The organism is Neisseria sp. HMSC073G10, assembly GCF_001812605.1.
GTDB lineage: Bacteria > Pseudomonadota > Gammaproteobacteria > Burkholderiales > Neisseriaceae > Neisseria > Neisseria subflava_A.
In genome coordinates, this window is the sequence record NZ_KV809536.1 from 322332 (window position 1) to 376144 (window position 53813).

At 48.1% G+C, this 53813-nt stretch carries 67 protein-coding genes (2 of these 67 cut by a window edge); 22 read left to right on the plus strand and 45 right to left on the minus strand.

All coding sequences use genetic code 11. From position 1 onward, the window contains the following. From HMPREF2865_RS09690 to HMPREF2865_RS09715, 6 genes are all read left to right on the plus strand, one after another. A protein-coding gene (locus HMPREF2865_RS09690) for an ATP-binding cassette domain-containing protein (protein ID WP_070646888.1) crosses the window boundary here: on the plus strand, positions 1-656 show its 3' portion. 1252 nt of this gene lie to the left of the window's left edge; the window shows 656 of its 1908 coding nt (coding positions 1253-1908); its start codon lies beyond the left edge, outside the window; its stop codon occupies positions 654-656. Between the two features lie 90 nt (positions 657-746). Beyond that, complete coding sequence (locus tag HMPREF2865_RS09695; RefSeq protein ID WP_003683270.1) at positions 747-1178, plus strand: type II toxin-antitoxin system RatA family toxin; 432 nt, start codon at positions 747-749, stop codon at positions 1176-1178. Next, the gene (locus HMPREF2865_RS09700; protein ID WP_070646889.1) at positions 1171-1443 is read left to right on the plus strand and encodes an RnfH family protein; all 273 of its coding nucleotides are present in this window, start codon (positions 1171-1173) and stop codon (positions 1441-1443) included. Before HMPREF2865_RS09695 ends, HMPREF2865_RS09700 begins: the two co-directional genes overlap by 8 nt. Before the next feature lie 54 nt (positions 1444-1497). Continuing rightward, entirely contained in the window at positions 1498-2076 is a 579-nt protein-coding gene (gene pth / locus HMPREF2865_RS09705) for an aminoacyl-tRNA hydrolase (RefSeq protein WP_063068141.1), read from the plus strand. A 92-nt stretch (positions 2077-2168) separates the two neighbouring features. Then, positions 2169-2378, plus strand: coding sequence for a hypothetical protein (locus HMPREF2865_RS09710; protein ID WP_049333715.1), 210 nt, complete (start codon positions 2169-2171; stop codon positions 2376-2378). Then, complete coding sequence (locus HMPREF2865_RS09715; protein WP_063068140.1) at positions 2375-2743, plus strand: VanZ family protein; 369 nt, start codon at positions 2375-2377, stop codon at positions 2741-2743. The genes HMPREF2865_RS09710 and HMPREF2865_RS09715 overlap by 4 nt, the downstream gene beginning before the upstream one ends. 113 nt (positions 2744-2856) lie before the next feature. On the opposite strand, the gene HMPREF2865_RS09720 is transcribed toward HMPREF2865_RS09715, so the two are convergent. From HMPREF2865_RS09720 to dapA, 8 genes are all read right to left on the minus strand, one after another. Beyond that, complete coding sequence (locus HMPREF2865_RS09720; protein WP_049344773.1) at positions 2857-3399, minus strand: opacity family porin; 543 nt, start codon at positions 3397-3399, stop codon at positions 2857-2859. A 135-nt stretch (positions 3400-3534) separates the two neighbouring features. Beyond that, the gene (gene hemW / locus HMPREF2865_RS09725; protein ID WP_070646890.1) at positions 3535-4710 is read right to left on the minus strand and encodes a radical SAM family heme chaperone HemW; all 1176 of its coding nucleotides are present in this window, start codon (positions 4708-4710) and stop codon (positions 3535-3537) included. A 96-nt stretch (positions 4711-4806) separates the two neighbouring features. Next, entirely contained in the window at positions 4807-5169 is a 363-nt protein-coding gene (locus HMPREF2865_RS09730) for a thioredoxin family protein (protein WP_070646891.1), read from the minus strand. A 58-nt stretch (positions 5170-5227) separates the two neighbouring features. Beyond that, the gene (locus HMPREF2865_RS09735; RefSeq protein WP_070646892.1) at positions 5228-5737 is read right to left on the minus strand and encodes a hypothetical protein; all 510 of its coding nucleotides are present in this window, start codon (positions 5735-5737) and stop codon (positions 5228-5230) included. 75 nt (positions 5738-5812) lie between these two features. Further along, the gene (gene rdgB / locus HMPREF2865_RS09740) at positions 5813-6406 is read right to left on the minus strand and encodes an RdgB/HAM1 family non-canonical purine NTP pyrophosphatase (RefSeq protein ID WP_070646893.1); all 594 of its coding nucleotides are present in this window, start codon (positions 6404-6406) and stop codon (positions 5813-5815) included. Between the two features lie 9 nt (positions 6407-6415). Beyond that, on the minus strand, positions 6416-6646 hold the full coding sequence (locus HMPREF2865_RS09745; protein WP_036490655.1) for an NGO_0222 family membrane protein: 231 nt from the start codon (positions 6644-6646) through the stop codon (positions 6416-6418). Positions 6647-6767: 121 nt separating this feature from the next. Then, positions 6768-7898, minus strand: a complete 1131-nt coding sequence (bamC, locus tag HMPREF2865_RS09750; protein ID WP_003683593.1) for an outer membrane protein assembly factor BamC — start codon at positions 7896-7898, stop codon at positions 6768-6770. 82 nt (positions 7899-7980) lie between these two features. Further along, positions 7981-8856: a 4-hydroxy-tetrahydrodipicolinate synthase gene (gene dapA / locus HMPREF2865_RS09755; protein WP_004519769.1), complete on the minus strand. Its 876-nt coding sequence runs from the start codon at positions 8854-8856 to the stop codon at positions 7981-7983. 336 nt (positions 8857-9192) lie between these two features. Here dapA and HMPREF2865_RS09760 point away from each other — a divergent pair, with 336 nt between their 5' ends. From HMPREF2865_RS09760 to nrdD, 4 genes are all read left to right on the plus strand, one after another. Beyond that, positions 9193-10584 carry a nucleobase:cation symporter-2 family protein gene (locus HMPREF2865_RS09760; RefSeq protein ID WP_004519768.1) on the plus strand — a complete coding sequence of 464 codons (1392 nt, stop codon included), beginning with the start codon at positions 9193-9195 and terminating at the stop codon, positions 10582-10584. Positions 10585-10700: 116 nt separating this feature from the next. Then, positions 10701-11843 (plus strand): THUMP domain-containing class I SAM-dependent RNA methyltransferase, encoded by a 1143-nt coding sequence (locus HMPREF2865_RS09765; protein ID WP_070646894.1) that lies wholly within the window; start codon positions 10701-10703, stop codon positions 11841-11843. A gap of 274 nt (positions 11844-12117) precedes the next feature. Then, complete coding sequence (gene nrdG, locus HMPREF2865_RS09770; RefSeq protein ID WP_070625375.1) at positions 12118-12627, plus strand: anaerobic ribonucleoside-triphosphate reductase activating protein; 510 nt, start codon at positions 12118-12120, stop codon at positions 12625-12627. A gap of 54 nt (positions 12628-12681) precedes the next feature. Further along, positions 12682-14526 (plus strand): anaerobic ribonucleoside-triphosphate reductase, encoded by a 1845-nt coding sequence (nrdD, locus tag HMPREF2865_RS09775; RefSeq protein WP_083309595.1) that lies wholly within the window; start codon positions 12682-12684, stop codon positions 14524-14526. A gap of 209 nt (positions 14527-14735) precedes the next feature. Here the strand turns inward: nrdD and HMPREF2865_RS09780 are convergent, their stop codons facing one another. From HMPREF2865_RS09780 to rfbD, 4 genes are all read right to left on the minus strand, one after another. Next, positions 14736-15182 (minus strand): REP-associated tyrosine transposase, encoded by a 447-nt coding sequence (locus tag HMPREF2865_RS09780; protein WP_283120657.1) that lies wholly within the window; start codon positions 15180-15182, stop codon positions 14736-14738. Positions 15183-15406: 224 nt separating this feature from the next. Next, complete coding sequence (locus HMPREF2865_RS09785) at positions 15407-17389, minus strand: ATP-dependent nuclease (RefSeq protein WP_070646896.1); 1983 nt, start codon at positions 17387-17389, stop codon at positions 15407-15409. 10 nt (positions 17390-17399) lie between these two features. Beyond that, the gene (gene uvrA, locus HMPREF2865_RS09790; RefSeq protein WP_070646897.1) at positions 17400-20252 is read right to left on the minus strand and encodes an excinuclease ABC subunit UvrA; all 2853 of its coding nucleotides are present in this window, start codon (positions 20250-20252) and stop codon (positions 17400-17402) included. Between the two features lie 151 nt (positions 20253-20403). Continuing rightward, positions 20404-21267: a dTDP-4-dehydrorhamnose reductase gene (gene rfbD / locus HMPREF2865_RS09795; RefSeq protein ID WP_070646898.1), complete on the minus strand. Its 864-nt coding sequence runs from the start codon at positions 21265-21267 to the stop codon at positions 20404-20406. Between the two features lie 445 nt (positions 21268-21712). Between rfbD and HMPREF2865_RS12400 the strand changes: the two genes are divergently transcribed. From HMPREF2865_RS12400 to dld, 4 genes are all read left to right on the plus strand, one after another. Continuing rightward, the gene (locus tag HMPREF2865_RS12400; RefSeq protein ID WP_283120658.1) at positions 21713-23146 is read left to right on the plus strand and encodes a calcium-binding protein; all 1434 of its coding nucleotides are present in this window, start codon (positions 21713-21715) and stop codon (positions 23144-23146) included. A gap of 163 nt (positions 23147-23309) precedes the next feature. Next, on the plus strand, positions 23310-24173 hold the full coding sequence (locus tag HMPREF2865_RS09805) for a phosphoribosylaminoimidazolesuccinocarboxamide synthase (RefSeq protein WP_070585448.1): 864 nt from the start codon (positions 23310-23312) through the stop codon (positions 24171-24173). 237 nt (positions 24174-24410) lie between these two features. Further along, positions 24411-26531, plus strand: a complete 2121-nt coding sequence (pnp, locus tag HMPREF2865_RS09810; protein ID WP_003683274.1) for a polyribonucleotide nucleotidyltransferase — start codon at positions 24411-24413, stop codon at positions 26529-26531. A 163-nt stretch (positions 26532-26694) separates the two neighbouring features. Then, on the plus strand, positions 26695-28386 hold the full coding sequence (dld, locus tag HMPREF2865_RS09815) for a D-lactate dehydrogenase (RefSeq protein WP_070460810.1): 1692 nt from the start codon (positions 26695-26697) through the stop codon (positions 28384-28386). A 60-nt stretch (positions 28387-28446) separates the two neighbouring features. Here the strand turns inward: dld and HMPREF2865_RS09820 are convergent, their stop codons facing one another. The 3 genes from HMPREF2865_RS09820 to HMPREF2865_RS09830 form a co-directional block, all read right to left on the minus strand. Then, positions 28447-29811 carry a sodium-dependent transporter gene (locus HMPREF2865_RS09820; protein ID WP_070460808.1) on the minus strand — a complete coding sequence of 455 codons (1365 nt, stop codon included), beginning with the start codon at positions 29809-29811 and terminating at the stop codon, positions 28447-28449. 781 nt (positions 29812-30592) lie between these two features. After that, positions 30593-31276 (minus strand): 16S rRNA pseudouridine(516) synthase, encoded by a 684-nt coding sequence (locus tag HMPREF2865_RS09825; protein ID WP_070608278.1) that lies wholly within the window; start codon positions 31274-31276, stop codon positions 30593-30595. Between the two features lie 143 nt (positions 31277-31419). Next, positions 31420-31896: an NGO0322 family iron-responsive protein gene (locus tag HMPREF2865_RS09830; protein WP_003683363.1), complete on the minus strand. Its 477-nt coding sequence runs from the start codon at positions 31894-31896 to the stop codon at positions 31420-31422. A 341-nt stretch (positions 31897-32237) separates the two neighbouring features. Here HMPREF2865_RS09830 and dnaQ point away from each other — a divergent pair, with 341 nt between their 5' ends. The 5 genes from dnaQ to HMPREF2865_RS09855 all read left to right on the plus strand — a co-directional run bounded on the left by dnaQ (position 32238) and on the right by HMPREF2865_RS09855 (position 35703). Then, a complete protein-coding gene (gene dnaQ, locus HMPREF2865_RS09835; protein ID WP_070608279.1) occupies positions 32238-32975 on the plus strand; it encodes a DNA polymerase III subunit epsilon in 738 nt (245 codons plus the stop codon). Further along, on the plus strand, positions 32972-33658 hold the full coding sequence (gene ispD / locus HMPREF2865_RS09840) for a 2-C-methyl-D-erythritol 4-phosphate cytidylyltransferase (RefSeq protein WP_070608280.1): 687 nt from the start codon (positions 32972-32974) through the stop codon (positions 33656-33658). The genes dnaQ and ispD overlap by 4 nt, the downstream gene beginning before the upstream one ends. A gap of 32 nt (positions 33659-33690) precedes the next feature. Next, complete coding sequence (ispF, locus tag HMPREF2865_RS09845; RefSeq protein ID WP_070646899.1) at positions 33691-34170, plus strand: 2-C-methyl-D-erythritol 2,4-cyclodiphosphate synthase; 480 nt, start codon at positions 33691-33693, stop codon at positions 34168-34170. Between the two features lie 43 nt (positions 34171-34213). Beyond that, positions 34214-34885, plus strand: coding sequence for a ribose-5-phosphate isomerase RpiA (gene rpiA, locus HMPREF2865_RS09850; protein WP_070646900.1), 672 nt, complete (start codon positions 34214-34216; stop codon positions 34883-34885). Positions 34886-34959: 74 nt separating this feature from the next. Further along, positions 34960-35703: a thermonuclease family protein gene (locus tag HMPREF2865_RS09855; RefSeq protein WP_070646901.1), complete on the plus strand. Its 744-nt coding sequence runs from the start codon at positions 34960-34962 to the stop codon at positions 35701-35703. Between the two features lie 574 nt (positions 35704-36277). Here the strand turns inward: HMPREF2865_RS09855 and HMPREF2865_RS09860 are convergent. From HMPREF2865_RS09860 to HMPREF2865_RS09920, 13 genes are all read right to left on the minus strand, one after another. Beyond that, positions 36278-36895 carry a phage virion morphogenesis family protein gene (locus HMPREF2865_RS09860; protein ID WP_070646902.1) on the minus strand — a complete coding sequence of 206 codons (618 nt, stop codon included), beginning with the start codon at positions 36893-36895 and terminating at the stop codon, positions 36278-36280. Between the two features lie 50 nt (positions 36896-36945). Beyond that, the gene (locus HMPREF2865_RS09865; RefSeq protein ID WP_070646903.1) at positions 36946-37359 is read right to left on the minus strand and encodes a phage tail protein; all 414 of its coding nucleotides are present in this window, start codon (positions 37357-37359) and stop codon (positions 36946-36948) included. A gap of 13 nt (positions 37360-37372) precedes the next feature. Next, positions 37373-37591, minus strand: a complete 219-nt coding sequence (locus HMPREF2865_RS09870) for a TraR/DksA C4-type zinc finger protein (RefSeq protein WP_070646904.1) — start codon at positions 37589-37591, stop codon at positions 37373-37375. Next, entirely contained in the window at positions 37588-37845 is a 258-nt protein-coding gene (lysC, locus tag HMPREF2865_RS09875) for an Rz1-like lysis system protein LysC (protein ID WP_070646905.1), read from the minus strand. The genes HMPREF2865_RS09870 and lysC overlap by 4 nt, the downstream gene beginning before the upstream one ends. A gap of 52 nt (positions 37846-37897) precedes the next feature. Next, on the minus strand, positions 37898-38212 hold the full coding sequence (locus tag HMPREF2865_RS09880; protein ID WP_070646906.1) for a hypothetical protein: 315 nt from the start codon (positions 38210-38212) through the stop codon (positions 37898-37900). A gap of 13 nt (positions 38213-38225) precedes the next feature. Further along, entirely contained in the window at positions 38226-38765 is a 540-nt protein-coding gene (locus HMPREF2865_RS09885) for a TIGR02594 family protein (protein WP_070646907.1), read from the minus strand. Positions 38766-38791: 26 nt separating this feature from the next. Further along, the gene (locus HMPREF2865_RS09890; RefSeq protein WP_141752541.1) at positions 38792-39130 is read right to left on the minus strand and encodes a phage holin family protein; all 339 of its coding nucleotides are present in this window, start codon (positions 39128-39130) and stop codon (positions 38792-38794) included. After that, positions 39127-39489 carry a putative holin gene (locus tag HMPREF2865_RS09895; RefSeq protein ID WP_063075543.1) on the minus strand — a complete coding sequence of 121 codons (363 nt, stop codon included), beginning with the start codon at positions 39487-39489 and terminating at the stop codon, positions 39127-39129. Before HMPREF2865_RS09895 ends, HMPREF2865_RS09890 begins: the two co-directional genes overlap by 4 nt. Before the next feature lie 7 nt (positions 39490-39496). After that, the gene (locus HMPREF2865_RS09900) at positions 39497-39712 is read right to left on the minus strand and encodes a tail protein X (RefSeq protein WP_063075544.1); all 216 of its coding nucleotides are present in this window, start codon (positions 39710-39712) and stop codon (positions 39497-39499) included. Beyond that, the gene (locus HMPREF2865_RS09905) at positions 39712-40197 is read right to left on the minus strand and encodes a head completion/stabilization protein (RefSeq protein ID WP_070646908.1); all 486 of its coding nucleotides are present in this window, start codon (positions 40195-40197) and stop codon (positions 39712-39714) included. The genes HMPREF2865_RS09900 and HMPREF2865_RS09905 overlap by 1 nt, the downstream gene beginning before the upstream one ends. 140 nt (positions 40198-40337) lie before the next feature. Further along, the gene (gpM, locus tag HMPREF2865_RS09910; RefSeq protein WP_070646909.1) at positions 40338-40997 is read right to left on the minus strand and encodes a phage terminase small subunit; all 660 of its coding nucleotides are present in this window, start codon (positions 40995-40997) and stop codon (positions 40338-40340) included. Between the two features lie 47 nt (positions 40998-41044). After that, positions 41045-42052, minus strand: coding sequence for a phage major capsid protein, P2 family (locus tag HMPREF2865_RS09915; RefSeq protein WP_070646910.1), 1008 nt, complete (start codon positions 42050-42052; stop codon positions 41045-41047). A 13-nt stretch (positions 42053-42065) separates the two neighbouring features. Further along, positions 42066-42863, minus strand: a complete 798-nt coding sequence (locus tag HMPREF2865_RS09920; protein WP_070646911.1) for a GPO family capsid scaffolding protein — start codon at positions 42861-42863, stop codon at positions 42066-42068. 73 nt (positions 42864-42936) lie between these two features. On the opposite strand from HMPREF2865_RS09920, the gene HMPREF2865_RS09925 reads away from it, so the two are divergent. Beyond that, the gene (locus HMPREF2865_RS09925; RefSeq protein WP_283120659.1) at positions 42937-44172 is read left to right on the plus strand and encodes a terminase large subunit domain-containing protein; all 1236 of its coding nucleotides are present in this window, start codon (positions 42937-42939) and stop codon (positions 44170-44172) included. A 120-nt stretch (positions 44173-44292) separates the two neighbouring features. Here HMPREF2865_RS09925 and HMPREF2865_RS09930 read toward each other — a convergent pair whose 3' ends face one another. From HMPREF2865_RS09930 to HMPREF2865_RS10000, 17 genes are all read right to left on the minus strand, one after another. Beyond that, entirely contained in the window at positions 44293-44733 is a 441-nt protein-coding gene (locus tag HMPREF2865_RS09930; RefSeq protein WP_049322359.1) for a phage virion morphogenesis protein, read from the minus strand. 2 nt (positions 44734-44735) lie between these two features. Beyond that, complete coding sequence (locus HMPREF2865_RS09935) at positions 44736-45641, minus strand: phage head morphogenesis protein (RefSeq protein ID WP_070646912.1); 906 nt, start codon at positions 45639-45641, stop codon at positions 44736-44738. Further along, positions 45641-47113 (minus strand): DUF935 domain-containing protein, encoded by a 1473-nt coding sequence (locus tag HMPREF2865_RS09940; protein WP_070646913.1) that lies wholly within the window; start codon positions 47111-47113, stop codon positions 45641-45643. Before HMPREF2865_RS09940 ends, HMPREF2865_RS09935 begins: the two co-directional genes overlap by 1 nt. Before the next feature lie 21 nt (positions 47114-47134). Then, positions 47135-48649, minus strand: coding sequence for a terminase large subunit domain-containing protein (locus tag HMPREF2865_RS09945; protein WP_070646914.1), 1515 nt, complete (start codon positions 48647-48649; stop codon positions 47135-47137). Continuing rightward, on the minus strand, positions 48646-49191 hold the full coding sequence (locus HMPREF2865_RS09950; RefSeq protein WP_049322363.1) for a DUF3486 family protein: 546 nt from the start codon (positions 49189-49191) through the stop codon (positions 48646-48648). Before HMPREF2865_RS09950 ends, HMPREF2865_RS09945 begins: the two co-directional genes overlap by 4 nt. Positions 49192-49193: 2 nt before the next feature. After that, on the minus strand, positions 49194-49511 hold the full coding sequence (locus HMPREF2865_RS09955; RefSeq protein WP_049322364.1) for a hypothetical protein: 318 nt from the start codon (positions 49509-49511) through the stop codon (positions 49194-49196). Then, on the minus strand, positions 49508-49828 hold the full coding sequence (locus HMPREF2865_RS09960) for a hypothetical protein (RefSeq protein WP_013448349.1): 321 nt from the start codon (positions 49826-49828) through the stop codon (positions 49508-49510). The genes HMPREF2865_RS09955 and HMPREF2865_RS09960 overlap by 4 nt, the downstream gene beginning before the upstream one ends. Before the next feature lie 2 nt (positions 49829-49830). Beyond that, positions 49831-50040: a TraR/DksA family transcriptional regulator gene (locus tag HMPREF2865_RS09965; protein ID WP_049332755.1), complete on the minus strand. Its 210-nt coding sequence runs from the start codon at positions 50038-50040 to the stop codon at positions 49831-49833. After that, on the minus strand, positions 50033-50251 hold the full coding sequence (locus HMPREF2865_RS09970) for a hypothetical protein (RefSeq protein ID WP_049322366.1): 219 nt from the start codon (positions 50249-50251) through the stop codon (positions 50033-50035). The genes HMPREF2865_RS09965 and HMPREF2865_RS09970 overlap by 8 nt, the downstream gene beginning before the upstream one ends. After that, the gene (locus tag HMPREF2865_RS09975) at positions 50232-50627 is read right to left on the minus strand and encodes a hypothetical protein (RefSeq protein ID WP_070646916.1); all 396 of its coding nucleotides are present in this window, start codon (positions 50625-50627) and stop codon (positions 50232-50234) included. The genes HMPREF2865_RS09970 and HMPREF2865_RS09975 overlap by 20 nt, the downstream gene beginning before the upstream one ends. Continuing rightward, complete coding sequence (locus HMPREF2865_RS12485; protein WP_070646918.1) at positions 50611-50940, minus strand: hypothetical protein; 330 nt, start codon at positions 50938-50940, stop codon at positions 50611-50613. Before HMPREF2865_RS12485 ends, HMPREF2865_RS09975 begins: the two co-directional genes overlap by 17 nt. Then, positions 50865-51038 carry a hypothetical protein gene (locus HMPREF2865_RS12195; RefSeq protein ID WP_168163637.1) on the minus strand — a complete coding sequence of 58 codons (174 nt, stop codon included), beginning with the start codon at positions 51036-51038 and terminating at the stop codon, positions 50865-50867. Before HMPREF2865_RS12195 ends, HMPREF2865_RS12485 begins: the two co-directional genes overlap by 76 nt. A 13-nt stretch (positions 51039-51051) precedes the next feature. After that, a complete protein-coding gene (locus HMPREF2865_RS09985) occupies positions 51052-51555 on the minus strand; it encodes a glycoside hydrolase family 108 protein (protein ID WP_049322369.1) in 504 nt (167 codons plus the stop codon). A 103-nt stretch (positions 51556-51658) separates the two neighbouring features. After that, on the minus strand, positions 51659-51814 hold the full coding sequence (locus HMPREF2865_RS12200) for a hypothetical protein (protein WP_168163638.1): 156 nt from the start codon (positions 51812-51814) through the stop codon (positions 51659-51661). A 56-nt stretch (positions 51815-51870) separates the two neighbouring features. Continuing rightward, on the minus strand, positions 51871-52431 hold the full coding sequence (locus tag HMPREF2865_RS09990; protein ID WP_070646920.1) for a hypothetical protein: 561 nt from the start codon (positions 52429-52431) through the stop codon (positions 51871-51873). 23 nt (positions 52432-52454) lie between these two features. Next, positions 52455-52685, minus strand: coding sequence for an excalibur calcium-binding domain-containing protein (locus HMPREF2865_RS09995; protein ID WP_079454253.1), 231 nt, complete (start codon positions 52683-52685; stop codon positions 52455-52457). Between the two features lie 16 nt (positions 52686-52701). Then, positions 52702-53349, minus strand: coding sequence for a LexA family transcriptional regulator (locus HMPREF2865_RS10000; protein ID WP_049322372.1), 648 nt, complete (start codon positions 53347-53349; stop codon positions 52702-52704). A gap of 142 nt (positions 53350-53491) precedes the next feature. Between HMPREF2865_RS10000 and HMPREF2865_RS10005 the strand changes: the two genes are divergently transcribed. Next, positions 53492-53692 carry a DNA-binding protein gene (locus HMPREF2865_RS10005; RefSeq protein WP_049322373.1) on the plus strand — a complete coding sequence of 67 codons (201 nt, stop codon included), beginning with the start codon at positions 53492-53494 and terminating at the stop codon, positions 53690-53692. Beyond that, on the plus strand, positions 53692-53813 hold the 5' portion of the coding sequence (locus HMPREF2865_RS10010) for a helix-turn-helix domain-containing protein (RefSeq protein WP_049322374.1). The gene runs 157 nt beyond the window's last position; only the first 122 of its 279 coding nucleotides appear in the window; the start codon lies at positions 53692-53694; its stop codon lies beyond the right edge, outside the window. Before HMPREF2865_RS10005 ends, HMPREF2865_RS10010 begins: the two co-directional genes overlap by 1 nt.

Below are 53813 nucleotides of genomic sequence, written 5' to 3' on the forward strand. Positions count from 1 at the left end.
AACACGTCATGAGCTATTTGGAAGATTTCCTGTTCCATCCAGCCCGCGCACAAAGCCCTGTTTCATCGCTCTCCGGCGGCGAACGCAACCGCCTTCTTCTGGCAAAACTCTTTACCCGTCCTGCTAATATTTTGGTCTTGGACGAACCGACCAACGACTTGGATATCGATACCCAAGAGCTGCTTGAAGACTTGCTGCGCGATTATCAAGGCACGGTATTCCTTGTCTCGCATGACCGTATGTTCTTGGATAATGTGATTACCCAAAGCATTGTTTTTGAAGGACAAGGCCGTCTGAAAGAATACATCGGCGGCTATCAGGACTATATCGACGCAAAATCGCGGGAAGATAAAATTCAGACGGCCTCTGCGCCTAAAGCAGTTGCTGAGCCTGAAAAAGTTAAACCCAAAGCCAACCGCACGGTCAAACTTTCCTATAAAGAACAGCGCGAACTCGACGCCCTACCCGACGAAATCGCCGCTTTGGAAACCGAACAGTCTGAAATCAATACCCAGCTTTCTGATCCTGAAATCTTCAAAGATTACGAAAAAGCAGGTGTGTTACAAAGCAGGGCTGAAGAAATCGAGATGTCGCTTTTGGAAAAGCTGGAACGCTGGGAATGGCTGGAAGCGAAACAAAATGGCGAAGCGGTTTAAATTGGGAATTTTGTCCCAAAGTAGGGCAGATACTTTTCTAAGTCATGCCGTCTGAACCCCGAATATTCAAAAACAAGATCTACAACCAACATGAAAAAAGTCGAGAAAAACGTATTGGTGCTGCATAGCGCTAAGGAAATGTTTGAGCTGGTGGACAAAGTTGAGGACTATCCAAAATTTTTGCCGTGGTACAGCAAGACCGAAGTCATCGAACGCAAAGGCAATGAGCTAAAAGCGCGCCTGTTTATGGACTATATGCGCGTCAAGCAGTCGTTTGCGACGCACAACCACAATATCCCGGGGCAGGAAATCCGCATGGATTTACTCGAAGGGCCGTTTAAAACCCTGCGCGGCACTTGGAAATTTATCGATTTGGGCGATGATATGTGCAAAGTCGAATTCAGATTAGAATACGATTTCTCCAATGCCGTACTCTCTGCCATGATTTCCCCGGTGTTCGGCCATCTTGCCGGCACGCTGGTGGATGCTTTTATTAAAGAGGCCGACCGCCGCTATGCTTGAGATTGAAATTGTTTACGGACTGGCCGATAGGCAAGTGTTGAAGGGCATGACCGTTGCCGAAGGTACAACCGTACGCGAAGCTGCCCTGCAAAGCGGTTTGGAGGTGGAGTTCCCAGAATTGGATTTACAGCAAGCGCCTTTGGGTATTTTCGGCAAGGCAGTGAAAGACGAGACGGTGTTGCGCGATAGCGATCGGATTGAGGTTTATCGTCCATTGTTGATTGATCCTAAAGAGGCGAGACGTAAACGCGCAGGGCAAGAATAAATCCAAGGCCGTCTGAAATTTTTTCAGACGGCCTGTCAAACTGAAAGAACAGTAATGAGCTTGAAAATTAAATTAATTGTCGGTTTGGGCAATCCAGGCCAAGAATACGAACAAACGCGCCACAATGTCGGCTTTTGGCTGTTGGACGAACTGGCGTGGAAATGGAAAGTCAATTTTAAAGACGAAAAGAAATTTTACGGCGAAGTAGCGCGTGCCACTACGCCTGATGGCGATGTTTGGCTGCTCAAACCCATGACCTTTATGAACCGTTCCGGTCAGGCCGTTGCCGCTTTGGCTCAGTTTTACAAAATCAAGCCGGAGGAAATCTTGGTGGTTCATGACGAGCTGGATATTCCATGCGGCCGTATCAAATTCAAACTCGGCGGCGGCAACGGCGGACACAACGGCCTCAAAGACATTCAGGCTCGTTTGGGTACGCCCAATTTCTACCGCCTGCGCTTAGGCATTGATCACCCTGGCGACCGTAATCTGGTTGTCGGTTATGTGTTGAATAAACCGTCAGCGGAACACAGACAGCAAATTGATGACTCCATCACCAAATCCCTACAAGGATTGCCGGCCGTGTTGAATGGCGAATGGGAAGAGGCAACACGGTTTTTACACAGTAAGTAAGCCGAATGGGCAGCCTTGCACATCATGTTCAGACGGCCTGAAAACAGGCAGCGCGTCTGACTAGTGATAAACGAATCAAAGAAACAGTAAATATGAACGAACTGACCAGCCTTATGCAGACCGAAGCCCCAGGCATTGTTGGCGAAACATTAGACTTCTGCCTTTACGAATGCAGTATTGAAGATGCCCCGGATGCAGAAGAAGTGGCACAATGGCGTGATATTTTGAAGGCGCGGGGTGGGAAATTTGTCCGCTTGGCAGATATCTGCCAAATATGGCTGGATGAAGAGGGCGACAAATGAAAGCCTTGCCGTTAAACAAATTTACTGTCGCTGCCTTGATTTGGTTTGCCGCCGCCATTTATGCCTTGCTTTTCAAAGAGGGCGGCAATAGCGCTCCACCATTTCCCCATTTTGATAAAGTTGGCCATTTCGGACTGTTTTTCGGTCAGGCATGGTTGTGTGCAAAAATGTTTATACAAGACAATAGGACTATTCCCTATAAAGGCATTCTGTTTGCCGCTTTATTGTTTGCAGTAGGAAGTGAGCTGGCCCAGGCATTTCTGACTACTACGCGCCAAGGTTCGATCGCTGACGGCATTGCCGATATGGCAGGTACAGCTGCGGCGCTGTGGTTTGCAGAAAAAGTAAAAGCAGCAAAAAGGTAGACATATTTAAAAAATTTAAAGAGGCCGTCTGAAATTCTGAGAAATAGGTTTCAGACGGCCTTTTGTTATTTGATGCATGAAGCAATCGTTACTTCATGCCAAGTATTTAAATATTAGAATTTTACGCGTACACCGGCAGATACTTCGTGGGAATGGAGCTTAACGTTATTGATCTTGCTCCAGTGGTTATAGCGATAGCCTGCATCCAGTGCTACATTTTGAGTTACATCGTAACTTACACCAGCCATTGCACCTACGCCAATTTTAGTATCCTTACGTTCAGCTGTTTGTTCGGCTGTTTGATATTTATGAGTAGAGTGGTTAAGACCCAGGCGAACACCTACATAAGGTTTTACAGGAGCTTGCAGGTCAAAATCATAAATAGCAGATACACCGGCACTGTGATATTTAGCCTCAGCATATACCGAAGGTACATTAATCTTTGCAGATTTATAATGCGTATAGTCGGCAGCAACACGGAAATCGCCGAAATCGTAGCCTGCAGAAATACGAGGGCTAAAGCCTTTAATTGATGCGCCACCCAGTTTTACAGTAGCATGACCAGCATCAGCCTGAACATAAAAACCTTTGGTTTCATCAGCCAATGCAAATGCAGGCAGGGAAAGAGCAATCAGTGTTACCAGAACTTTTTTCATTGTTTTGTCCTTAATGTAGGATTAGGAGTAGTGGATAATCGCCGGGATTGTTCATTCCCAACAATTATTCTGATTGTATTTTCTTGTGGAAAATTAAGCAAATCTAAAAATGTGTCAGCTGTTGTAAAATCGCACTTATAAAAAACACTGTAACAAGTCGTTTAAGAACAAACGGCCTTGCTCGGTCGGGCGGAACACGGTCGGGTCTGATTCAAGCAGGCCTTTTTGTCTGGCGGTTTCGATTTGAGCCATGATTTTTGCAGTGGGTACGCCGGTACGTTCTTGCAGCATTGAGGCAGGTACGCCGTCGGTTAGGCGCAGGGCGTTCATCATGAACTCGAATGGAAGGTCTTCGGTAGCAACGGTTTTACGTTCAACTGCTTCATGCGGATTGCTTTGCATGGCGGCAAGATAGTCGTTGGGATGACGACGGCGGACAGTTCGCTCGATACGGTCGGGATAGGAAATTTTGCCGTGTGCGCCTGCGCCTATCCCCAAGTAATCGCCGAACTGCCAGTAGTTCAAATTATGGCGGCATTGCATATTAGCTTTTGCAAAAGCCGATGTTTCATAGTGGATAAAGCCTGCGCTTTCCAATGCGCCATGTACGGCATCTTCAATATCCAACGCCGCTTCATCTTGCGGCAATCCTCTGGGCGGTGTATGACCGAAAGGCGTGTTCGGTTCCATTGTCAGATGATATGCGCTGATATGCGATACGCCTGTTGCGATAGCGGTTTGCACATCGTTTAAGGCCGTCTGAACGGTTTGGTTTGGCAGGGCATACATCAAATCGATATTGACTTTATCAAATAATTTCAATGCAGTATCAATGGCTGACAGGGCTTCTTTGCCATTGTGAACGCGTCCCAATCGAGCAAGCATATCGTCGTTAAAACTTTGTACGCCGATAGACAGACGCGTAATACCTGCATCTTTAAATCCTTGAAACTTCTCAATTTCAAATGTGCCGGGGTTCGCTTCTAAAGTAATTTCCGCTTCGGGTTGCAAGCGCAACAGCGAGCGCACGCCGCTTAACAAACGGTCAATTGATTCCGCTTGAAACAGACTGGGCGTACCGCCGCCGAAGAATATGGTTTCCACAGGTCTGCCCCAAATATTGGGTAATTCAAGCTGCAAGTCGGTTAATAGGGCATCGATATAGGCTTCTTCCGGCAGGCCGTTTTTGAGACTGTGGGAATTGAAGTCGCAATATGGGCATTTTTTGATGCACCACGGGATGTGGATATAGAGTGATAAAGGAGGCAGGGCGGTTAGCTGGCCAGGGCGTTGGAAAGTAATTTGGGTCATGGTATGTGTTGAGGCTCAAGGCCGTCTGAAATTTTTAGGCCGCTATTTTAACTGAAATGTCGGCGGGGAAAGTAATCAGTAGGAAATATGCGAAGTCTAAGCGCTCAAAAAAGCTTCAATTTCTTCTTCTGATAATTTGGAATTGCAGACGGATTTTATTTTGCCTTGTGAGATTTTGAGTAATGCGGGAACAGTTTTGATGCCGTATTGTTCACGAAAAGTTTTTAAAGCTATTTTGTTGCTGCTGTCTGTAAAGCGGATGGTAAGCTGCTTGTTTAAGGAAACGGTAGACAGTTTTGCAACAAAACGGCGACAGTATGAACAGCTTGGTTTGCCTAAAAAGACGATAGCAGTTTCTTGACTGTCAATGAGTTGCAGAAGTTCGTCAGGTATGGTTGGGATGAAGGCAGCGACGTGTTTTGCAAAGGCTGCCAATTCTTCAGGTGAGGGTTTGGGCATGGGAATGAATGTGAGGTAGGCCGTCTGAAGGTTTCAGACGGCCTGTTGTTTTTATGTATTAAAGTCTTTTGCGTATCCAAGATGAGAGTTTGGGTGCACCGAATAGCAGAAAAATGCCGATAAAAAGCTGCGCGATGTTAGCAAGTATACCAGCTTGGTTTTGTGCGCCGAGATTCGCCCAAACAGATGTGTGTGTGTCGATAGCGATAGACTGTACAAAAAGATAGAGAGAGAACTGGTAAATTAGGTCGGGGATGGCTTGGAAAACAGTATATATGCCTATTAATACAATACCGGTCGTCAGCCATGGTGCAGGGTGTTTTGGGGCTTCCTGTACGGTTTGCAGATGTTCGGGCAATAGGCGGTTGGCAATGGTGGCAGGGAAACACCATAGCAGCAGCCATGCAATTAAATACAAGCCGTAGAACATCAGTACGGGCGGAATTTGTTTGCTGTCATACATGCTTTCTGACTGTGCGAATATGGTAGCAATGCCGCCAAGTGTTTGTACGATGCCGATTAAAACGACCAAGCGGATGGCGACAATCAGGATTTGCTTAGGGGACATGGATTTCTTTCATTATTTGTTGGATTTAGAACATCTAAAAAAACGTTTCAGGTTTTCAGACGGCCTATTATTGATTTATAAGGATTCGATTTTTCTTAATAGTTCACGCAATGCTTGGGCGCGGTGGCTTTCGGCATTTTTGATTTCAGGATCAAGCTCGGCAGCGGTGCAACCGTGTTCGGCAAGATAGAAATGCGGGTCGTAGCCGAAGCCGTTTGTACCGGCTGCCTCGGTCTGCCATTGTCCGCGCCAGATGCCTTCTGCGATGATGGGTTGCGGGTCGTTTTCGTGGCGGACGAGGACAAGGACGCAGACGTAGTAGCAGCTTTTGTCGTCTTTATCGGCAAGATCGGCAGAGAGTTTGGCGTTATTTGCGGCATCGGATTTGGGGTTTTCGCCTGCATAACGTGCGGAGAAAATACCGGGTGCGCCGTTTAAGGCGTTGGTGCAGATGCCGGAGTCGTCGGCAAGTGCCGGTAAGCCGCTGTATTTGGCGGCATGGCGTGCTTTAGCCAGGGCATTTTCAACAAAGGTATGGTACGGCTCGGGGCATTCGGGCGTATTGAACTGCGATTGCGGCAGGACTTCGATGTTTAAGTCGGCAAAGAGGCGGGAAAATTCTTTGAGTTTGCCTGCATTGCCACTGGCAAGGACGATTTTTTCAAACATGGTTTTTCCTTAATGGGTTTCGGTTTGCTGCATACGAGCCATCTGTGCGCGTGCTTTGTGGCGGATGTAAAGGGCAAGGCTGCCGATTTGGGCAAAAACGGCGGCAAAGGCAAACAGAAAGGCGGCAACGGCAAATTGTTTGCTGTGAATGCTCAGAAGATAAGCGCCCAACAGAATCAGGACGATAAACATCAGGGTAAACAGGGCGGTCAGGAGCAGATAGGCTTTTTGTCGGGTCATGGCAGCTTGGGTAAGGGGAAAAATGTTCTGATTATAACGTCAGATTGGGAATTTGAAACCATGCCGTATTCGTTAAAAAGGCCGTCTGAATATTTCAGACGGCCTTAAGTCGAATAACGGATTAACGCAATTCTGTGTGCAGGCGGCTCAACAATGTGGAGGCATCGCTGCCTTTGTATGGGCTGCCGTCTTTGTTCAACAGATGGAGGCGTGCGCCATTGTTGATAGGCTCAACATACACGATGATTTCAGGATACGTTTTTGGCGCTTCTGCTTTGCCTTTGCCAAATACGCGTTTGAACAGGCCTGGTTTTTTATTGGCAACTGCTTCGCCTTCGGTTGGCGCTTGTTGAACCAAGAAGGCGCGGCGTTCGGCATTTTGACCGATAACAGTCAGGCCGATGCGGTCAAGCGCAAGGGCGGTACGGCGCCAGTTGCGGCCGTAATCGCCTGCCAGCAACAGAGTGCCGTTGTCCACACGGGCCAATTCAGAAGCATTGCTGCGGGCGGCAACGCTTTGGGTCAGAGCCTGTTCGGCTTGCTGACCGTCAACGCCTAAGTATTGCATAAAGCGGGCGAGGAATGCGGCTTCGAGGTTAGGGTCGTTTTCACCCGGCTGCCACATCGTAGTGTCTTTTTTACGGTCGGCATAAACTTCTTTCATGCCTTTGTGGGCAAAGAAGATGTCGGTCGAACCGTTTTTACCTTGTTCGATGCGGATGATGAACTTGTCGCGTTCGCTGGTAGAGTAGATGCCGCCCAAGCCGACTTTATCCAGCAGACGGCGCAGGCTGTCTTGAGGGATTTTGGCTCGGTTTTCAGCCCACTCGGTTTCCATTTGGCCGATGGCCGGTTCTTCAGATTTGATGTCGAAACCGTTTTCTTGCCAGAACACTTTCAGCAAAGGCCAAATTTCGCGAGGCGATTTGCCTTCGACAACCAACCAGCGTTGGTTGCCGTCACGCTCAAGGCGTACGCCTTTAACGGATTTCAAGACTTCTGCATTGGCAGGCTGCTGTACGGCTTGGGTGCGGCGTTTGTTGAAATCGCTGGCGCGGACGGCGCCGCTGCCTGCCGGTAATTGATAGAGGTTGCCTTGGTCTGGGTTGTTCAAATCAGGTGGTACTTCCAGTTTGACTAGGCGGTGAGATTGACTTTGATAGTCGAGTTTGGGTTGTTCTTTTTTGCTGCCGGAACAGGCAGTCATGCTAATCAGGGCGAGGGCTACTACGATGGGTTTAATATAGGTCATCTTGTTTTCCTGTGGATGGAGTTCTTAACAGGGAGGCCGTCTGAAAAAGGGTGTTTGGGATTCAGACGGCCTTATTTCCGGATCAGATTTGTCCTGATTTTTCCAGAGCGGCTCGGACTTTGGCTTGACCGGCTTCGGTCAGTGCTACCAAAGGCAGGCGAACATGGGGTTCGCATTTGCCCAATAAGCTCAGGCCCCATTTGGGCGCGGCCGGGCTGGGCTCGCAGAACATGGTGTTATAAATTGGGATAAGTTGCTCGTTTAGACGACGGGCGGTCGCAATATCGCCCTCAAGGGCGGCTCGGCACATATCGGCAAAGAGTTTCGGTGCAACGTTGGCTGCAACGGTTACCACGCCATGACCGCCACACAGCATGAAAGGCAGGCCGGTAGGGTCATCGCCGGAGAATACTGCAAAACCTTCAGGAACGCTGTTGATCAATTCGATGTTGTTACCGATATTGCCGCTGGCTTCTTTCACGCCGACGATATTCGGAATCTCGGCCAAACGCAAAATAGTGTCGTTGCTCATGCTGACGACGGTACGGCCGGGAACATTATAGATAACCATCGGAATCGAAGTGGCTTCGGCGATGGCTTTGAAATGTTGGTAAATGCCTTCTTGCGAAGGTTTGTTGTAGTAGGGAACAACAGATAAGGTGTAGTCCGCACCGGCTTGCTCGGCGGCTTTGGAAAGGGCGATGGCTTCGACAGTATTGTTGGCGCCTGTACCGGCGATAACGGGAACGCGCTTGTTGACGTGTTTGACAGTGGCTTCAATAACGGCCAAATGTTCTTCGACAGGCAGGGTGGCTGACTCGCCGGTGGTGCCGACTGCGACGATACCGTCGGTGCCGTTTTCAATGTGCCAGTCGATTAAGTCGTGAAGTTGTTCGTAGTTGATGCTGCCGTCTTGATTCATCGGAGTAATCAGGGCAACCAGACTGCCTTTTAACATACGGAAACCTTTAATTTTATGGTGTGGGTGAATTATGCAGTGGATTGTAGCTTACTTTGTTGTTTGTGTGAAACATATCCGCTATGAGGCTTTGCTGTTTAATGGTGACTTGTCATTATCTTAATGAATAATACATTTTTAAATCATTGGTTTGTTTGTTTTTAGGTAGAAAAATGATGTCAAGAATTAAAATGTGTTAAGGCGGTTTGAGGCCGTCTGAAAACGGCTGGGCGGAACTTTCAGACGGCCTGATGGTTTTGAATTTGCTGATACATTTCAAATTGGTTAAAATACGCATCTTAATATTTTTTAACGATTCTTGAGAGAAGGTTCAACATGGCCGGAATGACTGAAAAACAGGCGGAATCGCTTGATTTGGTTTATGGTTTGGAAGACAAGCCGCCGTTTGGGAATGCGTTGTTGAGTGCGGTTACGCACCTTCTGGCGATTTTTGTCCCGATGATTACTCCGGCATTGATTGTCGGCGGGGCGTTGGAGCTGCCGGTTGAAATGACGGCTTATTTGGTGTCGATGGCGATGGTGGCTTCAGGTGTCGGCACTTATTTGCAGGTTAACCGTTTCGGGCCGGTCGGTTCGGGTATGTTGTCGATTCAGTCGGTCAACTTCTCTTTTGTTACCGTGATGATTGCGCTCGGTACCGGTATGAAAGAGGGCGGCTTGACTAAAGATGTGATGATTTCAACGCTCTTGGGCGTGTCCTTTGTTGGCGCGTTTTTGGTGTGCTTCTCCGCTTGGCTTTTGCCTTATCTGAAAAAAGTGATTACGCCGACTGTAAGCGGCGTGGTCGTCATGTTGATCGGCTTGAGCTTGGTGCATGTCGGCATTACTGACTTTGGCGGCGGCTTCGGTGCGAAAGCAGACGGTACGTTCGGTTCGATGGAAAACTTAGGTCTGGCATCGCTGGTGTTGCTGATTGTATTGGTTTTCAACTGCTTGAAAAACCCATTGCTGCGTATGAGCGGCATCGCGGTGGGTTTGATTGTCGGTTATATTGTTGCGCTGTTTTTGGGCAAAGTAGATTTTTCCGCCCTGCAAAACCTGCCGCTGATTACCCTGCCTGTTCCGTTTAAATATGGTTTCGCATTTGATTGGCACGCGTTTATCGTTGCCGGTGCGATTTTCCTGTTGAGCGTATTTGAAGCAGTGGGCGATTTGACGGCGACTGCGATGGTCTCCGAGCAGCCGATTGAGGGTGAGGAATACACCAAACGTCTGCGCGGTGGCGTATTGGCAGATGGTTTGGTTTCTGTAATTGCGACTGCGTTGGGCTCTTTGCCTTTAACCACGTTTGCGCAAAATAACGGCGTGATTCAAATGACCGGCGTGGCTTCGCGTCATGTGGGCAAATATATTGCGGCGATTTTGGTATTGTTGGGTTTGTTCCCCGTCATCGGCCGCGCGTTTACTACGATTCCGAGTCCTGTTTTGGGTGGCGCGATGGTGTTGATGTTTGGCCTGATTGCGATTGCCGGCGTGCGGATTTTGGTCAGCCACGGTATTCGCCGTCGTGAAGCAGTTATCGCGGCGACTTCTGTCGGTTTGGGTTTGGGCGTGGCATTTGAGCCGGAAGTGTTCAAAAACCTGCCGGTATTGTTCCAAAACTCAATTTCCGCAGGCGGTATTATGGCAGTATTGTTGAACTTGGTTTTGCCGGAGGATAAAACCGATAAAGCGGTTAAGGTGGAAACCGATAGTTTGGAGCACTAAGCAAGCTTTATTCAAAGGCCGTCTGAAGTTTCAGACGGCCTTTTGGTTTTCGGCTATAATATTGTTTTTATTTGTTATCCGAGTGGTTCGGATAGCCCTACCCGGAAAGGTTTTATATGACGGTTTATTCACTTTTTATCACTTGTCCTCGCGGTTTGGAAGCGCCTTTGACGCAAGAACTCGAAAGCATGGCATGTCAGGATATACGTGCTGTTGACGGCGGTGTGGCATGTAAAGGCACGATGGAGCAGGTGTATTGCATCAACCTGCATTCGCGCGTTGCCAGCCGTGTTTTACTGCGTTTGACTAAAGGCGGTTATCGCAACGAACACGATATCTACAAACTCGCACGAAATCTGCATTGGACGGGTTGGTTTAAGCTGGAGCAGACCTTTAAAGTCAAAGTCGAAGGCAAGCGCGCCAATGTGAAAAGCTTGGATTTTGTCGGTTTGAAAATCAAAGATGCCGTCTGCGATGCATTCCGCGATATTTATGATGCGCGTCCGAGCGTGGGTAAAATCAACCCCGATATCCGCATTCATGCCTTTATCGATGAGCGCAACGTGGAAATCTTTATCGATACTTCCGGCGAAGCTCTCTTCAAACGCGGCTATCGTCAGGATACCGGCGAAGCGCCATTGAGAGAGAACTTGGCGGCAGGTTTGCTGCTTTTGGCAGGCTATGACGGTACGCAGCCTTTCCAAGACCCGTTTTGCGGCAGTGGCACGATTGCCATTGAGGCAGCATGGATTGCGACACACCGTGCACCGGGCTTGATGCGCCGTTTCGGTTTTGAAAAACTGCAAAACTTCGACAAAGAAAAATGGCAAGCTCTGCGCCGTGAGGCTGAAAAACAAATCAAACCAGCCGTCGCGCCAATTTCCGGCAGTGATAACGACCGTTATATGATCCGCGCCGCATTGGCCAATGCCCAAGCCGCCGAAGTGGATAATTTCATCCGCTTTGACGTGCAAGATGCGCAGACCGCTCGACCAAACGGCGAACACGGCATTATGATTTCCAATCCGCCTTATGGCGTGCGCCTTGCCGAAATTCAGGCTTTACAGGCGCTTTATCCGCAACTGGGGACATGGTTGAAACAGCATTACGCAGGCTGGCTGGTTGGGATGTTTACCGGCGATCGCGATATGCCGAAATTTATGCGCCTTTCTCCGAAGCGTAAAATTCCGCTGTTTAATGGCAACTTGGATTGCCGATTGTTTTTGATGGATATGGTTAAAGGCTCAAATCGGGGCTAAAACCTGAAATAGAGGCCGTCTGAAAGATGATTTCAGACGGCCTTTTTATAGACTTTACTATAACGGAGTTTGCTTTTCTTTTTTTAATTACAGGCCGTCTGAATCGTGTTCAGACGGCCTTTTTATTGGTTTAAAACTACTGCTTTATAGTAATTCGCAATTAGTTAAATAATAAAAATCTATTATATAAGTAAAATACATTGTTAAATAAAAATACCATATCTAGTAGTCTTGTGCTTTAATTCACACCATATCTTGTGTTTATGGTGTTGCAATGAGCGGTTTGAAATTTACAGTTGAGCAAATTGTCTGGCAGGAAGTGCCGGGCGAAGTGTCGCTGGCGTTTCTGTTTTCCGGTTGTCCGCTGCGTTGTAAAGGCTGTCATAGTGCCGATACATGGAAAGAGGGCATCGGCACGGAATTGACCGAGGATTATTTAAAAGGCCGTCTGAAACGCTATCGCGGGCTGATTAGCTGCGTCTTGTTTATGGGCGGGGAATGGCAGCCGGAAGCCTTGCAGAAAATGCTGGTTATTGTTGCTCAGGAAGGTTTGAAAGCCTGCTTGTACACCGGCTTGGAGCGTGAGGAGTTGGAGGTGGTTTCAGACGGCATCCTGCCTTATCTTACGTATCTGAAAACCGGCCGCTGGCAGATGGAGCTGGGCGGCTTAGACAGTCCGACCACCAATCAGAAGTTTATTGATTTGTGTACGGGCGAAGTATTGAACCGATTGTTTATCAAAGACAAACCTGCGCCTAAAGTTTTTCCAGTGGCTTCAATTTAGCTCAATGCTGTATTGTACTGATTTAAATTGAATTTATTGTATTCGCTGACAGCGATGTTTCAGACGGCCCAACCGTCATTGTTTAATAAATCATCCAAACCATACAGGAGAATTAACATGATTCGGCTGCATCCCGAACAGTTAAACGGAAAACTACAATTCATGCGCGACTACATCAGCGCGCAAAACGCGGCGGACGGCTCGAAAATGGACGCCAACGCCAACGTAACGCAAAAAAACATCGCCACGATGGAAGCGGAAATCATGAAAGACTTTTTCGTGCAGATTAACCGCACCCAAGTATCGCGCAAAATCGCCGAAATTTTCGACCAATCCGTTGCCGACGAATACATCCGCCAGATTGAGGCGCATGAGATTTATGTGCACGACGAAACCAGCCTCAAGCCTTATTGCGTGTCGGTTACGCTGTATCCCTTCCTGCTCGACGGCTTAAGCAAACTCGGCGGCGAATCTAAGGCGCCGCAACATCTGGCTTCGTTTTGCGGCTCGTTTATCAACCTCGTGTTTGCCATCAGCGCGCAATTTGCCGGCGCGGTGGCAACGGTGGAATTTCTGACTTATTTCGACTACTTCGCCCGCAAAGACTACGGCGACGATTATTTGGAAACCCACGGCAAAGAAATCGCCAACCACATGCAGCAGGTGGTGTACAGCATCAACCAGCCCGCTGCTGCGCGCGGCTATCAGAGCGTGTTTTGGAATATTTCCGTTTACGATCAATACTATTTCGACGCGATGTTCGGCGATTTCATCTTTCCCGATTTCAGCAAACCGGTGTGGGCGAGCGTGGCGAAGCTGCAAAACTTCTTCCTCAAATGGTTCAATCAGGAACGCACCAAAGCCGTTTTGACTTTCCCTGTCGTGACCGCTGCGATGCTGACCGACGGCGGCAAATGCAAAGACACCGTGTTTGCCGACGAAATGGCGAAAGAATTGGCGGAAGGTAATTCCTTCTTCGTCTATCTTTCCGACAACCCCGACTCCTTGGCTTCCTGCTGCCGTCTGCGCAACGCCATCGAAGACCGCACTTTCAGCTACACCCTCGGCGCGGGCGGCGTGGCGACCGGGTCTATCAACGTCATCACCATCAACATGAACCGGCTGGAACAAGACGGGCGCGACCTTGCCGCCGAAGTCGCCAAAATCCACAAATACCAATACGCCTACCGCAAACTGATGGAAGAATACCAAGCTGCCGGAATGCTGCCCGTGTACGATGCAGGCTTCATCACGCTGGACAAACAGTTCCTCACCATCGGCATCAACGGCATGGCGGAAGCCGCCGAATCGCAAGGCATAAAAGTTGGGTACAACGACGACTACATCAACTTCGTCCAAGGCCGTCTGAAAACCATATTCGAAGCCAACCAAGCCGCAAGCAAATACTACGGCGTGAAGTTCAACACCGAGTTTGTCCCCGCCGAAAACCTCGGCGTGAAAAACGCCAAATGGGACAAAGCCGACGGCTACAAAGTCAGCCGCGAATGCTATAACTCCTATTTCTACGTCGTCGAAGACGAAGAAATCAACGCGCTCGACAAATTCCTGCTGCACGGCAAAGAACTGGTGGACTGGCTCGACGGCGGCTCTGCGCTGCACCTAAACCTCGACGAAGCCCTGCCCGAATCCGGCTACCGCTCGCTCTTGGACATCGCCGCGCAAACCGGCTGCAACTACTTCTGCGTGAACGTGCGCATCACCATCTGCAACGAATGCGGCCATATCGACAAACGTACTTTGCACGCCTGTTCTGCCTGCGGTAGCCATGATATCGACTACGGCACCCGAGTGATCGGTTATCTGAAGCGCGTATCCGCCTTCTCAAGCGGTCGTCGCAAAGAGCACGCGCTCAGGCATTATCACCGTAAAGCGGCGTAATCGTTGAAAAAAAGTTACTTACAAAAGCAAAGGCCGTCTGAAATTTCAGACGGCCTTTAGCATGTTTAGATAGATTGATTCTTTCAGCTGCATGATTTGAATTAAATTAAACAACAATGCTTGATACTTTAATATTTTGAAGTTCCGTCTGATTCGCAGGTAGGGTGTGTGGCGCAGCCACGCACGCGGTGGGTAGTTTTTTATAGTATTCACTCCCCAAAACTCATTACCGCCGTTTCTTTCGTCCCGCCCCAATCTAACAGCAGCCATTCGTCCCGCACATAACGGTGAAACGACGAAAACGGCCAATCGCGGACATTGCCACATAATTCATGTTTGACGAGATTGAAATGGATGTAGTCCGCGCAACGTTGCAAATCCATTTCGTCGCGCACGGTGTGTTCATAAAAACGCCGTTGCCAAATACCGCGTTCGTGCCGCCGCTGTTTGCTGGCGGACAGGTTCTCAGCACGAGGGAAATGTGCGGAGAATTTGGTTTTAATCAGTCGCCAGCGCAGGGAATAATCCGCATCGTCGGGCGGCAGCGTCCAAATGGCGTGAATGTGGTTCGGCAGTACGCATACGGCGACGGTTTCAAAGGGATATTGTTTTTGCACATCCATATAAGCCGCACGCGAAGTCGATGTGTTCGACAAGCAGGCGTGATTTTGGGTCGGCGAGTTTGACGGTGAAAAAGAATGTACCGCCGGCAATGAAGTTTCTGCGATAACGCGCCATAGGATTTTTGCTTGCAGTTTGAGTGTTGGAGAAGGAACGGTTTGTTGTTTAAGGTTTTAACTTTGTTAAAAGTTGAAACGGCAAACCGTTAATCAAGCAGCCACGTGCGTAGTTACACCACACACGTGGTTGGGAATATGGGCTATGGTTCTCTAATCCACCCTTTTATATATTCTATCCAAGAAGGAACTTGATAATCTTCTTGAGACATTAGCTCTACATATTTTTCAGCGAATTTAATTTTCATATCTCCATCTTCTGAATCAAAAAATTCTTTTAATTCATCAGTTTCACTTGGTCGTAAATTGAGTGAAAAATATGAAGCTTCCTCAGAATATTCTTTATCCTTATCTATAATACTTTCTAAATATTCATACTCTTTTATTTCTCTAAAATATTTCAATGTTTCCATAAATAATTTTCCATTTAAGCAATCTTCAATTTCAGTTGCTGGAGAGGTTAATGAGTCATTTATTGCTACTGTTTCAGTCAATCTTGTTGATTGATTATTAATCAATCTATAGCATTGCAATCTGGAATATTGGTTATTGTAGTTTTTTGCTTCGTAATGAGTAAGTTTATTATCTGTATCTGACAAAAACAGTATTTTCCCCCATTTGTTGTATGTGTTCCCATCAATATTTTCTTTAATTTCTCCATACGGGGTTAAAATATTTTGATATATCCGTTTAATTTTCTTTGCACCTCCTGTTGGAATAATTCGCAAATTAAAATTTTGAATCTCATCTTCAAAATATTTATCAAAATAAATTTTTTCCGAACTACCCTCACAGAAAATCCAATTGTATGGAGTATCAGATGTAATGCTAGAGAGAATAGACTGAATAAAGTCTGTAATACTTTTTAAATTAATATCATAGGGAAGCTTCCCTTTAGAACTTTGCATTAAATGTACAATTTGTTCTTGATAATTTTGAAGGTTAATAAGGTCAAAGTGATGAGTTTTATCTTTTTCTGATATAACGCTTACGTTTCCATATGTTAAAGTTGGAAGGAAGCCATACCAATGCGATGAAAAAATTATTTGCCTACATTTATTACTCATTTTGAATAAAGAATCAAATTGTTCAAAACATGCAGAAACATGTAATGAGGATTCAGGCTCATCAATTCCAACGATTAAATTTTTACCATCAGCTCGATGATTTTCCAGCAATCCTTTTGCTACATCAATAATTGCCTTTTGCTTTTCTCCAGAACTTAATGAACTAATTTCTACATAATTGTTTGACTCATCAACCCTTTTGTGTAACTTTCTTATATTAAAGAAGGAGTCAATAATTAATTTATGAATATCACTTTTTCTTAAATTTTGTTGCCTATCAGTGGAGGTTCTATATACATAACCATCTAACTCATTGCTAATTTCATTGATAAAATCAGTTAGACCTTTATTTATTTCACTAATTGCAGTTTCTGTAATCCTGTCTCTCAAAATGTGATCTAATTTTTCACCCATCAAAGTCTGAATTTCTTGATTTTCTAGTCGGGTGAATAATTCAGAATCTATATCTTTAGGAATATATATATATTCCAGATTTTCTACTAAGTAAGTATAAACAGCTTTTAATTGATTATCGATTAGGAAGCCTCTGTTTTCTATATCATTATCTTCTGATCGATTATCATCGAGGAATAATGAATCAAAGATTGCAGAAGTTGCTTTTTTGTTATAGTCGATACCTATTGGAAATACATAGTCATTATTGAATAAAGGATTGTTGATAATACTATCTCTTAGACTTATAAAAGTGTCTTTAACTGATGAGTGGGTACTACCAAAGTTAAGTTTCTCTTTTGGAGTTGTTCTAAATAAATTATCAAGTTTAGTAATAACGGATTTCACCTCTTCAGGAATTCTAGTATCCTTATTTATAGAGAAAATAGGAACAATATAAGGGCGAACTTTTAGCCCATTCCTTTTAACAGTAAAATGAAGATTCCATTCTTTGCCATTAAAAAAACAATCTAGAGCTTCTAATACTGAACTTTTACCTATCCCATTTTTTCCTAGTAATCCACAAAATTTGTGATTATCTGATAAAGGAACAAAATTCATACCTTGATAAGTTTTAAAATTTCTAATAAATAATCCTAAAATCATTTGAGCATCCTTACTTATTCAACGCTACTTTCAAATACTTCCCAGTATAACTCCCCTTAACCTTCGCCACCTGCTCTGGGCTACCTTTAGCAATAATCCTCCCCCCTCCATCTCCGCCTTCCGGTCCTAAATCCACAATCCAATCCGCAGTTTTAATCACGTCCAGATTATGCTCGATAATCACTATCGAGTTGCCTTTGCCTTTCAGACGGCCTATGACTTCCAGTAGCAGGGCGATGTCGGCGAAGTGCAGGCCGGTGGTGGGTTCGTCGAGGATGTAGAGTGTTCTGCCGGTGTCGCGTTTGGAGAGTTCTAAGGCAAGTTTGACGCGTTGGGCTTCGCCGCCGGAGAGGGTGGTGGCGGATTGGCCGAGACGGATGTAGCCGAGGCCTACGTCCATGAGGGTTTGCAGTTTGCGCGACACAGTGGGGACGGCATCGAAAAATTCGCGGGCTTCTTCGACGGTCATGTCGAGGACTTGGCTGATGTTTTTGCCTTTGTATTGGATTTCGAGCGTTTCGCGGTTGTAGCGTTTGCCGTGGCAGACTTCGCAGGGGACGTACACGTCGGGCAGGAAGTGCATTTCGACTTTAATCACGCCGTCGCCTTGGCAGGCTTCGCAGCGGCCGCCTTTGACGTTGAAGGAGAATCGGCCGACGTTGTAGCCGCGTTCGCGCGAGAGGGGTACGCCGGCGAAGAGTTCGCGGATGGGGGTGAACAGGCCGGTGTAGGTGGCGGGGTTGGAGCGCGGGGTGCGGCCGATGGGGGATTGGTCGACGTTGATGACTTTGTCGAGGTGTTCGAGGCCGTGGATGTCGTCGTATGGGGCGGGTTCTTCTTGGGCGCGGTTGAGTTCGCGGGCGGTAATTTTGGCGAGGGTGTCGTTAATCAGGGTGGACTTGCCGCTGCCGGATACGCCGGTGATGCAGGTAATCAAACCGAGCGGCAGTTTGAGGGTGACGTTTTTGAGGTTGTTGCCGCGCGCGCCTTTGAGGATGAGCATTCGGTCGGGATTGACGGGTGTGCGTTCAGACGGCACGGCAATGGATTTTTTGCCGCTGAGGTATTGTCCGGTAACAGATTTTTCGCATTTGGCGACGTTTTCGGGTGTGTCGGCAATCAGTACGTTGCCGCCGTGTTCGCCTGCGCCGGGGCCCATATCGACGACGAAATCTGCTTCGCGGATGGCGTCTTCGTCGTGTTCGACCACAATCACGCTGTTGCCCAAGTCGCGCAGGCGTTTGAGGGTGGCGAGCAGGCGGTCGTTGTCGCGCTGGTGCAGGCCGATGGAGGGTTCGTCCAAAACGTACATCACGCCGGTCAGGCCGCTGCCGATTTGGCTGGCAAGGCGGATGCGTTGGGCTTCGCCGCCGGAGAGGGTTTCGGCGGAGCGGCTTAAATTCAGGTAATCCAGCCCGACGTTAATCAAGAAGCCGAGTCGCTCAATGATTTCTTTGAGGATTTTTTCGGCGATTTGTTTTTTGTTGCCGTCCAAATCCAGCGTTTCAAAGAATTGGTGGGTTTTGGTCAGCGGCCAAGCGGAGATTTCGTGCAAGGGTTCGCCGCTGACGTAAACGTAGCGTGCTTCTTTGCGCAAACGTGCGCCGCCGCAGCTCGGGCAGGCGCGGTGGTTTTGGTATTCGCGCAGTTTTTCGCGCACGGTTTCGCTGTCGGTTTCGCGGTAGCGGCGTTCGAGATTGGGGATGATGCCTTCAAAGGCATGACTGCGGTTGAAGGTGGTGCCGCGTTCGGACAGGTAGGTGAAGTCGATGACTTCTTTGCCAGAACCGTGCAAGACAACTTTTTTGACTTTTTCAGGCAGTGTTTCCCATGCTGCATCCGCATCAAACTCATAATGGCGTGCTAACGATTGAATCATTTGGAAATAGAATTGGTTGCGCTTATCCCAGCCGTCAATCGCGCCTGCGGCTAAGGATAATTCAGGATGGGCGACCACTTTTTCGGGGTCGAAGAAATTGGTGTTGCCCAAGCCATCGCAAGTTGGGCAAGAGCCCATCGGGTTGTTGAACGAAAAGAGGCGCGGCTCTAATTCGGGCAGGCTGTATGAACATACGGGGCAGGCGAAACGCGCGGAGAACCAATGTTCTTCGCTGCTGTCCATTTCCATTGCCAGCGCGCGCTCGTTGCCGTGGCGCAGGGCGGTTTCAAAACTTTCCGCCAGCCGTTGTTTAATGTCGGCTTTTACTTTCACGCGGTCGATGACGACGTCGATGTTGTGTTTGATGTTTTTTTCCAGCTTCGGTACTTCGTCAAGCTGATAGACCTCGCCATCCACGCGTACACGCGCAAAACCCTGCGCCTGCAAGTCGGCAAAGAAATCGACAAACTCGCCCTTACGCTCGCGTACCGCCGGCGCCAGAATCATCACGCGCGTGTCTTCCGGCAGTTTCAATACGGCATCGACCATCTGCGATACGGTTTGACTGGATAGCGGCAGGTTGTGTTCGGGGCAATACGGCGTACCGACGCGTGCGTACAAAAGACGTAGGTAGTCGTGGATTTCCGTTACCGTACCGACGGTGGAGCGCGGATTGTGGCTGGTGGATTTCTGCTCGATGGAAATCGCGGGCGACAGGCCTTCAATCAAATCGACATCGGGTTTGTCCATCATCTGCAAAAATTGACGGGCATAGGCGGAAAGGCTCTCAACATAACGGCGTTGCCCTTCGGCATACAGCGTATCAAACGCCAGCGACGATTTGCCGCTGCCTGACAATCCTGTTACCACCACGAGCTTGTGACGCGGAATGTCCAAATCGACATTTTTCAAATTATGTGTACGCGCGCCGCGGATGCGGATGGTGTCATTATCGTGTGAATGTTTGGGATGATGGTTGCACATATTGTCAGGCCGTCTGAAAAATAAAATAAACGGCTATTGTAGCACTTTTCAAATGACAGACTGGATAGATAAAGCATTTGATATAAAAGAAACAAAGAGGCCGTCTGAAAATATGTTTTCAGACGGCCTTTGATACAGATGAATCAACTTATCAGTTGATTTTGCGGAGAATTTCGCGCAGGGCTTTTTGCCAGTCGGACGGTTTGATACCGAATTCGGTCTCTAGGCGTGAGCAATCCATAATGCTGTATGCAGGACGCGGAGCGGGCAGGGGGTATTGATCGGTAGTAATCGCGTTCAGTTCCGGAATGCGGAAGCTGTCGTCTAATTGGTGGGCCGTCTGAAAGATGGCTTTGGTAAATTCGTACCATGTTGCCGATTTGTTGCCACAGTAATGGAAGATACCGCGTGGGGAAGTGGACTGTTGCAATAAACTGATGATGGCATGAGCTAAGTCGCCTGCATAAGTCGGGCAACCGGTTTGGTCGTGGACAATGGAGAGGGAATCACGCTCTTTAGCAAGGCGCAACATGGTTTTAACGAAATTGCTGCCGTATTCGCTAAACAGCCACGAAGTACGGACGATTGTACTTTCCGGATGTGCGGCTAAAGCCAAAAGCTCGCCTGCTACTTTGGATTGACCGTAAGTGCTGCGCGGATTGGTGTAGTCGGTTTCGCGGTAAGGGCGTTTGCCTTCGCCGTCGAATACATAATCAGTGGAAATATGGATAAAGCGGGCGTGTGTGGCGCGGGCAGCTGCGGCTAGGTTGTGAACAGCGGTTGCGTTGACGGCAAAAGCAGCCTCTGCATTTTCTTCTGCTTTATCGACGGCAGTGTAAGCTGCGGCATTAACGATGGCATCTGGTTGGAAGTTTTTGATCATGTGATGCACGGCTTCGGTATCAGTAATGTCCAGCGAAGTAGAGTCGGTAGCAATCAGTTCCCAATCTTCGGGCAGGCGGTCGCGCAGACAACGGGCAAGCTGGCCTTTGGCTCCGGTCAATAAAGTACGCATGGTTGAGTATCTCCTCTGATAGCTGTTAAATAGGTGTTCGTGTCATTATAGTGTAAATACGACAAATTCACATTATTAGCGTAGAACAAAATGCGGATGCGGCTGTATTGGGGTAAATTGTCGATATTATCTATCCATAATAATAACTACTTATCGGTATTATGTTTGTTTACTATAACTATAGTTAAAATTCAGCTTTTAACAAGATAGATAAAGGATCTATGCTTTTTGAGAGATTGTGAATCAATGTTAATGTTTTTATTGTTTCTAGGATAATGGGATTTAAAAAAAGGCGAAACTCCGTCCTTTTATCGGCAAATTCTACCGTTTGATATTTTTGAGTAAATATTTTGAAAAATATTACTAAAATAATAATTGAGCAAGGGCGGAATTTGCTCGTTCCGTCAGCTCAATATCTTTATTAACTATTTTGGGAGTAATTATTATGGCATACTGTTACGGGGGGTATTATGCTAGACCCCTGGTTAGTTCTTACTGCGCTCCTGCGCCTAAGGCTTCCTTCTCATCTTACTACTGCGCTCCTGCAGCGAAAACTTCTGTTTCTATCAGCAGTATCGCTAGCATTGCCAGCGTCGGCGTGTCAGTAGTTAATGCGGTAACTGGTTTGGTTTCTGCTATTGCGGCTTTCTGCCCACCAGCAAAAACCACCGTTTACAAATGTGTTCCGGTTTGCCCACCTTACAACTGTGATCCAATCAAACCGACACCACCGAAACCACAACCAAAACCACGACCTCAGCCTAAACCTCAACCAAAACCTGAGCCTAAACCTGAGCCTAAACCTGAGCCACAACCAGAACCGCAACCAGAACCAAAACCTCAACCAAAACCTGAGCCTAAACCAGAACCTAAGCCAGAGCCAAAACCTGAGCCTAAACCAGAACCGAAACCTGAGCCAGACTGCAAAGACTGTGTTGACGACCATAACCAAAACAACTCATACGGTCAGGAAGACAAAAACCCAGGTAATGTCATTCGAGCTGAAGACTGCAAAGACGGTAACGTTATCCGCGGTACTGATGCTAAAGATACCATTTATGGTACTGCTTGCGAAGACATCATCTACGGTGGCAACGGCACAGACGTAATCTACGCCGGTGCTGGTAACGACACCATTTACGGTGATGCTGACGGTGACTCTCTGTACGGTGAAGAGGGTAAAGACTACCTGCAAGGTGGTGCCGGTAACGACTACCTGAACGGTGGTTCCGGTGCTGACATCATGCGCGGTGGCGACGGTAACGACGTTTACTTCGTTGACAATGCCAACGACCAAGTTATCGAGTACGGCAATGCACAAGCCGGTATCGATACTGTTCGTACCGTTATTGACTACACCTTGACCGATCACGTTGAAAACCTGTTCTTGCAAGGTATGCAAAACCTGAACGGTACCGGTAACTCTTTGAACAACAACATCGAAGGTAACGGCGGCAACAACCATCTGTACGGTTTGGCCGGTGACGACTGTCTGGTTGGCAAAGATGGTAACGACTACCTCGACGGTGGTGTCGGCAACGACATCCTGATCGGCGGTACCGGTAACGACACTTACTTCTTCGACAAAGGTTATGGTCACGACACTATCCGTGAGGAAAGCGGTAATGACACCCTGTTGTTCGGTAAAGGCGTTGCAGCTTCCGACGTATTGCTGAGCAAATCTGGTGCTAACCTGACTGTTTCCGTTGGTACTAACGATAGCATCACCATCGACGACTGGTTCACCGGTAACAATCACAAAGTTGAAAACTTCAAGTTTGCTGACGGTAGCACTTACCAAGTAACCGGCCACGGCGACTACTACTCTCTGTCTGCTGTAAACCACATCCAAGATCAGACTCAAGTTTCTGTAATCTGATAGGATGGTGATTTTCAGGATTCTTCTCTGAAATCAATGAATAAGGCCGTCTGAAACCAAAATATAAGGTTTCAGACGGCCTTTATTTTGTAAACAATCTGACGAAAAATTCCAAATTGGGCTAAAATACCGTATTCTTCTGTCTACCTAAGAGATACCCGAAATGTCTGAAATCAGCTTGAAAAAAATCTACTCTGGCAAAGTACGCGATTTGTACGAAATTGACGATAAACGTATGTTGATGGTTGCTTCCGACCGCCTGTCTGCATTCGATGTGATTTTGGATGACCCGATTCCGGGTAAAGGGGAGATCCTGACGCAGATTTCCAATTTTTGGTTTAAAAAACTGGCTCATATCATGCCTAACCATTTTACCGGCCATACGGTTTACGATGTTTTGCCAGAAAACGAAGCCAAAGTTTTAGAAAAACGCGCCGTCGTGGCTAAAAAACTCACTCCGGTGAAAGTGGAGGCCATTGTGCGCGGTTATCTGGCAGGTAGCGGTTGGAAAGATTATCAAAAGACAGGCTCTGTTTGCGGTATTCAACTGCCTGAAGGTATGCAGGAAGCGCAACAACTGCCTGAAGTGATCTTTACGCCATCGACCAAAGCCGCAGTCGGTGATCATGATGAAAACATCAGCTTTGGAGAATGCGAACGCATTATCGGAAAAGAATTGGCGGCGGAAGTGCGCGCCAAAGCAATTCAGCTTTATACAGAAGCGGCCGAATATGCGAAATCCCGCGGTATTATCATTTGCGATACCAAGTTTGAATTTGGTTTGGATGAAGAAGGTACGCTGACTTTGATGGACGAAGTATTAACGCCTGACTCCAGTCGTTTTTGGCCTGCAGACCAATACAAAGTCGGCACCAATCCGCCGTCTTTTGACAAACAATTTGTCCGCGACTGGTTGGAGCAAAGCGGTTGGAACAAAAAAGCGCCTGCGCCTACAGTGCCTGCCGATGTGATTCAAAAAACAGTTGAAAAATATCAGGAAGCATTGACTTTGCTGACTCAGGATTGATTTTTAAGTTTGAAGGCCGTCTGAAAGAGATATGTTTCAGACGGCCTTTTTATTGTATAAATACTGGATTTTAAGGATAGTTGCCTTTATAATCGAGAGTTGTTTTCAGTGCCTTTAAAGGCCGTCTGAAAGCTTGTTTATAACCTGCCGCACGGTCTGAAACCCTAACTATGCACATTCGGATTTTAGTGTGCATTATTAGTGTTTTAGCAGTGCGGTATTTTGAAAGGAACAACAATGTTCAATAAACACGTTAAGACCTTCCAATACGGTAATCAAACCGTTACTTTGGAAACCGGCGAAATCGCTCGCCAAGCCGCAGCTGCCGTTAAAGTATCCATGGGTGATACCGTTGTTTTGGTTGCCGTTACTACCAACAAAGAAGTAAAAGAAGGCCAAGACTTCTTCCCTCTGACTGTCGATTACCTTGAGCGTACTTACGCAGCAGGGAAAATCCCCGGCGGTTTCTTCAAACGCGAAGGCAAACAAAGCGAAAAAGAAATCCTGACCAGCCGTCTGATCGACCGTCCGATTCGTCCTTTGTTCCCTGAAGGTTTCTATCACGACATCCAAATCGTAGCGATGGTGGTGTCTGTTGACCCTGAAATTGATTCTGACATTCCTGCAATGTTGGGTGCATCTGCCGCGCTGGTGTTGAGCGGCGTACCGTTTGCCGGTCCGATTGGCGCGGCACGCGTAGGTTATGTAAACGGCGTGTACGTTTTGAATCCGACTAAAGCCGAATTGGCTAAATCACAATTGGACTTGGTTGTTGCCGGTACTTCTAAAGCCGTGTTGATGGTGGAATCCGAAGCCGACATCTTGTCTGAAGAAGTGATGCTGGGTGCGGTTGTTTACGGTCATGATCAAATGCAAGTGGCCATTAATGCCATCAATGAGTTTGCCGACGAAGTTAATCCGGAAGTTTGGGATTGGAAAGCACCTGAAACCAATGAAGAATTGGTTGCAAAAGTACGCGAAATTGCCGGCGAAACCATTAAAGAAGCGTTCAAAATCCGTCAAAAACAAGCGCGTTCTGCCAAATTGGACGAAGCTTGGAATGCTGTAAAAGAAGCGTTGATTACCGAAGAAACCGACACTTTGGCAGCCAACGAAATCAAAGGCATTTTCAAACACTTGGAAGCCGATGTTGTCCGCAGCCAAATTTTGGACGGCCAACCGCGTATCGACGGTCGCGACACCCGCACTGTTCGTCCGTTGAACATTCAAACCGGCGTATTGCCGCGCACTCACGGTTCTGCACTGTTTACCCGTGGCGAAACCCAAGCTTTGGCGGTTGCAACTTTGGGCACTTCACGCGACGAGCAGATCATTGATGCACTGTCCGGCGAATACACCGACCGCTTCATGCTGCACTACAACTTTCCACCATACTCTACCGGTGAAGTGGGTCGCGTAGGTGCGCCAAAACGTCGTGAAATCGGTCACGGCCGCTTGGCTAAACGTGCATTGTTGGCCGTATTGCCGGAACCTGAAGATTTCAGCTACACCATGCGCGTGGTTTCTGAAATTACCGAATCCAATGGCTCTTCCTCTATGGCTTCCGTCTGCGGCGGCTGCCTGAGCCTGTTGTCTGCCGGTGTGCCTTTGAAAGCACACGTTGCCGGTATCGCCATGGGTCTGATTTTGGACAACAACAAATTTGCCGTCCTGACCGACATCTTGGGTGACGAAGACCACTTGGGCGATATGGACTTTAAAGTAGCCGGTACAACCGAAGGTGTGACCGCACTGCAAATGGACATCAAAATCCAAGGTATTACCAAAGAAATCATGCAAATCGCTTTGGCTCAAGCCAAAGAAGCACGTTTGCACATCTTGGATCAGATGAAAGCCGCTGTTGCAGGCCCGCAAGAACTGTCTGCACACGCGCCACGCTTGTTCACCATGAAAATCAACCAAGACAAAATCCGTGATGTGATTGGTAAAGGCGGTGAAACTATTCGTTCGATTACTGCTGAAACCGGTACTGAAATCAACATCGCTGAAGACGGTACCATCACTATCGCTGCGACTACTCAAGAAGCAGGCGATGCAGCGAAAAAACGTATCGAAGAAATCACTGCCGAAGTGGAAGTGGGCAAAGTGTACGAAGGTACTGTGGTTAAAATCCTCGACAACAACGTTGGTGCGATTGTCAGCGTGATGCCGGGCAAAGACGGTTTGGTACACATCAGCCAAATCGCCCACGAGCGCGTACGCAATGTCAGCGACTACCTGCAAGTAGGTCAGGTTGTGAATGTGAAAGCATTGGAAGTGGACGACCGCGGCCGCGTACGTCTGTCTATCAAAGCTTTGCTAGAAGCTCCTGCTCGCGAAGAGAAAGCAGCTGAATAATTTGATTGTGCAAGCTTGAAACAAAAGGCCGTCTGAAAATTTCAGACGGCCTTTTGTTTATTTGAATGATGAATTTAAAAATGAGTTTGCCTTTACTTTGATAAAAGGGATTACTACAATATTTGTAATTTAATAAATATATTCATTTCTCAAGGAGTATGCAATGAATGCTACACAATTAATCAGTCGGCTGACGCAAACCGTCGGCGAAAAATATATCATCACAGACCCGGCAAAAACTGAACAATACCGTCAAGGCTACCGTTTTGGCGAGGGCAAGGCGCTAGCTGTTGTCCGTCCGGGTACGGTTTTGGAAATGTGGCAAATCTTGCAGGCGTGTGTTGAGGCTGATGTTATCGTGATTACGCAGGCCGCCAATACCGGTTTGACTGGCGGCTCGACTCCTGACGGCAATGATTACGACCGCGATATCGTGATTGTGAATACCATGCGTCTGAACATCATTCAGCCGATCAACAATAACGAACAGGTTGTCTGCCTGCCCGGTTCTACCTTGAATCAATTGGAGCTGCTGCTGAAACCTTTAGGCCGTGAGCCGCACTCAGTGATCGGTTCGTCCTGTATCGGCGCATCTGTATTGGGTGGCGTATGTAATAACTCGGGTGGCGCACTGGTACAGCGTGGCCCGGCTTATACGGAAATGGCCCTGTTTGCGCAAATCAACGAAGAGGGCAAACTGGAGCTGGTCAACCATTTGGGCATTGATTTGGGCGAAACCCCTGAAGAAATTTTGACCAACTTGCAAGGTTTCCATTATCAGCGAAAAGACATTGCGCAAGATGCCGGCAAAGGGCATGACCATGCGTACTGCGATCATGTCCGCCAAGTGAATGAACCGACTGCCGCCCGTTTTAATGCCGACCCTGCGCGTCACTACGAAGCATCAGGTTGCGCGGGCAAGCTGATGGTGTTTGCCGTACGCTTGGATACGTTCCCGCAAGAAAAACAGACTGCCGTCTTCTATATCGGCACCAATGATATTAATGAGCTGACCGATATTCGTCGTGCCGCTTTGAGCGAGTTTAAAAACCTGCCTATTTCCGGTGAGTATATCCATCGTCATGCTTTTGATATTGCTGCCGTTTATGGTAAAGATACTTTTTATATCATCAAGACGTTCGGTACCCACCAACTTCCGAAACTGTTTGATCTGAAAGCCCGTGTGGATAGATTCAGCAAAAAGATAAGTTTCTTACCAAAACACTTCTCTGATAAATTCATGCAACTGATCAGTAAGATTTTGCCCGATCACTTGCCGAAGTCTATGCGCAACTATCGGGATAAATATGAACATCACCTGATTTTAAAAATGGGTGGCGAGGGCGTAGAAGAGGCGCGTGCTTTCTTGAAGGAATATTTTGCAACCCATGGCGGGGCATTCTTCGAATGTAATGCCGAAGAAACGCAGGCGGCCATGCTGCATCGCTTTGCTGTGGCTTCTGCCGCGATCCGTTACCGTTCTGTACATGATGATGAAGTAGAGGATTTGGTTGCACTCGATATCGCCTTGCGCCGTGATGATCGTGATTGGTTTGAAACACTGCCGCCGGAAATTGACAATAAAATCATCCATAAATTGTATTACGGACATTTTATGTGTCATGTGTTCCATCAGGACTACATCATTAAAAAAGGCAACGACTGCATGGCCTTGGAACATGAAATGCTCCACTTGCTTGACCAACGTGGCGCGCAATATCCTGCCGAACACAATGTCGGTCATCTGTATGAAGCCAAGCTCGAGCTGAAACAGTTCTATAAAAAACTTGACCCGACCAACAGCTTCAATCCAGGTATCGGTAAAACCAGTAAGAAGAAAAACTGGGCTGAATAAAGCATAGTCAAAACAAAGGCCGTCTGAACATTTCAGACGGCCTTTTTATATGTTTGCTTATCAGAACAGGTTGCTGATGAAAATCAGCAGAATGACCAATGGAACGAGATATTTCACATAGGCAAACCAAATATTGACCGTCGTATGGTTGCCTTTATAAAGTAATTCATCCTTCGCTTCGTCCTTCATCACGAAACCGACAAACAGCGCGGAGCCGAGCGCGGTCAGCATAAACAAGATGTTGCCGCTGATGTAGTCAAAGGCATCAAAAATATTTTTACCAAACACGGAAATATCTTTCCATGGGCCGTAGCTCAAGATGGAAGGGATATTGCCGAAGATAAAAATACCTGTCAGTACGATGGTAATAGCCGCTGCGCGGCGGATTTTGGTTTTCTCCTGAATGGTCGTAATCAACACTTCATAAATGGTCAGAGAAGTGGTCAGCGCGGCAATCAGAAGCAGTGAGAAGAAAATCACTGCAAATACAGGGCCTGCCCACATATTGGAGAACACGATCGGCAGGCTTTGGAACACCAGCGTCGGGCCGGAGTTAGGGGCAACGCCAAAGCTGAAGAGGGATGGGAAAATCATAAAGCCGGCCAACACGGCAATCAAAGTATTGGTAATCGCGGTAATCACTGCCGTCTGAACCAGATTTTCGTTTTTATCCAGATAGCTGGATAACGTAATCATCACGCCGAAACCCAAGCTCAAGGCGAAGAATACTTGTCCTAAAACGAAGACGAACAGTTCGGCGGTAATTTTGCTGAAGTCAGGTTTCAGATAGAAGGTAATGCCTTCCATTGCGCCCGGTAGGGTAACGTTGCGCACGACCATGGCAATCAGGAATAAAAACAGCAAAGGCATCAGGTATTTTGCCGCTTTTTCAATACCGCCGATCACGCCTTTGACCAAGATCCATTGGTTTACGACCACAAATAGGAAGGTGTAAAAGGCAATTTCCCAAGGGCTGTTTTCAATGTGTTCGGTAAAGAAACTTTTGGTGACTTCTCCGGAAACAGGGCTGGAAATATCCAAATTACCGCCGATGATATTGATGATGTAGCTGATAACCCAGCCGCCGAGCACCATGTAATAGGCCATGATGCCGAATGCGCCGAGTAGTCCCATCCAACCGACCAATTTCCAAACTTTGGCAACGGGTTTGCCATTCATTGTGCCGCCAAACGCATCCAGCGCGTTCACGCCTTTACGGCGACCGATGACGTTTTCGACCAAAATCATTGGAATACCGATGACCAGCATGGCGATACAGAACAGAAACACATACGCGCCGCCGCCGTTTTCACCGACCAAATACGGGAAACGCCAAGTTGCACCAAAGCCGACAGTCGCGCCGGCAACGGTAAGGATGTAAGTCAAACGGTTGGACCAGGTTTGACGGGGTTGATTGGAAGACATAAATACTCAGATGCATAAAAATAAAGACAACATTTTACCGCAAAGATTTAACGAATCTTGACTAAAGTCGGAAAAGAAAATTAGTTAAAAAAACCATGTAATGAAGAATTTTTAGTGGGTTTCTCTGGTTTGCTTGGTATTGAAACCTGCAAACAGAGAATTTGTCTGAAGCGATACGAATGATTGAAAGAGCCCTAACGATAAAGGCCGTCTGAAAGGTGGGATATGGGAAAGGGTTGTTGTGAGGAGATTGGATAGCACTAAGGTGTGCTTTCAAATATGTCGGCAACAAAGATGGTATTTCTCTGAGGTTGTCTAATAACATCCTGTAACCTTAGCTTGGATAGTCGCCGATGGTTTTTCTTTCTATAAAACGATTTGTCTGAAATTGGAACGGTACAGATTGATGCGGAAGAGACGAGAAAGAGAAAAGGAGGAATGGCAAGGTAATGAGTGGGAGATGAGGTTGAGTAATGATGGCTTCTTTAGATGAGAAAGACCGTCTGAAAGTACATTCGTTTGGTTACCAAATTTTAGATAAAAAAAACCATCTATACTAAGGGGAAAGTATAGATGGCCAAACACATTACGGGGAAAACGTCTTACTCACTTACTCACTTCTTTCGAAGCAAGTGTTACTCAGACAGGCGAATTATACAATAGTTCAGTCTTTACAGTGTTAAATTCTGTTAAATAAAAATAATAAGGTTTAGATGTTTGATTTTAAATATATAAAAAATCTATATTGTTTAAAAATTTATCGAAAAAATTTGGAATTTTTTTAGATTTGGATAAATTTCCATTCTCCTGCGGCCAAATCATCGACATTCCAGTCGCCGAATTTCTCACGATGGAGCTGCTCGACACGGTTGCCTGCGGCTGCAACCATGCGTTTGACCTGATGGTATTTACCCTCTGTAATGGTCATCATCAATGTGGTTGGGTCGGCCAATACTGCTTCGGCCGCGGCGACGGTTTCATTATCGTCATGTAGGAGGACGCCGTTTTTCAGCGTAGTGCAAAGGGTATCGTCGGCAGGATGTTTCAAAGTGACGCGGTAGAGCTTCGGAACTTTGTGTTTGGGCGAGGTAACTCGGTGGTTAAATTGCCCGTCGTTGGTAATAAGAATAATGCCGGTTGTGTCTGCATCCAAGCGACCGACTGCCTGCATATCGATATTGCGCATGTGGTCGGGAAACAGGCTGAAGATGCTTGGATATTGCTGGGGTTTGTGCGAAGTCTCGTAATCTGCAGGCTTATGAAGCAGGATATAAAAATATGGCATGGGGACGGCGGCAATTTCTTCGCCGTCAACAGACAGGGTGTACACTTGAGACGGATCGATATCGTCTTTGGCACGATTATGGATTTCGCCGTTGATGGCAATGCAGTCATTGTCTATCAGCCATTGGCATTGCTTGCGGCTGCCGAGGCCTTGTGATTGGATGTATTTGAGCAGTTGCATGGTTGAAAAGTAGGAAATGTTCAGACGGCCTTTATTGTACTGGAAAACCGATGTTTAGGCCGTCTGAAAAGTAGGGGCAAAAAAAATCGCCCCTTTAAAATTTTAAGGGGCGCAAAAGGAACACAAACCACTACCAAAAACTGTTACAGGGCAAATTCTCCTATTTGATGTGTTGCCGGATAAAGTGCTTTCATCAAGTCATGTGGTGAAAGCGAGAAATCTTTGCTATTTGTCGTCAGACGGCCTTGCTGAGGCGTAAGTTCAAGCAATCGGGCGTTTGCCGACTGGATAAACTTGTTTTTCGTGCGCTGCATTTTTCTTTGCAGGGCGGACACAACGCGGTTGTACAGACTGTCTTTTTGCTTGACTTCGCGTGTACCGGCAACCCAGCTCAAGCGTGTATTGCCGTCTTCATCTTCAATCAGCAGGATGCCGGTTTCTGATTGGGGCGATTTGCCCATACAAGGGAGCCAAACATAATATCGGCCATCTAAAGTAATGAATACTGCGTCGTGTACTTCGCACTCATCGCAACATTTGGTGGCGATTAAAGAGCGGATGGCTTGTTGGTGCAGTCTCAGAATGTCAAGGGAGACTTGCTTAAAAATACTTTCGGGCATTTTCTTCTCCTTTCATTCTGTTGTGCGGTTGTTTTGTTTCGATGGGTTGTATTATACGGCGATTTTCTAAATTTGCAAATGATAATTGTTCCTATTATTTAATTTATAAGTAAAGTATTAATTATTAAAGAAATTAAATTTAAAAAATTTTTTAGAAATTGGGCTTTCTACTCAAAATTGGAGTAATAGATGGCCATTGGATGAAAAAAGAATAAAGGTCATCTGAAAAGATCTAGCTATAAAAGGGTATTTCAAAAGCAGCTAAAGTTTTGCTGACTATACATTTCAGACGGCCTTCAGTATGATTCAAGGCGTTTTGATAATTGCAGAAACTACCAACCATGAGCCAACGTCAGATTATCCTCGATACGGAAACCACGGGTCTTTATCCTGAAAACGGCGACCGTCTGGTCGAATTTGCCGGCTTGGAAATGATCAACCGCCAAATGACCGACTCCAACCTTCATTTATATGTCCACCCCGAGCGCGATATGCCGGAGGAAGCGGCGAAGGTGCATGGTCTGACGATTGAAGTATTGGAAGCGAAGAATGCACCGCCGTTTGCTCAAGTAGGTAAACAGATTGCCGACTTTATACGTGGCGCAGAGCTGATTATCCATAATGCTAAGTTTGACGTCGGCTTCCTGAATATGGAATTCCGCCGCATGGGACAGCCTTCTATTGAGGAACTGGGTTGTAAAGTCACCGACACGCTGGCTATGGCGCGTGAAATGTTTCCGGGGCAAAAGGCAAGCTTGGATGCGTTATGTAACCGCTTTTCCGTTGACCGCAGCAAACGGGTCTTGCACGGCGCGCTAATCGACTGCGAGCTTTTGGGTGAAGTCTATCTTGCCATGACGCGTCAGCAGTTCGACCTGATGGGTGGCGAGGCGGAAGAAGAGGGCGAAGTCAAACAAACCGTTATTGCGGAAACCAAACATACGTCGCAGTTGAAAGTCATCAAAGCCAATGCGGACGAGTTGGCGACACATGAAAAATATTTGGACGATTTGGGCGAAGCGTGTGTATGGCGCAAGGCCGAAACGCCTGATGAGGTCAATGCCGGAGCGTCAGCATGATGCGCCGCAATATCGCTTTGATTCCTGCTGCCGGTATCGGTGCGCGATTTGGTGCAGGAAAACCTAAACAATATGTTGAAATCAATGGTAAAACCGTATTGCAACATACCATAGAAATTTTTGAGCAACACCCCCGCATAGATTTAATTGCTGTTATTCTTTCGCCGGAAGATTTGGTTTTTCAGACGGCCCTGTCTGAGAAAGTACGCGTCTTTCGAGTGGGCGGAGCAAGTCGTGCCGAAACGGTACGCAATGGCGTGTCCGTTTTATTGGAGCAAGGTTTGGTCGAGGCGCAAGATAACATTTTGGTTCATGATGCCGCGCGCTGTTGCCTGCCTGCTGAAGCGTTAACACGTTTGCTTGATGAGGCGAGTGAGAATGATGAAGGCGGTATTTTGGCCATACCGGTGGCTGATACGCTCAAGCGCTCAGACGGCAGTCATCATATTGATGAAACCGTTGCGCGCGCAGGATTATGGCAGGCGCAAACGCCGCAGCTTTTTCAGACGGCCTTGTTACACCGTGCTTTATCGGTTGATGATTTAAGTGAAATTACGGATGAAGCATCAGCAGTTGAAAAACTGGGTATCCGGCCGCGCTTGGTGCAGGGCGATACGCGCAATTTGAAATTGACACTGCCGCAAGACGAATACATTGTCAGATTGTTGCTCAAGGCCGTCTGAACAATCAAAACCCATTATTTAAGGAAACAAACATGAATATCCGTGTCGGACAGGGCTACGATGTCCATCAGTTGGTCGAAGGTCGAGATTTGATACTCGGCGGCGTCAACATTCCGTTTGAAAAAGGATTGCTGGGTCATTCAGATGCCGATGCGCTTTTGCATGCGATTACCGATGCCCTGTTGGGTGCGGCCGGTTTGGGCGATATCGGCAGCCATTTTCCTGATACCGCTGCCGAATTCAAAGATGCCGACAGCCGTGTACTGTTGCGTGAGGCTTATCAAAGCGTGCAGGCATTGGGTTGGAAGGTGGTTAATGTCGATACGACCGTGATTGCGCAAAAGCCAAAACTTGCGCCGCATATTCCGGCAATGCGCGCCAATATTGCCGCAGATTTGGGTTTGCCTGAAAGCTGCGTGAACATCAAGGGTAAAACCAACGAAAAACTTGGCTATCTGGGACGTATGGAAGCCATTGAAGCGCAAGCGGCAGTATTGCTGATTAAAGCCTAAGAGCTTAAAATTACTTTATTATTCAAACTGAAAGACTGACAACATGGCAACTCAAGACGAACTCAAACGTATTGCCGCCGAAAAAGCGGTGGAATTTGTTCCTGAAAACGAATACATCGGTATCGGTACCGGCTCTACCATCAACTTTTTTATCGAAGCTTTGGGTAAAAGCGGTAAGAAAATCAAGGGTGCCGTGTCTACTTCTAAAAAATCCAGCGAGCTTTTGGCAAAATACGAGATTCCAGAAGTTTCACTGAATGAAGTGATGGGTTTGGCAGTTTATATTGACGGCGCAGACGAAGTCAACCACGCACTGCAAATGATTAAAGGCGGCGGCGGTGCGCATTTGAACGAAAAAATCGTGGCCAGCGCATCCGATAAATTTGTCTGTATCGCCGATGAAAGCAAATATGTTTCCCGTTTGGGCAAATTTCCATTGCCGGTAGAAGTGGTTGAAAATGCCCGTTCGCTGGTGTCGCGCAAACTGCTTGCGATGGGCGGACAGCCTGAGTTGCGTGTCGGCTATACTACTTTCTATGGCAATCAAATCGTTGATGTTTACGGCCTCAATATCGACCAAGCCCTGAAAATGGAAGATGAAATCAATAAAATCACCGGCGTACTCGAAAACGGTATTTTTGCCCGCGATGCCGCCGATGTGTTGGTTTTGGGTACGGCAGAAGGCGCAAAAGTCATCCTGCCTTGTCAGGATTAATGAAGATTAATCAATCTTAAAAGGCCGTCTGAAAGTGCATCAGGTCTTTCAGACGGCCTTCAATTTGGCAAAATATGCAAATCAGTAAAATTATAAAATGGTTGCCCGTTATTTTATCCGTTTTGGGCGCACTTGGTTACAGCTCACGCGATACTGAGTTGATTCGTACCGGGGTAAGCGTTGCTGCAACATTGGCACAAGGCGACAATATCGGTTTGGAAAAGGTCAATGAATGGCTGGGAGAAAATGTCGTCAAAGCCACATCTGACACCAAAACCGAAGCTGAACCCAAGCAAGAACAGAAACAAAAACAAAAGTCATCGCGACAAACTTACACATACAACGGAAAAATCATCAAAATCCATGATGGCGATACCGTGCATATTATCGATAGCGACGGCCGGAAACACAAAATCCGTATGGCCTATATTGATGCACCGGAAATCAATCAGGCCTATGGTACGCAATCACGAGACAATCTGATTGATGCCGCATTGAATAAAAAAGCCAAAGTTCGCGTGTTTGAAGCCGACCGTTACCAGCGCGAAGTCGCCCAAGTATCAGTCGGCACGATTGACTTGAATTTGATGCAAATACGGGATGGCGCCGCATGGCATTATGAAAGTTATGCCAAAAAACAACAAAGTAAAACCGCTTACACCGACTATTCGGCCGCACAAAAACAAGCCAAGGAAAAACGTAAAGGTTTATGGAAAAAAGACAATCCGCAAGTACCTTGGCAATTTCGCCGTCAAAATCATGAGCAGCAGAACGGTGATAAAAAGCAGTCTGATAAACAATGGTTCGGGATTTGGTAGATTTTAAGAAAGAGGCCATCTGAAAACTTTCAGACGGCCTTTAATCATTAAGGTTTAGTATAAGATAAGAATGAGTGGCAGGTTTCTGATTAGAGGGTAATAGAAATAAAAGTGTGGTGTAATATTTTTAAGAAGGGCGGATATGAAAAAAGACACCGTTAGCTGGTGTCTTTAGTATCTGGCAGAGAGGAAGGGATTTAAATTTAATCATACCTATATGATTTATTGATGATTATTTTTTTGAAAAGTATAAGTAACACATAAGGTAACATATAAAATCTTATTGCCCACGGTATGGATTAAACCAGCCTTACTGAATTTAGGAAGGTCTCTCTGTTCTACACTGACAGCAGGTGGCGCGCGCCCCCGCTCCCTCGCTCGGAGCCTGTGGGGGTGCGTTTTTTTATGCAGCGGCGACTCCTACTGCAATCCTTATATTTCATAGGGTTTTCGGCGATTTTCGAACATTGGTTTTTTATGCGTTTTTATGCAAGATTTAACATTTTTATGCTGATTTATGCGCTACTTGTAAAATATAATAATAAAGCCGTCCGAATAAATCAGACGGCCTTTTTTACTCCATTTTTATGGCGTTTAGTATTTGGTCTGTAATGTACTCCAAGTCTTCTTTCGGTAAGCCCAATAGCAGGCGGGATGGCAGGTTTTTTGCCGTGCTACCGTCTTCGTGTTCTGTTGCAATTTGTGCGACTTTACCGCCAAACCATCCGATTTTTGCATGATTCTCGTCTGCTTTTTGACGCAACCAACGGGCGGCTCCGATACGGCGAAACATTACCATACGGGATATTGTCGGCGTTTTCAGGTACAAATATTCGCGCCGAAATCCGTACAGCTCGCGGTCGCCCTCGAACCGTACCAATTCATTTCCGTTTTCTGTACGACTATATGCAATAGGGTCCATATCTCTATCTCCGTATAGTTCTCCAAAAAAACGAAACGGGCGGCGGTGTAGTTCCTCTCCATCCCGTAGGTTTCGGAAAGCAAAACGGTCACCTTGGCGTTTGCGTTTGACCATAGGATTTCCGTCAGGCTCGATATTGGCTTTAATGCGGTTTTGGTTGCGGCGGCGTAGCTCCGTCGCGATATTGCGCATAAGTTTGGCACGGGCAGACGGTTGAATCTTTAGCGCTAAATGTTCGATTTGGGCAACGAGTGCTTCCAGTTCTTCCATATTTCCTCTTGCACTTGAAGCAAAGGACGCATTATGCGTCCTTTATCTGTTTAAAAAACGGGGCGCGGCGGCTCGGATTTTGTTTTGTAGGAGACTAAGCCGTTTTCATCCAAACCTGCAATGACTGTTTCTGTCAATTTTAATTCGATCATTACATCCCAGACATCTGACTCTATCGGCTCTGCCTCGAAAACAAAGGCTCTTGATGATGCGTCTGCGCCCGGACACAAAATATCCGGCTGATTTTCTTGCAGCCACTTGTTCACGATCAAAAAGAGATACGCAGGATCGCGATGGAACTCCTGAACAAAAATATTAAGCGTGTACTTCGCTTCGTAACTCAATGTATTGCGTTTCGGAATAATCTGTCCAGACAAAACCGTCATACGGAGACGGTCAGGTGCCGCTTTAAACTCCGGCAGTGTTTCCTGGATGGCAAGACGCAGGCTTTTGGGCTTTTCCATTTTAGACGGCCTCTTATCTTTTGAATTTCCACCGTTGCTCTTCTTCGAGCTGGCAGTCTATACATAAACGGCACCCCGGCACGGCTTCTCGGCGGGCTTCGGGGATGATTTCGCCGCACTCTTCGCACTCTTGGGCGGATGGCGCGGCCGATTCTTGTTCTTTGTGGCGTAATAACCAGTATTTGCGCATTTTTTGCTCTAAGTCGCAGGCTTGGTCGATGATGTCAGTCATGGTGTCGTTTTTCCTTCTTCGTCCCCTTTTAGGCAGGCTGACAAAGCGTCCCGATAGAGGCGGCACTGCTCAAAAGCCGAGCGATAGGCAATCAATGCGCGAACCATGTCCGCATTGGTTGCAATCTCTTCAGGAGGGTATGCTTCACATTTCGGCACCGGCGGGCATGACTCGGCAGCCTGTACGGATACCGGCGGATTATGGGCGCAGGCAGCAAGGGCAACGGCGGCAACGAGAACGGAGAGACGTTTCATTTTTATCTTTCATGGTTTGATGTTTAAAAGGGCGCGATCATGCGCCCCGCTGTTATTTTTTATTGATGGTTTGGGCTACATCTTCGGGCAGTTTTTCAGACGACCATTCATGATGCTTAGCCAGTGCTGCTTCGACTTGGCTGTTTTTTTCAGCCTGTACCTTCATCATTTGGTCTACCTGCGCCTGCAAGCTTTGGGCGCGGGCTTTATAAATCTTGATTGTTGCGTCTTTTGATTTGATGGCATCTTCCTGCGCGGCGACTGTTTGTGTCAGTGCCTTATTGTTTTTGCGCATGTGCATCAAGCTATATCCGAGGACGGCGACGGTCAGGATATAAGATACGGCAACAACAATAGCTGTTTTCATATCATCTCCCTTTCTAGGCTTCGCTCACGCCTGCTGCCGCAGTGCCGGTAACGATGGGCAGGTTATAACGCTCTACGGATGGGTACGATTTAACCGGCTTACCATCAACCAATTTAGACGGCCAGTAGTACCCGTCAATATCGGATGCATTAAACGGTACGATTGATACGGCATTGCCCTGATTACCGCCCCATCCCATAATTTGCCCTTTAGTGTTTTTGCCGCCGACGAAAAACACATGGCCGCCACCTTTGCGGGATTTCACGGCGATACAGCCATAGGCGGGTTTAGCCAGCTTAGTCAGACCAGCCTCTGCCCATGCCTTGGCGCGATACCAATCTTTGATAACGCTGCGGCCGCTTTTACCGAGGCAGTAACCGACAAATAGGCCGCACCATGGTGTCTCATCGTCCGCATACCATGCTTTTGCCGCATTGGGAAAGTTTCCCATTTCTTTGAGCCAAGATTGGATAATCGGGTTATGTTTCGCGCCGACGATTTCTTTCAGTCCGACGTGTTGGCGGGCTTCCGCCATCCAGGGCAATTCAGTCATGCTTTCTTCCTTTTTTATTCGTGTGTTTAAATATTTTCTTGCGGTATTTTTTTTGACGCGCGGTTCAAAAAACCTTGATTTTCTGTGCTTGGGCGTGTTTTCTTCGGGTGGATTTTGCTGATATTGCCGCCACTCCATAGCACTGCGCCCGTGTGCAGGGCCAGTCCGAAGATAAGCAACCATATAGTTAGTGATTTAATGGAAAAGGCAGCGGCCAGGGCGAGACTGCAAAACCATACGATAGATAAATAGGCGATTGCCGCACTTAACGGCTTATGTGTTTTCCCGCGGGTGTCAAAAAGGATGATACGAACGGCCGCGGTCAGGGACAGGGCAATGACGGCAGCAGATTGGACTGTATTCATGATTCTTTTTCCTCTTCCAGGGTTTTCAGACGGCCTTTTTCAATCAGGCGCATGACACGCTGTAAACCTAAAACCAGTCCGGCAGAAAAAATGGCAGCGGCGGTAAAGCTATTGATGGTCAGTGTTTCACCCGGCAGCAGCCAGTTGATTAGGCCTTCTGCGCCGTCGTAACCGAAAATGCCGCCGATGAAAGACACAGCAAAAAGCCATGCCTTATTAATCGGGCGCTCTGCCTTTTGGCTTAATACGAACAGCGATGCGCCTATGAGTGCGCCGAAGGCTACGGAGGCGTGGACGTGGTAGCTGCCGATGATAATTACGGCGGCGTTTACAGCAGTGGTGGTTTTGTCTTGGGTCATGACGTTTTCAGTCCCATAGATTCAGGGTGGATTTTTGTTGTGCTTCTTCGTGGTTGGCTTGAGGCAGTCGGATAGTCAAACCGGCAGGTAGGAGGGCAGGATATTTCGATAAGCCGTAATTTTCAGGAGCAGTCAGGATTTGTTCGGTGTAGCCTGCAGACGTCCCGTAATGGTTCCAAGCGATATTGGCGACGGTATCGCCTTCACGGGTCGTGTATTCCATCAAATTAATTCCGAATCGCAGCGGCGCTCGCCCATGACTGCCGCGGTGGCATAGTGTGCTTCACGGCGGAAGTCTTCAGCTTGATGTTGTTTCATTTCGGCACGCTCGCCCGCTTTTCCCGAGGGTTCTGTATCTGCGTATTTTTCCAGCAGCAGTGATTTTGCATAGCAATAGACAGCGCGGCGGTAATGGATGGTTTTAACCGATTCGCCATTAATGACATCGTCTGAATCGCCTGTTTCGGCAAGAGTGCCCCTGCCAACCTGTACGGCGGCAATGCGGTATTTCTTAAGCTGGCCGTTGACGTGTGCGACGGCTTCGAGGACGGCATGGTAAACACGGCTGCTTGAAATGTTTGCTTCAATCCTCATTACTTCGCGAAAGTTGGGAAGGTCGATGATTGGGAAAAAAGGAATGCTGCGAACTTCGGATTGGTCTAATGCTTGCCGCCCTTGATCGGGGGTGTCGGCGAAAACAATAGTCATGATTCATTTCCTTACGGAAGAAGCCCGCCCGATATTTAGGCGGGCTTTGGAAAGGAGGCGCAGAGGCTTTGCATGCTAAGGCCGTCCATGATATTTCTGGAGGACTTGCCGCAGGCTTGCGCCCGGCGAGGGGAGCTAGGTCAGCCTTTAAGCTGTTTTTTGATGGCTGCAAGGCGGGATTTGACACCGATCTTTTCAGAATACTTCAGTGCGTTTTCGTAGTAACTCGCCGCACTTTCGAGGTCTTCGGCTTCTTCCGCACGTTCTCCAGAGGCTTTGTAGAACTTGGCACGGATGATGTCTGTCAGATTTAAGGTATGCATACTCGTGTCTGGGTTGACGGTGCTGATGAGTGTGAGCAGATCAGTATGGTTGGCTTTACTCAAGTCAGCACCGTATCCATACTGTTCAGCCAGCTCTTCAATTAAGAGGTCGGGCAGGTCACGACGGTAGTCATCTTTGACTTTCATGTCATGCTCGATGGCAAATAGGATGTATGGCACGGCTTGGTCAAGCTCGCCAATGTCAATCAACCAAAGCAGGGCGGTAGTGAAGACTGGATCGGTTTCAGCGGCCGAACCGGAGAGATAGACGTCTTCCAGCCATGGAAGATATTTTTCTACCATTCCTTTTTTGGCTTGGATTTTGTCGGATACGGATTTAATTTGGTGTAGGAAGGCGCGATCGGTGTTAAGGCTTGCCAACAGTCGGCGGTAGGGTTCGGCGACATGGATGTCTTCGCCGTTTTTTGCTGCCTTCTCTGCTAAAATCTGTTGTTTGTGTGCCTGGGCTGGAGTCATTGGATCCCTTTCATCAGGCCGTCTGAAATTTCAGACGGCCTTTTTTTCTACTTCACGATTTTGATGTTTTCGACCAAAGCTGCTGCGCCGTACTCTTCGACGACATAGCAGATATTTTCTGACTGGTAGTCGGCGATGCGGTCGAATTCAGGTTCGTCCGCCAGCTTGCGGCGATGGCCGCCTTTGTGGAAGTAGATGGACAGGTTTTTCAGCGGAGTAACTAAAATCGTATTTTTTGGGAAATACGGTGCAGTTACGACCGGCAGACCGCCCAAGCGTTTTTCAGACATGATGATGTCGGCTGGGCGCAGCTCACTTGCCTTGTTGCCTGCTTCTTTGATGACGGCAAAGTATTTTTCAGACAGCAAAGATTGATGGCAGATAACGGTCATGCCCGGCATGTCGTGGAACTCTTCGTCAATCAAGCTTTCGGCAACGTCCGTAACCAAGTGGTCGAGAGAGGTATAGGATTTACCTTCGCCGATTTCGACGGCATTGGTTGCGCTGCCCATGACGTTGGATGCTGCATTGGTACGCATATGCTGCAACCAGCCGGTTTGTACGTCCTGCAAGAGAGGATTTGCCGAAAAGTCGGATGTGGCGGCGGCAGACGTACCGTTGAAACCGATGGCAATCAGGCTCAAAGCTTTGGATTTGACGAGCTGGTTATTGATCAACTTGACGTATTCAGGTTGACTGCTCCAAGAGTCCATATCGTCGTAGCTGACTTGAGTGTCAAAATTTACTTTTTTACACAAATACTGGCGGTCGGTCAGGTTGTGATATGGCTTGGGCTGACGGCGTACAGTACCGTCGCCGTTTTTAGTATCAGTTCGCGAGGCATTCAGACCTGTTGATAAACCAATGATTGAGCCGGCAATTTCGGTTTTGCTGATGATGTTGATTTTTTGCAGGAATGTTGACTCCAGGCGGACGGCTTCGCGCATTTTTTGAGAAACGGCGGGCGTTACACTGAAATGGCGGGATACGCCTTCGGCAGTTGTACCGTTGGCTTTGGCGACGGCGTTGATGTATTGCTGGATATACGGGTGCATGGCTTACCTTTTCTTAAAATTCGGAAGCAGGGGTTGTATTCGCGCCGGTATGTGGCTCTGCCTGATTGATCGGGGCGGATTCAATAGCGGCCTTAAAGGCATCGAATTCTTTGCGCAGGGCAGTGTAGTCATCGGCAAGTTTTTGGGTAATTTGGGCAGACTGCTCCAATTCTTTGTTCAGGTCGGCAAAGGCTTGGGTGTAGTCGTTTTTTTCTGTTTCGACAGGGGCGGGATCTGATTTCTTATTGAACATTTTGTCGTGGAGGGCGGCAAAAAAGCCTTTTTTCTCATGTTGGGGTTGGTTGGCAGGTTGGGTCATTGGCAGGCTTTCCATTTCGGTGTAGGCGGCGGTGTAGTTGGTATCTTCCGGATTGAGCTGACGGAACTTGAGCATGGTCGTACCGAGAGATGCAGGGCTATCCGTCATCGCAAGGCCGACCAGATAAGCTTTGCCGGTGTCGGCGAATGGCTTCATGATTTCCATGGATGTATAGACTTTTTCACGCTCTTTGATGTAGCCCAACATTTTTTCAGTAGGGTCGATACGAGCGTAAAGGCGGGTAATACCGTCTGACGTCTCTGCTTTCAGCTCGAGGACGTCCCCCAGGCCTGAATAGTCGTTTTTGGGAGAATATGGCCGGTAATGCTCAAGGTTGATGCGTGCGCCGTAGGTTTGTGGGTCGTAAGCTTCTGCGGCGGCGATGAGGTCGGCTGATTCAATCGTTCGACCGTCGGCAGTTGCACCGGATTTGCCGATGCAGAACCATCGGTCGCTGAATTTTTCGGTGGAATTTTTGGCGGATTTATTCATGCGTATGCGCTCGGGTGTTTGTCCGTTTTATTTTGGCATTTACGGAAAAGACGGCAAGCGACAGGGGTTTTAGGTGGGTTTTTCAAGTCATGCGGAGCGGGTAGGATTGGCATTTTTGCCCGAAAATCGGGTATTGCCGCTATTTTTTGAAGACATGGAAAAACGTCAGAATATTGAAATTGCCCAAAATATCGACCCGCGCCTTGTTGCGCGGTCTCTTTACTGGCAGGGATGGAAAATTACCGCCATCGGGCGGCATTTGGGACTGAAGCCCGCCACGGTACATTCTTGGAAGCAACGGGAAAACTGGGATGGCGGAACACCGATGCAGCGTGTTGCCTCATCTATTGAAGCGCGCCTGATCCAACTCGTCAACCTGCCGAACAAATCAGACGGCGTTTACAAAGAGATGCGCCAACTGTCCGCATTAATAGGCGGCGAAGGCAAAAGGCCGTCTGAAAAATCGGAAACGCCGAAAAACAACCGCTTTGACGGCGCAGACAAGCCGCCTTTTGACAGCGTGCCGACCATAGACCGTCCGCCGCGCGAACATACCGAGCGCACCGAGCGCAGCCGCACCCGTTCCGTCGAAAAACCGCCGAAAAACTATATTGCGCCGGAGCAACAACAGCGCATGATAGAGATTTTTGAAGAGCAGTGTTTCGATTATCAGCGGTATTGGGGCGAAATTTATCAGACACACCGTTTCCGAAATATCTTAAAAAGCCGCCAAATCGGCGCGACTTTCTATTTTGCCCGCGAAGCCTTCTTAACCAGCTTAAAAACGGGCATCAACTCCATTTTCCTGTCCGCGTCCCGCGCACAGGCGTATCAGTTCAAGCAATACATCCTCAACCTCTGCAAGATGGTTGATGTCGAGCTTAAAGGCGGGGATGTGATTTCTTTGCACAATGGCGCGGAACTGCATTTTTTAGGCACCAATTCACGAACGGCACAAGGTCGGAACGGTAACTTGTACGTCGATGAATACTTCTGGATTCCCGATTTCGAGCGGTTGCAAACACTGGCCGAGCCGATGGCGAGTCAAAAGCACCTGAAGACGACTTATTTCTCAACACCGTCATCCGAAGGTCATCCCGCCTATGGTTTTTGGTCGGGGGCGATGTTTAATGAAGGCCGTCCTCGAAGCGAGCATATCAAGCTCGATTTGAGCCATACCGCTTTAAAACATGGTCGTCAGGATGCCGACGCGCAATGGCGGCAAATCGTTACTATTCATGATGCACATGAGTCGGGCTGCAACCTCTTCGATATTGATTATCTGAAACCCAATGAGATAAATATATAGATTCTCTGAGATAATTGGGATTATTTTGGATGGAGCGGGATTTGGTGGGATTGGTTTTGTGAAAAGTAGTTTCATAGAGTGCAATAAAAAGACGAGCATAATTTGCTCGTCTTTTTTTGTTTACAGGCCTGAGCTGAGTGACTCGATTGCAATATCAAGGATGCGTTTATCTGCTCCGTTTTGAAGTTGACCACTGCCGTTGATTGGTAGATAGGGTCGGGCTGGAAGTTGGACGCTATGGTTTCTGCCTGCGGAGCCACCCAAGTGGTGGATTGCCGCATATGGTTTGTTGCTTCCGATACGTGCAAAGTCGTTGCCTACTTGTGTGGAGATGCTGGCTGCAAGTTGGCCGGTCAGTTGCAGAGTCTGCCCGCCTTGAGCTGCGCGTTGGCTTTGTTTCCATCTGTTGCCACCGAAACTTTCGCTTTCGAAGTTTTCTTCGGTTAATGAAGTCATTTCGGTCGCGATGGCTTTCATCATTTTGCGCGGATGGCTTACGTTTTGTAGAAGCTGGCTCAAGCCGCGATCTAGTGATGAAGTATCAAGATTAATTTCAAGCATATCTAACCTTTGATTAATTTTAATACCCATGCCAAATCGACAGCAGATAATGAGGATTTGAATTTGCTGTTGGTCATCATGGTTTTTAAGGCTACGCGTGCAATATCGGGATGAACGGATTGTGCTTTCTGGACGGCTACGGAAGCCATTCGCGAGAGCATGGCTTTTCCTTGGTTGGCATTGAAGCCTGCGCTAGGGGCGACAAACTTTCCGTCAATCCGCAAGCCGGTGCGTTGGGCGTAGCGGGCTTCTCCGGTGTATTCGTTGCTACCGATGTCGACGGTTTGAGTCTCAAGTGTCGGACTGGGTAAGGCACGGCTTTCGCCTGCGGCGCGTGATAATGGACGCACGCGGCAGCGGCAGCGGAAATCTAACGGCGGATACATGGTGTCCCAAACCGGGTCGGCTGCTGCATAGACACGGCCGTGCATTCTACGGTGGCTGTCACGGGTGCGGCTGTCGTTTATAGCGACGTATTGCCAATACGGGTGGGTGTCGACAGAATCCATCATTTCAGCGTAGCGTCCAGCCATGTAGGCTGACTGCATATTGGTCAGATAGATGGTTTTCAGGCGGTGCGGGCTACCGAGCTGAACAGTTTGGGCTTCGCCGGTGTCCGGATTGGTTGCTTGGATGCGTCCCCACCAACCTTTGCTTTGCAATACCGGTGTAAGTGTTTTCTGAAACTGCTCCAGTGTTTGGCCGGTCTCTGCAGCTTTGACGACTGCGTGATAAATGTCGTTGGCCACGTCCATGCCAGCGGTTTTGGCCACGGTAAAGGCGGTGGCGTGGGCATCGTCCAGCATGTCCTGCCAGTCCCACGAAACGGCCACACCTTTCTGCTTCAAATATTCGACCGCTGCTTCCGGCTCTAGGCCGAAAATTGCCTTGATGTCTTCCGGATTCATCAGCTCATCTCCTGCGCCGCTTCAATGCGGCCGACCAAACCGGACAGGAAAATCACACGTGCCAGCTCGTTTTGCAAGGCGGTGTCATCCATATTCGGGAACTGCTCGGCCAAGCGGTCGAGAATATTGTCTTCGGTTTCGCCGCGCTGCAAATCCTGCACCAATAAGGCAGTCAGGTCGCGGCCTTGTTGGTTCAGATGGTCTGCATTGGGCGCAAGCGTATCTAAAATCAAGCCTGCATCGGTTTCTGTGCCATCCCCACCTTCGGCAAAGTCAGCAGCGGTCGGGATAATGGCATCTTCTTCAACGATATCGCCGTCTTCCAAACCGTAAGTGCGTTTCCAATATTGAGGAGTGAATTTCACACCCGCGCCGGACAGCATACTGTCGCGCTCGGCACGCTCTTTCGTGCCTGCCTCCTCGTTTTCAAACAGCTCGAATTTCGGACAAGCCACATCGCCGAAATTCAGTTCCACCACCCATTCAATCAATTCTTTAAACGCCGCTTCAACAATACGGCGGTCGCCGTCACGGATATCGTCGGCAATTTCCAAGCCCGCGCTGGCACTGGCATGGTTGGTTTCTTTGTCGGTGGTTTGGTCTTGGCCAAGCAAGGCAATGTTGATGCCGGACTTGCACTCTTTCAGTAGCTTGTCGAATGCATCTACTGATGATGACTTGCCGCTGGCTTCGTGAATTTCGACGCTGGAATCATTCGGAATCGTGCCGACCGAATTGCTTATTAAGGCTTCCAATGCGTCGAGCAACTTTTCGGTGTCGCTATGGGTATTGGAGCGTGGCTCTTTGCCAATGAGCCAAGGTGCACCGTATTTTTCGGTGAAACTTACCCAAAATTTCATGCCGCCGCGTTTGAAAGTTACCAGCCAAAACACCAAACCCAAATCACCTAGGCCGTAAGGGTTAAGATAGTCGTCCTCATGGCGCGGACACAGAAATTTATAAGGCGGCAGCGGCTCTTGGCTCAAGCCGTTTTCGGTAAAAACCAACTCACGCTCATCATTGAATCCGAACCATTCCTGCGGCTTGGCCACAATTTCAGACGGCAGCCATTGACTGCCTTTTTGCCAGATAATTTCGATAGGCTGATAGCCGAAAAATGCGGCATTCATGATGTCTTTGCAGATCTTATAAACATCGACATCAGCGGCCAGCCAATTTTTGACAAAATCCAATACACGATCTTCGACTTCGTCGCCGCTGAGTTTCCAATCCAGCCGTGCCACAGCGGTTTTGCGGCGGCGCACGAAGCTGCCGACCAGCTCGTCGCGCAACAATTCGCGGTAAACATGGATTTGCTTGCCCATCTTGCGCAAAATCGGGTCAGGATTAGGTAACCAACCGCCGAAACCGCCTAAAAATTGATGTGAGACGGCGATATGGCCGGTCAGGTCATCGGGTTTGAAGGTGATGTTGCCATGATTGGTTTTGAGTTTGAAATGCGGTTTTTTCATGGGATTCTCTTTTCAGACGGCCTAAAAGCCATGCGTTGTTCTGCTAATTCGACGCACGCGGCGGCTGGCCACGCGTACCGGTCCGGCATTGAGTTCGCGGCTGGCGTAATGGGCAAGGACAAAGGCAATCGCTGCGTCGCCGTGGCGTTTTTTGCCGTCTTGACCTTTGGTTCGGGTGTCCGGAATACGAGGCACGCCTTTGACTAATTCGAACGCACGTAAATCGGTGAGGATGTCTTCATCTCGCGGTAGGCCGTCGAGTGTGCCGTCTTCGAGGGCGGCTTTGAACGGAGCGGTATGGGTGCGGTACCAGTTTTCCGACAGCATCACAGCTTCCACCACTTCTGCGCCGAACGCATCGCGCATGGCTTCTGCCAAAGATTGACCGTTGCCTCGCGCATCCAAGGCCGCGCCGCGCAGATTGGGTAGCTTGGCCAACAGGTGCTGCATAATTTGCTCCTGCTGGGCAAACGGCATATTGCCCAGCTCCAAAACAAACGGCGGTTTTAAAATCAGGTCTTTGCTTTGTAAGAGCGGCACAATCACGGTGCGGTCGCCGCTGCGGGCAAAGTCTTCGCCGACAAAGGAAACCCGGGTTTTATCCAAACCGTCGAGCAGTGGCTGCAGGGTATCGGCTATCCAGTCCGCCACTTCGGCAGCACGGCGCGGTTCGGGCAGCAGGCCGAAGTCGTCGGTCTGGTCGTAGCGGATAACCGGCGTGTATGGGGTCATACGGCTTTCGATTAAGGCACGGTTCAGCCATTTTCCGCCACCGTTTTTCGGGATACAGTCCAACTCTTCGCTGGCATCTTCACCGTAGAAATCACGAATTTCCTTACACCACGCGGATTCACCTTGGGGTGTCCAATCCTTGCCCAAACGCAGACAGATACGGCGGTACAAGCCTTGTTCAACCGCTTCGTCAAAGGTAATGCGGTGGACGGAATAAGGTTTTTTCCCTGCACGCACATCGTTAATCAACTCGTTGAACGGGTTGTCTACGCCGTCATGCGTAGAGATGATATGCACCTGGCCGCCCCACATCAGCAAGGCCATTGCCGCTTTAAGCAATTCGCCGAGCTGTTCGTGGAACGCTGCTTCATCGATAATCACGCGGCCTTGTTTACCGCGTAGGTTGGAAGGCCGGCTGGATAAGGCGGTAATACGAAAGCCGGAAGCAAAGCGGATAACGAAGGCTAACACGGCCTGGCGGTCGTCGCCTTCGACAAACACTTCCTCGGTTTCTTCGATTTCGCCTGCCGCCAGCTGGTAATGCTTCGCCCAGCCTGCACAGTCGCGGATAAACTCCAAGGCCATGTCTTTGTTATAGCCGATGTACCATGCGTCCATGCCTTTAGCGGATGCGGCCAGCAAGGCGGTATCGGCAGCTTCTCCCCAGCTCAAACCGATACGGCGCGATTTTTCGCACAGCTTCACAGGCGACTGGTCGGCGCACCAAGCCTGCTGATACGGCAATAAGACCGTAGGGGTACGGTCTTCTGATGGGCGGGTATTTCGGATTTCAGACGGCGTCATGATGCAATCCCTAAAATATGCTTGCGGATGGCCTCGACTGATTCTTCAGACAAGCCGCCTTTCTTGGCCTGCTTGGCTACATCTTCGGCGGCCGCCTGTACTTTGGCTTTGACCTTGGCCTGATACTCTTTCAGGCGTGTGCTGGCGGAAATCAGACCGCTAATTTTCTTCGCACCCTCGGCCATCACGCCGAAACGGTCGAGCGCGTTTAATTCTTCGCTGTCCATCTCGCCTATGGCTACCAATGCGTCGAACAGTTCGGTTTGCAGCATGGCCATCAGGGCTTCGCTACGGGTATCGCCTTCATCGGCTGCGCCTTCGGCAATCAGTCGCGCGGCTTCGGTGCTGGATTTGATGGCAGCAAAACGACGTTGCACTTTTTGGCCGTAGCGATGGGCGGCTGAGCGGCTGATTTCATAGCCTTGGTCTTGCAGCCATTCGGCAATGGCTTGGTAGTCTGAAAAACCGTTTTCTACCAGCTTCCGTTCAAATTCATGTCGGACGGCTTCGGGGAGTTTTTCAATGCTGCTGCGTTGTGCCATGCCTAGCTCCATACTTTCTCAGGCCGCGCAATACCGGCACGGCACTCCACCGTATATTCGGCAATATCGACACCTAAACTGGTCAAGTCGGCAAACCACAGGCCGTGCGGGGCTTTATTGAGGTCTACCATTTTGCGGTCAGCCAGATAATCAAGTTGTTGGCGCAGCTCCAGTGCGGTGGTTTGCGGGTAAATCGCGTTCATGATGTCCAACAAGAAGGTTTCGCTTGTTGTGTGCGGCCGGGCTTTATTAAGGGTGTTGATAATGTTCCAACGCATACCCTCGCGCCGTTGTTTGGCGATCAGTTCCTGGCTAATCATTTTTTTACGCTTTCCATTTTATAGATTTCAGTGAGTTTTTCTGCGACGTTGTCGAGTTTGGCTTCGAGGACGACTTGATTACGGATGTAGTCTTCGCGCAGGACGTATGTGAGCGGCAGGCCGGCATTGAATTCCGCCAGTTTGTTTTCCATGATTTCGACTTTACCCTGTAGGCGTTCCTGCTGTTTTTGGCGTTCGTCCTGCTGCTCGCGGAATTGAGCCAGCAGCATTTTGCCGAAGGTGAAACAGATGCCGAGGAATGAGAGTAAAAAGCCGACAAGTTGCCAAAACTCGATGTGAATAAAGGTTTTTTCCATTTTTAAGGCCATCCGTGTTCAAAATATTCTTGGCAGACAACGCAGCGCGTACAGCCTTTGACTGCCTGTTGTCTTGCTTTTGGTATCGGCGCACCGCAATCTTCACAATGACTGAGGCTGGCGGTGGTTTCAGACGGCGGTTGATGCTTTGCCAGGGATGCTGCGAGAAAGATGGCTTCGCGTTCGGATGCGCGGTCGGCAAAATCAGTCATTTTTCAGACGGCCTTTCTTGTACCATGTCTGCCAGCCAGAAATTTGTTTTTCCAGTTTTTGGCAGTATTCGCCATAGCGGACGGCGTGGTTTAAAAGTTGTTCGGGAGAGCCGCCACTCAGACGCTCGGGGCGTTCGTGAACGAGCAGCAGCTCGGAAGAGACGGGGGGGATTTCCGCAACGGTAACGGTTTTAATCGTGGCCGAGGGCACGGTTGTAGAGTTGCACGCTGTTAGTGCCAAGGCCGTTAAAACGGTTGCCGTCTTTTTGTACAGTTTCATCAATCTGCTTCTCCAATTGAGCCGCTTGGCGGCCGATTTGCTGATAGGCGGTTGCCAAATCGCGACTTTGTGCTTGTGCGAAATCAAACCAACGCTGTTTTTCTTCATTAGCCGCTTTGAGCTTTTCGGTATAGAGCTGCTCTGCGACCAAGGCTGAAGCCTGATAAGTAGCAATGATTTCGGCTTTTTCAGCTTCCGCCTTCTTTGCCGAGGACTTATAGCCGCAGAAATAAATCGTTGGTACTGCACCTGCTATCAGCAAAATCAGAATCAAGGTCTGCCAAATAGGGTTAAGCGTTTTCCACATCGTCTTTTCCTTTATGGATTTCAGCGACCTGCGGAATCGCCGCGATGCCGCGTTTGATTAATGCATACCCGCCGACCAATGCACCATAAGCCCACCAGAGCCATTCCGGCGCATCCGCTGTTTGCGAGAACTTATAGGTCATAGAAGCGGCTGCCACGTTTGCCCATAGTTTGGTATGGCTGATTTTCCCTGTGGCCGGATTAGATACCAATCCGCCCAACCATTTGAAAAAGGCGGTTATTTGCGACGCTTTTTTTTGGCTGCGCGTTTCGCGGCGGCTACCCCGCTCTTGCGGTGGGCTTGAGTCCAACACCCCTGAGTCGGCATGGCGTAGCGAATGCCCAGGTCGCTGTGGCTGAAATCGGGCAGCATGGCTGCGGCCATTAGGGCGATGAGTGACTTTTTTGACATGGTTTGTCTCCCTTTAATCAGTGTTATCTGCAGATGCATGAATCAGGTTTTGTGCCACGCGGCGAATCCAGCCTTTGCCAAATGATGTGAACGTGCCGAGCTTGGTATAAAACACCAAACGTTCGGCATTGAAACGGAGCAGGAGGTCATTTTCAGGAAGTGAATTGATGGCTTTGAGGCTGACTGCTCCGATAACGCCGTCGTCCGGCACGCCTGCGGCGCGTTGCAGCATACGGGCAGCATTGCCATGACCGTGATTGATGCAGGCATCGAAGAATTGGAATGCAACCGCTTCCGGCATTTGATCGGCGTGATAGCGTTCCCAAAATGCTTGACGGTAAATGCCGATCGCCTGTTCGCGCGTCATGGCACGCATGGAGCCGTTGTAGCCGTTTGCCTGTGCGGTGCGCTTGGTGATGCCCCAGTTGGTTTCGCCTCCGGGGTCTTTGGGATGGTTGACGTAACCGCCCTCGTGGGAGAGGACGCGCTCAATGAATTGGTTGAATTTAGTGGACATAAAAAATCCCTGTATTGAGGTTGAAATCAATACAGGGATTTTAGGAAAGGTCGTTTGAATGGGCTTTTAAAGGGGGTTAAAACTCAAGTTTCAACTAATCTGATTAAATGAATTTCAAATCAGAACCAATTTGAATAATTGTATTGTCTTTAATTTCTACATTATAAGAATCTTTTGAAGTGTCCCCTTTGGCCCAAGCGATTGCCTTGTAAATACCAAAAGCAATCACACTGCCAATCAAAACACTGCTATCAATCATTGTTTCCCTTTCTTTTGCTCTACTTAAGTTATATGAAATTACAGACGCTATTCAATTTATTCAGCCTTAGCTGTCAAAACCACGCTCGGTAAATTGGTAACAGTGACTTTATAAGCAATCCCACCACGCGCCCATTCTCGGGTTGGCTCTTTTTGAGCATTATGGCTGTCAATCGCCATTTTGATTTGGTCGCCGGTATCACGCAGCAGTGTGCGGTCTTCCGGGGCGGTTGCCGCAATCAAGGCTGAGGCGGCTTTGGATAGTTTTTCCGCTTTTTGAGGCACTGCATCTGTATTCCAAACTACTCGGACGGCAGTAATTTTGTCGGCTTTATCGGTATCAACGGTTAATGTGAGGCCGTCTGAAAAGTCATGCAGCAGATTCTTCCCTTCTGCATTATCGGTTGGGGATACATGTTCAGGCAGGATCAGCCCGGTTTTTTGGTCGGCAAGCCCTTTATTGGCTGCTGATTGATAGTCGGTATAGCTTACCGGCATGGTTTTTAATTCGGATTGTGCCTGCTCTTGAGGTTGGGCAGATGCCGGTTGTTCTTCAGCTTGACCGCCACACGCAGATAATGCAACTAAAACCGATAGTGTAAGTAAGATTTTCTTCATGAGTTTCCCTTGGTCTGATTGGTTTATTTCTTATGCTTTTTCGGACATTTCTTACCGTTGCCGCCGGGGTTGCAGTCGCAGGCTTTCCCATCACCATCACGATCTAAACTTTTCCAGCCCGGCTTCTTGGCCAAATAATACTTTTGCGCGGCTTGATGTGTCGGGAAATCTTTGCATTTGGCTGCAGCAACAGCCTGATGCGGCATCAATAGACATAAAACAGGCAGTAATGCCGCAAAAATTTTTTTCTTCATACGTTGTTTTCCTTTGTTAGCTCAGGTCTTTTGAGATTTGGATCACTTGTCCGATGACCTGAATATCGGGGTGGTCTGCCAACATCAATGACATCGGCGGATAGGTTTCGTTGTCCGAAATCAGCAGCAGGCTGCCATCAATCTGTTTTTGGATGCGTTTGACCCACAGTGTGTCACCGGAGCGGATTACGTAAATCTGTCCGTCACGCGGGTTGTTTTTAGAGGTGTCTACCAAGAGTGTGTCTTTACTATGAATGGTGGGCTCCATGCTGTCTCCTCGTGCGGTAACGCAATTGAGGTCTTTGGCGAACAGGCCGCGTAACTTAAGCCAGTCTTTGCGATAAGCCAAGTGGTTGGCCGGTTCTGCCACTCCATAGGCGGCCGCGCCATTCCCTGCGGACACTTCTACGTCATACATGGGAATGTATGCGTATTCATCTTTGTCAATTTCCTCTATTGGGTGGAAATTCCCTCCTTTTCCAATCAGCCAGTTTGCATCTATTTGAAAATTTTCCACTATGGATTGGATCATTTCTAGCGGCGGACGCTGCTTTCCTCGCAGTACATCCTTCAATCTGGTTGGTTTTTCTCCAATTTTTTCGGCAAATTCATCAAGTGTAATCTTATTAAATTCAATAACCTGCCTAATTTTCTCCAAAACCATGCCTAAAATTCCTCAAATAAGTGGAAATAAACCTTGCAATAGTGGGATATTTCCACTATTATTTACACAACATTTAACCAAGATTGTTTAAATCTTTAAACAATCAGGAATTTTAACACGAGAACGAAACAGGAGATATTCCGTGAAAGCAGAAAAAATAAAAGCAGGTTTCCGAGAGCGCGGTGAAACGATTAAGGATTGGTGCGATGCGCGTGGCTATGACCCGACTTATGTGTCTCGGATTTTGAATGGAAACGTTAAGGCAAGCCGTGGTAAGGCGCATGAAATCGCGGTTGAGTTGGGGATGAAGTCCAAATTGGATGAAGTGAAACGGAGTGCGTGATGAGTGCCAAAGGTGTACGACTTTTGAAAGTCTTTAAGGCATTGGAAGCCCATCCGATTATCGGTATCAGCAACAAGGAAATTTCAGACGGCCTCGGTATTTCGCCGGTACATGTCAGCCG

Excerpts from the sequence above, each read along its gene's own strand:
- HMPREF2865_RS09695 (WP_003683270.1), top strand. The coding sequence starts at position 747 with ATGAAAAAAGTCGAGAAAAACGTATTGGTGCTGCATAGCGCTAAGGAA.
- HMPREF2865_RS09700 (WP_070646889.1), top strand. The coding sequence starts at position 1,171 with ATGCTTGAGATTGAAATTGTTTACGGACTGGCCGATAGGCAAGTGTTG.
- pth (WP_063068141.1), top strand. The coding sequence starts at position 1,498 with ATGAGCTTGAAAATTAAATTAATTGTCGGTTTGGGCAATCCAGGCCAA.
- HMPREF2865_RS09710 (WP_049333715.1), top strand. The coding sequence starts at position 2,169 with ATGAACGAACTGACCAGCCTTATGCAGACCGAAGCCCCAGGCATTGTT.
- HMPREF2865_RS09715 (WP_063068140.1), top strand. The coding sequence starts at position 2,375 with ATGAAAGCCTTGCCGTTAAACAAATTTACTGTCGCTGCCTTGATTTGG.
- HMPREF2865_RS09720 (WP_049344773.1), bottom strand. The coding sequence starts at position 3,399 with ATGAAAAAAGTTCTGGTAACACTGATTGCTCTTTCCCTGCCTGCATTT.
- hemW (WP_070646890.1), bottom strand. The coding sequence starts at position 4,710 with ATGACCCAAATTACTTTCCAACGCCCTGGCCAGCTAACCGCCCTGCCT.
- HMPREF2865_RS09730 (WP_070646891.1), bottom strand. The coding sequence starts at position 5,169 with ATGCCCAAACCCTCACCTGAAGAATTGGCAGCCTTTGCAAAACACGTC.
- HMPREF2865_RS09735 (WP_070646892.1), bottom strand. The coding sequence starts at position 5,737 with ATGTCCCCTAAGCAAATCCTGATTGTCGCCATCCGCTTGGTCGTTTTA.
- rdgB (WP_070646893.1), bottom strand. The coding sequence starts at position 6,406 with ATGTTTGAAAAAATCGTCCTTGCCAGTGGCAATGCAGGCAAACTCAAA.
- HMPREF2865_RS09745 (WP_036490655.1), bottom strand. The coding sequence starts at position 6,646 with ATGACCCGACAAAAAGCCTATCTGCTCCTGACCGCCCTGTTTACCCTG.
- bamC (WP_003683593.1), bottom strand. The coding sequence starts at position 7,898 with ATGACCTATATTAAACCCATCGTAGTAGCCCTCGCCCTGATTAGCATG.
- dapA (WP_004519769.1), bottom strand. The coding sequence starts at position 8,856 with ATGTTAAAAGGCAGTCTGGTTGCCCTGATTACTCCGATGAATCAAGAC.
- HMPREF2865_RS09760 (WP_004519768.1), top strand. The coding sequence starts at position 9,193 with ATGGCCGGAATGACTGAAAAACAGGCGGAATCGCTTGATTTGGTTTAT.
- HMPREF2865_RS09765 (WP_070646894.1), top strand. The coding sequence starts at position 10,701 with ATGACGGTTTATTCACTTTTTATCACTTGTCCTCGCGGTTTGGAAGCG.
- nrdG (WP_070625375.1), top strand. The coding sequence starts at position 12,118 with ATGAGCGGTTTGAAATTTACAGTTGAGCAAATTGTCTGGCAGGAAGTG.
- nrdD (WP_083309595.1), top strand. The coding sequence starts at position 12,682 with ATGTTTCAGACGGCCCAACCGTCATTGTTTAATAAATCATCCAAACCA.
- HMPREF2865_RS09785 (WP_070646896.1), bottom strand. The coding sequence starts at position 17,389 with ATGATTTTAGGATTATTTATTAGAAATTTTAAAACTTATCAAGGTATG.
- uvrA (WP_070646897.1), bottom strand. The coding sequence starts at position 20,252 with ATGTGCAACCATCATCCCAAACATTCACACGATAATGACACCATCCGC.
- rfbD (WP_070646898.1), bottom strand. The coding sequence starts at position 21,267 with ATGCGTACTTTATTGACCGGAGCCAAAGGCCAGCTTGCCCGTTGTCTG.
- HMPREF2865_RS12400 (WP_283120658.1), top strand. The coding sequence starts at position 21,713 with ATGGCATACTGTTACGGGGGGTATTATGCTAGACCCCTGGTTAGTTCT.
- HMPREF2865_RS09805 (WP_070585448.1), top strand. The coding sequence starts at position 23,310 with ATGTCTGAAATCAGCTTGAAAAAAATCTACTCTGGCAAAGTACGCGAT.
- pnp (WP_003683274.1), top strand. The coding sequence starts at position 24,411 with ATGTTCAATAAACACGTTAAGACCTTCCAATACGGTAATCAAACCGTT.
- dld (WP_070460810.1), top strand. The coding sequence starts at position 26,695 with ATGAATGCTACACAATTAATCAGTCGGCTGACGCAAACCGTCGGCGAA.
- HMPREF2865_RS09820 (WP_070460808.1), bottom strand. The coding sequence starts at position 29,811 with ATGTCTTCCAATCAACCCCGTCAAACCTGGTCCAACCGTTTGACTTAC.
- HMPREF2865_RS09825 (WP_070608278.1), bottom strand. The coding sequence starts at position 31,276 with ATGCAACTGCTCAAATACATCCAATCACAAGGCCTCGGCAGCCGCAAG.
- HMPREF2865_RS09830 (WP_003683363.1), bottom strand. The coding sequence starts at position 31,896 with ATGCCCGAAAGTATTTTTAAGCAAGTCTCCCTTGACATTCTGAGACTG.
- dnaQ (WP_070608279.1), top strand. The coding sequence starts at position 32,238 with ATGAGCCAACGTCAGATTATCCTCGATACGGAAACCACGGGTCTTTAT.
- ispD (WP_070608280.1), top strand. The coding sequence starts at position 32,972 with ATGATGCGCCGCAATATCGCTTTGATTCCTGCTGCCGGTATCGGTGCG.
- ispF (WP_070646899.1), top strand. The coding sequence starts at position 33,691 with ATGAATATCCGTGTCGGACAGGGCTACGATGTCCATCAGTTGGTCGAA.
- rpiA (WP_070646900.1), top strand. The coding sequence starts at position 34,214 with ATGGCAACTCAAGACGAACTCAAACGTATTGCCGCCGAAAAAGCGGTG.
- HMPREF2865_RS09855 (WP_070646901.1), top strand. The coding sequence starts at position 34,960 with ATGCAAATCAGTAAAATTATAAAATGGTTGCCCGTTATTTTATCCGTT.
- HMPREF2865_RS09860 (WP_070646902.1), bottom strand. The coding sequence starts at position 36,895 with ATGGAAGAACTGGAAGCACTCGTTGCCCAAATCGAACATTTAGCGCTA.
- HMPREF2865_RS09865 (WP_070646903.1), bottom strand. The coding sequence starts at position 37,359 with ATGGAAAAGCCCAAAAGCCTGCGTCTTGCCATCCAGGAAACACTGCCG.
- HMPREF2865_RS09870 (WP_070646904.1), bottom strand. The coding sequence starts at position 37,591 with ATGACTGACATCATCGACCAAGCCTGCGACTTAGAGCAAAAAATGCGC.
- lysC (WP_070646905.1), bottom strand. The coding sequence starts at position 37,845 with ATGAAACGTCTCTCCGTTCTCGTTGCCGCCGTTGCCCTTGCTGCCTGC.
- HMPREF2865_RS09880 (WP_070646906.1), bottom strand. The coding sequence starts at position 38,212 with ATGAAAACAGCTATTGTTGTTGCCGTATCTTATATCCTGACCGTCGCC.
- HMPREF2865_RS09885 (WP_070646907.1), bottom strand. The coding sequence starts at position 38,765 with ATGACTGAATTGCCCTGGATGGCGGAAGCCCGCCAACACGTCGGACTG.
- HMPREF2865_RS09890 (WP_141752541.1), bottom strand. The coding sequence starts at position 39,130 with ATGAATACAGTCCAATCTGCTGCCGTCATTGCCCTGTCCCTGACCGCG.
- HMPREF2865_RS09895 (WP_063075543.1), bottom strand. The coding sequence starts at position 39,489 with ATGACCCAAGACAAAACCACCACTGCTGTAAACGCCGCCGTAATTATC.
- HMPREF2865_RS09900 (WP_063075544.1), bottom strand. The coding sequence starts at position 39,712 with ATGGAATACACGACCCGTGAAGGCGATACCGTCGCCAATATCGCTTGG.
- HMPREF2865_RS09905 (WP_070646908.1), bottom strand. The coding sequence starts at position 40,197 with ATGACTATTGTTTTCGCCGACACCCCCGATCAAGGGCGGCAAGCATTA.
- gpM (WP_070646909.1), bottom strand. The coding sequence starts at position 40,997 with ATGACTCCAGCCCAGGCACACAAACAACAGATTTTAGCAGAGAAGGCA.
- HMPREF2865_RS09915 (WP_070646910.1), bottom strand. The coding sequence starts at position 42,052 with ATGCACCCGTATATCCAGCAATACATCAACGCCGTCGCCAAAGCCAAC.
- HMPREF2865_RS09920 (WP_070646911.1), bottom strand. The coding sequence starts at position 42,863 with ATGAATAAATCCGCCAAAAATTCCACCGAAAAATTCAGCGACCGATGG.
- HMPREF2865_RS09930 (WP_049322359.1), bottom strand. The coding sequence starts at position 44,733 with ATGCTTGAAATTAATCTTGATACTTCATCACTAGATCGCGGCTTGAGC.
- HMPREF2865_RS09935 (WP_070646912.1), bottom strand. The coding sequence starts at position 45,641 with ATGAATCCGGAAGACATCAAGGCAATTTTCGGCCTAGAGCCGGAAGCA.
- HMPREF2865_RS09940 (WP_070646913.1), bottom strand. The coding sequence starts at position 47,113 with ATGAAAAAACCGCATTTCAAACTCAAAACCAATCATGGCAACATCACC.
- HMPREF2865_RS09945 (WP_070646914.1), bottom strand. The coding sequence starts at position 48,649 with ATGACGCCGTCTGAAATCCGAAATACCCGCCCATCAGAAGACCGTACC.
- HMPREF2865_RS09950 (WP_049322363.1), bottom strand. The coding sequence starts at position 49,191 with ATGGCACAACGCAGCAGCATTGAAAAACTCCCCGAAGCCGTCCGACAT.
- HMPREF2865_RS09955 (WP_049322364.1), bottom strand. The coding sequence starts at position 49,511 with ATGATTAGCCAGGAACTGATCGCCAAACAACGGCGCGAGGGTATGCGT.
- HMPREF2865_RS09960 (WP_013448349.1), bottom strand. The coding sequence starts at position 49,828 with ATGGAAAAAACCTTTATTCACATCGAGTTTTGGCAACTTGTCGGCTTT.
- HMPREF2865_RS09965 (WP_049332755.1), bottom strand. The coding sequence starts at position 50,040 with ATGACTGATTTTGCCGACCGCGCATCCGAACGCGAAGCCATCTTTCTC.
- HMPREF2865_RS09975 (WP_070646916.1), bottom strand. The coding sequence starts at position 50,627 with ATGTGGAAAACGCTTAACCCTATTTGGCAGACCTTGATTCTGATTTTG.
- HMPREF2865_RS12195 (WP_168163637.1), bottom strand. The coding sequence starts at position 51,038 with ATGTCAAAAAAGTCACTCATCGCCCTAATGGCCGCAGCCATGCTGCCC.
- HMPREF2865_RS09985 (WP_049322369.1), bottom strand. The coding sequence starts at position 51,555 with ATGTCCACTAAATTCAACCAATTCATTGAGCGCGTCCTCTCCCACGAG.
- HMPREF2865_RS12200 (WP_168163638.1), bottom strand. The coding sequence starts at position 51,814 with ATGATTGATAGCAGTGTTTTGATTGGCAGTGTGATTGCTTTTGGTATT.
- HMPREF2865_RS09990 (WP_070646920.1), bottom strand. The coding sequence starts at position 52,431 with ATGAAGAAAATCTTACTTACACTATCGGTTTTAGTTGCATTATCTGCG.
- HMPREF2865_RS09995 (WP_079454253.1), bottom strand. The coding sequence starts at position 52,685 with ATGAAGAAAAAAATTTTTGCGGCATTACTGCCTGTTTTATGTCTATTG.
- HMPREF2865_RS10000 (WP_049322372.1), bottom strand. The coding sequence starts at position 53,349 with ATGGTTTTGGAGAAAATTAGGCAGGTTATTGAATTTAATAAGATTACA.